At 71.3% G+C, this 55,268-nt stretch carries 51 protein-coding genes (1 of these 51 running past the window's edge); 24 read left to right on the top strand and 27 right to left on the bottom strand.

Features of this window, described 5'->3' with window-relative positions:
* The 5 genes from ENE75_RS16930 to ENE75_RS16910 all read right to left on the bottom strand — a co-directional run.
* Nucleotides 1-67 carry the 5' portion of a hypothetical protein gene (locus tag ENE75_RS16930; protein WP_128199518.1) on the bottom strand. Its footprint begins 158 nt before the window's first position, so 67 of the gene's 225 nt are visible here — the first part of the coding sequence; the start codon lies at nt 65-67; its stop codon lies beyond the left edge, outside the window.
* A 56-nt stretch (nt 68-123) separates the two neighbouring features.
* Entirely contained in the window at nt 124-795 is a 672-nt protein-coding gene (locus tag ENE75_RS16925; RefSeq protein ID WP_128199517.1) for an SDR family oxidoreductase, read from the bottom strand.
* Between the two features lie 162 nt (nt 796-957).
* Complete coding sequence (locus tag ENE75_RS16920; RefSeq protein WP_128199516.1) at nt 958-1,365, bottom strand: hypothetical protein; 408 nt, start codon at nt 1,363-1,365, stop codon at nt 958-960.
* The gene (locus ENE75_RS16915) at nt 1,362-2,645 is read right to left on the bottom strand and encodes a DUF4010 domain-containing protein (protein ID WP_128199515.1); all 1,284 of its coding nucleotides are present in this window, start codon (nt 2,643-2,645) and stop codon (nt 1,362-1,364) included. Before ENE75_RS16915 ends, ENE75_RS16920 begins: the two co-directional genes overlap by 4 nt.
* Nucleotides 2,645-4,000 carry an MBL fold metallo-hydrolase RNA specificity domain-containing protein gene (locus tag ENE75_RS16910; RefSeq protein WP_128199514.1) on the bottom strand — a complete coding sequence of 452 codons (1,356 nt, stop codon included), beginning with the start codon at nt 3,998-4,000 and terminating at the stop codon, nt 2,645-2,647. Before ENE75_RS16910 ends, ENE75_RS16915 begins: the two co-directional genes overlap by 1 nt.
* A gap of 196 nt (nt 4,001-4,196) precedes the next feature.
* On the opposite strand from ENE75_RS16910, the gene ENE75_RS16905 reads away from it, so the two are divergent.
* Together ENE75_RS16905 and ENE75_RS16900 are read left to right on the top strand one after the other, a co-directional pair.
* Nucleotides 4,197-5,381, top strand: coding sequence for an Acg family FMN-binding oxidoreductase (locus tag ENE75_RS16905; RefSeq protein ID WP_128199513.1), 1,185 nt, complete (start codon nt 4,197-4,199; stop codon nt 5,379-5,381).
* A 3-nt stretch (nt 5,382-5,384) separates the two neighbouring features.
* Nucleotides 5,385-5,999 (top strand): TetR/AcrR family transcriptional regulator, encoded by a 615-nt coding sequence (locus tag ENE75_RS16900; RefSeq protein WP_128199512.1) that lies wholly within the window; start codon nt 5,385-5,387, stop codon nt 5,997-5,999.
* Between the two features lie 19 nt (nt 6,000-6,018).
* Here the strand turns inward: ENE75_RS16900 and ENE75_RS16895 are convergent, their stop codons facing one another.
* Nucleotides 6,019-8,178: a TonB-dependent receptor gene (locus ENE75_RS16895; RefSeq protein ID WP_158288983.1), complete on the bottom strand. Its 2,160-nt coding sequence runs from the start codon at nt 8,176-8,178 to the stop codon at nt 6,019-6,021.
* A 186-nt stretch (nt 8,179-8,364) separates the two neighbouring features.
* Between ENE75_RS16895 and ENE75_RS16890 the strand changes: the two genes are divergently transcribed.
* Both ENE75_RS16890 and ybiB read left to right on the top strand, forming a co-directional pair.
* Nucleotides 8,365-9,588 (top strand): citrate synthase, encoded by a 1,224-nt coding sequence (locus ENE75_RS16890; protein WP_158288982.1) that lies wholly within the window; start codon nt 8,365-8,367, stop codon nt 9,586-9,588.
* Between the two features lie 191 nt (nt 9,589-9,779).
* Nucleotides 9,780-10,691: a DNA-binding protein YbiB gene (gene ybiB, locus ENE75_RS16885; RefSeq protein ID WP_128199509.1), complete on the top strand. Its 912-nt coding sequence runs from the start codon at nt 9,780-9,782 to the stop codon at nt 10,689-10,691.
* A 7-nt stretch (nt 10,692-10,698) separates the two neighbouring features.
* On the opposite strand, the gene chrA is transcribed toward ybiB, so the two are convergent.
* Both chrA and ENE75_RS16875 read right to left on the bottom strand, forming a co-directional pair.
* Nucleotides 10,699-11,916: a chromate efflux transporter gene (chrA, locus tag ENE75_RS16880; protein ID WP_128199508.1), complete on the bottom strand. Its 1,218-nt coding sequence runs from the start codon at nt 11,914-11,916 to the stop codon at nt 10,699-10,701.
* Nucleotides 11,909-12,391 (bottom strand): MarR family winged helix-turn-helix transcriptional regulator, encoded by a 483-nt coding sequence (locus tag ENE75_RS16875; protein ID WP_128199507.1) that lies wholly within the window; start codon nt 12,389-12,391, stop codon nt 11,909-11,911. The genes chrA and ENE75_RS16875 overlap by 8 nt, the downstream gene beginning before the upstream one ends.
* Nucleotides 12,392-12,496: 105 nt before the next feature.
* Between ENE75_RS16875 and gtdA the strand changes: the two genes are divergently transcribed.
* The 10 genes from gtdA to ENE75_RS25635 all read left to right on the top strand — a co-directional run bounded on the left by gtdA (nt 12,497) and on the right by ENE75_RS25635 (nt 23,694).
* Nucleotides 12,497-13,531: a gentisate 1,2-dioxygenase gene (gene gtdA, locus ENE75_RS16870; protein ID WP_128199721.1), complete on the top strand. Its 1,035-nt coding sequence runs from the start codon at nt 12,497-12,499 to the stop codon at nt 13,529-13,531.
* A gap of 519 nt (nt 13,532-14,050) precedes the next feature.
* Nucleotides 14,051-15,652 carry an FAD-dependent monooxygenase gene (locus ENE75_RS16865; protein WP_128199506.1) on the top strand — a complete coding sequence of 534 codons (1,602 nt, stop codon included), beginning with the start codon at nt 14,051-14,053 and terminating at the stop codon, nt 15,650-15,652.
* Entirely contained in the window at nt 15,646-15,822 is a 177-nt protein-coding gene (locus ENE75_RS16860; protein ID WP_128199505.1) for a DUF2783 domain-containing protein, read from the top strand. The genes ENE75_RS16865 and ENE75_RS16860 overlap by 7 nt, the downstream gene beginning before the upstream one ends.
* A 9-nt stretch (nt 15,823-15,831) precedes the next feature.
* Complete coding sequence (locus ENE75_RS16855; RefSeq protein ID WP_128199504.1) at nt 15,832-17,196, top strand: Rieske 2Fe-2S domain-containing protein; 1,365 nt, start codon at nt 15,832-15,834, stop codon at nt 17,194-17,196.
* On the top strand, nt 17,193-18,623 hold the full coding sequence (locus ENE75_RS16850) for a type I glutamate--ammonia ligase (protein WP_128199503.1): 1,431 nt from the start codon (nt 17,193-17,195) through the stop codon (nt 18,621-18,623). The genes ENE75_RS16855 and ENE75_RS16850 overlap by 4 nt, the downstream gene beginning before the upstream one ends.
* Before the next feature lie 9 nt (nt 18,624-18,632).
* Entirely contained in the window at nt 18,633-18,953 is a 321-nt protein-coding gene (locus tag ENE75_RS16845; RefSeq protein ID WP_128199502.1) for a 2Fe-2S iron-sulfur cluster-binding protein, read from the top strand.
* Entirely contained in the window at nt 18,953-19,432 is a 480-nt protein-coding gene (locus ENE75_RS16840; RefSeq protein WP_128199501.1) for a TRAP transporter small permease, read from the top strand. Before ENE75_RS16845 ends, ENE75_RS16840 begins: the two co-directional genes overlap by 1 nt.
* Nucleotides 19,429-20,751, top strand: a complete 1,323-nt coding sequence (locus ENE75_RS16835) for a TRAP transporter large permease (RefSeq protein ID WP_128199500.1) — start codon at nt 19,429-19,431, stop codon at nt 20,749-20,751. The genes ENE75_RS16840 and ENE75_RS16835 overlap by 4 nt, the downstream gene beginning before the upstream one ends.
* Before the next feature lie 92 nt (nt 20,752-20,843).
* Nucleotides 20,844-21,878, top strand: coding sequence for a TRAP transporter substrate-binding protein (locus ENE75_RS16830; protein WP_128199499.1), 1,035 nt, complete (start codon nt 20,844-20,846; stop codon nt 21,876-21,878).
* A 64-nt stretch (nt 21,879-21,942) separates the two neighbouring features.
* Nucleotides 21,943-23,694: a S8 family serine peptidase gene (locus ENE75_RS25635; protein WP_128199498.1), complete on the top strand. Its 1,752-nt coding sequence runs from the start codon at nt 21,943-21,945 to the stop codon at nt 23,692-23,694.
* Between the two features lie 36 nt (nt 23,695-23,730).
* Here the strand turns inward: ENE75_RS25635 and ENE75_RS16820 are convergent, their stop codons facing one another.
* The 4 genes from ENE75_RS16820 to ENE75_RS16805 form a co-directional block, all read right to left on the bottom strand.
* Entirely contained in the window at nt 23,731-24,372 is a 642-nt protein-coding gene (locus ENE75_RS16820; RefSeq protein ID WP_128199497.1) for a Rossmann-fold NAD(P)-binding domain-containing protein, read from the bottom strand.
* Nucleotides 24,373-24,377: 5 nt separating this feature from the next.
* Nucleotides 24,378-25,757 (bottom strand): DEAD/DEAH box helicase, encoded by a 1,380-nt coding sequence (locus ENE75_RS16815; protein WP_128199496.1) that lies wholly within the window; start codon nt 25,755-25,757, stop codon nt 24,378-24,380.
* Nucleotides 25,758-25,896: 139 nt separating this feature from the next.
* On the bottom strand, nt 25,897-26,310 hold the full coding sequence (locus ENE75_RS16810) for a DUF4870 family protein (protein ID WP_128199495.1): 414 nt from the start codon (nt 26,308-26,310) through the stop codon (nt 25,897-25,899).
* Nucleotides 26,311-26,359: 49 nt separating this feature from the next.
* Nucleotides 26,360-27,490, bottom strand: coding sequence for an MFS transporter (locus ENE75_RS16805; protein ID WP_128199494.1), 1,131 nt, complete (start codon nt 27,488-27,490; stop codon nt 26,360-26,362).
* Nucleotides 27,491-27,659: 169 nt separating this feature from the next.
* Between ENE75_RS16805 and ettA the strand changes: the two genes are divergently transcribed.
* The 3 genes from ettA (at nt 27,660) to ENE75_RS16790 (ending at nt 31,493) form a co-directional block, all read left to right on the top strand.
* Nucleotides 27,660-29,324, top strand: a complete 1,665-nt coding sequence (gene ettA / locus ENE75_RS16800; RefSeq protein ID WP_128199493.1) for an energy-dependent translational throttle protein EttA — start codon at nt 27,660-27,662, stop codon at nt 29,322-29,324.
* A gap of 304 nt (nt 29,325-29,628) precedes the next feature.
* Nucleotides 29,629-30,714: a sensor histidine kinase gene (locus ENE75_RS16795; protein ID WP_128199492.1), complete on the top strand. Its 1,086-nt coding sequence runs from the start codon at nt 29,629-29,631 to the stop codon at nt 30,712-30,714.
* On the top strand, nt 30,711-31,493 hold the full coding sequence (locus ENE75_RS16790) for a LytR/AlgR family response regulator transcription factor (RefSeq protein WP_128199491.1): 783 nt from the start codon (nt 30,711-30,713) through the stop codon (nt 31,491-31,493). Before ENE75_RS16795 ends, ENE75_RS16790 begins: the two co-directional genes overlap by 4 nt.
* A 61-nt stretch (nt 31,494-31,554) precedes the next feature.
* Here the strand turns inward: ENE75_RS16790 and ENE75_RS16785 are convergent, their stop codons facing one another.
* Nucleotides 31,555-32,697: a trypsin-like serine protease gene (locus tag ENE75_RS16785; RefSeq protein WP_128199490.1), complete on the bottom strand. Its 1,143-nt coding sequence runs from the start codon at nt 32,695-32,697 to the stop codon at nt 31,555-31,557.
* A gap of 263 nt (nt 32,698-32,960) precedes the next feature.
* On the opposite strand from ENE75_RS16785, the gene ENE75_RS16780 reads away from it, so the two are divergent.
* Complete coding sequence (locus tag ENE75_RS16780) at nt 32,961-33,653, top strand: dienelactone hydrolase family protein (RefSeq protein WP_128199489.1); 693 nt, start codon at nt 32,961-32,963, stop codon at nt 33,651-33,653.
* A 21-nt stretch (nt 33,654-33,674) separates the two neighbouring features.
* Here the strand turns inward: ENE75_RS16780 and ENE75_RS16775 are convergent, their stop codons facing one another.
* The 4 genes from ENE75_RS16775 to ENE75_RS16760 all read right to left on the bottom strand — a co-directional run bounded on the left by ENE75_RS16775 (nt 33,675) and on the right by ENE75_RS16760 (nt 38,573).
* Complete coding sequence (locus ENE75_RS16775; RefSeq protein ID WP_128199488.1) at nt 33,675-34,439, bottom strand: LytR/AlgR family response regulator transcription factor; 765 nt, start codon at nt 34,437-34,439, stop codon at nt 33,675-33,677.
* Complete coding sequence (locus tag ENE75_RS16770; RefSeq protein ID WP_128199487.1) at nt 34,436-35,761, bottom strand: sensor histidine kinase; 1,326 nt, start codon at nt 35,759-35,761, stop codon at nt 34,436-34,438. Before ENE75_RS16770 ends, ENE75_RS16775 begins: the two co-directional genes overlap by 4 nt.
* 98 nt (nt 35,762-35,859) lie before the next feature.
* On the bottom strand, nt 35,860-36,762 hold the full coding sequence (locus ENE75_RS16765; RefSeq protein WP_128199486.1) for an ROK family protein: 903 nt from the start codon (nt 36,760-36,762) through the stop codon (nt 35,860-35,862).
* A gap of 11 nt (nt 36,763-36,773) precedes the next feature.
* Nucleotides 36,774-38,573 (bottom strand): aminopeptidase P family protein, encoded by a 1,800-nt coding sequence (locus ENE75_RS16760; protein WP_128199485.1) that lies wholly within the window; start codon nt 38,571-38,573, stop codon nt 36,774-36,776.
* Nucleotides 38,574-38,685: 112 nt separating this feature from the next.
* On the opposite strand from ENE75_RS16760, the gene ENE75_RS16755 reads away from it, so the two are divergent.
* The 4 genes from ENE75_RS16755 (at nt 38,686) to ENE75_RS16740 (ending at nt 43,812) form a co-directional block, all read left to right on the top strand.
* On the top strand, nt 38,686-39,246 hold the full coding sequence (locus tag ENE75_RS16755) for a DUF5655 domain-containing protein (protein ID WP_128199484.1): 561 nt from the start codon (nt 38,686-38,688) through the stop codon (nt 39,244-39,246).
* A gap of 22 nt (nt 39,247-39,268) precedes the next feature.
* Nucleotides 39,269-40,396: an aminotransferase class V-fold PLP-dependent enzyme gene (locus tag ENE75_RS16750; RefSeq protein WP_128199483.1), complete on the top strand. Its 1,128-nt coding sequence runs from the start codon at nt 39,269-39,271 to the stop codon at nt 40,394-40,396.
* A 161-nt stretch (nt 40,397-40,557) separates the two neighbouring features.
* Entirely contained in the window at nt 40,558-41,709 is a 1,152-nt protein-coding gene (locus ENE75_RS16745; RefSeq protein WP_128199482.1) for an FIST signal transduction protein, read from the top strand.
* A gap of 24 nt (nt 41,710-41,733) precedes the next feature.
* Nucleotides 41,734-43,812 carry a putative bifunctional diguanylate cyclase/phosphodiesterase gene (locus ENE75_RS16740; RefSeq protein WP_158288981.1) on the top strand — a complete coding sequence of 693 codons (2,079 nt, stop codon included), beginning with the start codon at nt 41,734-41,736 and terminating at the stop codon, nt 43,810-43,812.
* Here ENE75_RS16740 and ENE75_RS16735 read toward each other — a convergent pair.
* The 4 genes from ENE75_RS16735 to kynB are packed head-to-tail and all read right to left on the bottom strand — an operon-like array spanning nt 43,761 to nt 47,732.
* A complete protein-coding gene (locus ENE75_RS16735) occupies nt 43,761-44,960 on the bottom strand; it encodes a M20 aminoacylase family protein (protein ID WP_128199480.1) in 1,200 nt (399 codons plus the stop codon). The genes ENE75_RS16740 and ENE75_RS16735 overlap by 52 nt on opposite strands.
* 23 nt (nt 44,961-44,983) lie before the next feature.
* Entirely contained in the window at nt 44,984-45,847 is an 864-nt protein-coding gene (gene kynA / locus ENE75_RS16730; protein WP_128199479.1) for a tryptophan 2,3-dioxygenase, read from the bottom strand.
* The gene (gene kynU, locus ENE75_RS16725) at nt 45,844-47,106 is read right to left on the bottom strand and encodes a kynureninase (RefSeq protein WP_128199478.1); all 1,263 of its coding nucleotides are present in this window, start codon (nt 47,104-47,106) and stop codon (nt 45,844-45,846) included. The genes kynA and kynU overlap by 4 nt, the downstream gene beginning before the upstream one ends.
* Complete coding sequence (kynB, locus tag ENE75_RS16720; RefSeq protein WP_128199477.1) at nt 47,106-47,732, bottom strand: arylformamidase; 627 nt, start codon at nt 47,730-47,732, stop codon at nt 47,106-47,108. The genes kynU and kynB overlap by 1 nt, the downstream gene beginning before the upstream one ends.
* Before the next feature lie 98 nt (nt 47,733-47,830).
* Here kynB and ENE75_RS16715 point away from each other — a divergent pair, with 98 nt between their 5' ends.
* A complete protein-coding gene (locus ENE75_RS16715) occupies nt 47,831-49,429 on the top strand; it encodes an AMP-binding protein (RefSeq protein ID WP_128199476.1) in 1,599 nt (532 codons plus the stop codon).
* The gene (locus ENE75_RS16710) at nt 49,429-49,830 is read left to right on the top strand and encodes a RidA family protein (RefSeq protein WP_128199475.1); all 402 of its coding nucleotides are present in this window, start codon (nt 49,429-49,431) and stop codon (nt 49,828-49,830) included. Before ENE75_RS16715 ends, ENE75_RS16710 begins: the two co-directional genes overlap by 1 nt.
* A gap of 17 nt (nt 49,831-49,847) precedes the next feature.
* On the opposite strand, the gene ENE75_RS16705 is transcribed toward ENE75_RS16710, so the two are convergent.
* From ENE75_RS16705 to ENE75_RS16680, 6 genes are all read right to left on the bottom strand, one after another.
* Nucleotides 49,848-50,213: a carboxymuconolactone decarboxylase family protein gene (locus tag ENE75_RS16705; RefSeq protein WP_128199474.1), complete on the bottom strand. Its 366-nt coding sequence runs from the start codon at nt 50,211-50,213 to the stop codon at nt 49,848-49,850.
* A 106-nt stretch (nt 50,214-50,319) separates the two neighbouring features.
* Entirely contained in the window at nt 50,320-50,562 is a 243-nt protein-coding gene (locus ENE75_RS16700; RefSeq protein WP_128199473.1) for a hypothetical protein, read from the bottom strand.
* A 14-nt stretch (nt 50,563-50,576) separates the two neighbouring features.
* Nucleotides 50,577-52,109 (bottom strand): DUF4331 domain-containing protein, encoded by a 1,533-nt coding sequence (locus ENE75_RS16695; RefSeq protein WP_128199472.1) that lies wholly within the window; start codon nt 52,107-52,109, stop codon nt 50,577-50,579.
* Between the two features lie 111 nt (nt 52,110-52,220).
* Nucleotides 52,221-52,931 (bottom strand): anti-sigma factor, encoded by a 711-nt coding sequence (locus ENE75_RS16690; protein ID WP_128199471.1) that lies wholly within the window; start codon nt 52,929-52,931, stop codon nt 52,221-52,223.
* 1 nt (nt 52,932) lies between these two features.
* Nucleotides 52,933-53,553: a sigma-70 family RNA polymerase sigma factor gene (locus ENE75_RS16685; protein WP_128199470.1), complete on the bottom strand. Its 621-nt coding sequence runs from the start codon at nt 53,551-53,553 to the stop codon at nt 52,933-52,935.
* Nucleotides 53,554-53,581: 28 nt separating this feature from the next.
* Nucleotides 53,582-55,108 carry a D-arabinonate dehydratase gene (locus ENE75_RS16680; RefSeq protein ID WP_128199469.1) on the bottom strand — a complete coding sequence of 509 codons (1,527 nt, stop codon included), beginning with the start codon at nt 55,106-55,108 and terminating at the stop codon, nt 53,582-53,584.
* Between the last annotated feature and the right edge of the window lie 160 nt (nt 55,109-55,268).

Raw genomic sequence — 55,268 nt, 5'->3', positions numbered from 1 at the left:
CACCGAGCGCGGCTGCGGCGGCCAGGGTCAGCAGGAGACCGGTAAGGGAAGGTGTCGTCCGCGGCATGTCGACATCGGGTGGGCGCCAAGGTCGTGGCGAGCGGAGCATACGGGACCGCGCGCTCACCGTACGGCCCACCCCCCACAGACGGGGAAGACCTGGCCGACGAAGCAGCCGGCGGCATCGCTGCACAGGTAGGCGGCGAACATCGCGTCCTCGTGTGCCGTGACCAGCCGGCCCAGCGGCACCTCGCGGGCCAGCCGTTCCTGGAAGCGTGGGTTGGCCTGCACCGCGGGCGGGAAGTAGGTGGGGTTGTCGACGAAGTTCTGCGCGATGGCGTTGACCTGGATCTTCAGCGGCGCCAGTTCCACGCCCGTCGCCTGCACGTAGGCCAGCTGCGCGCCCCGCGCGGCGCTGTAGGTCGACGCCCGCTTCATGCCGCGCAATGCCGACGCGCTGCCGATGACGAGGATCCTGCCCCCGCCACGCTGGCGCATGCCAGGCACGGCGGCGCGCACCAGCCGCGGCAGCGGGTCGACCAGGGCCGCGAACACCTCGCGCCACTCGGCGTCGTCCACGGCATCGACCGGTGTGGACGGTGCCTTCAACGCCAGGTTGGCCACGAGCACGTCGATGCCGCCGGCGTCCCGCACGACCGCCTCGGCATCGCCGGGCTCGGACAGGGCACGCTCGCTGCACACGACCTCGGCGCCCTGTTCGGCCAGGACCTCGCAAAGCGCGGGGCCCATGAAGTCCGCGCACTGCGTGACGAGGACGCGCTTGCCGGAGAGCATGGTCGGTGTGCCGCAGGGGCTTCGAAGGGCGATGGGCGTATTAGACCGCAGCCCACCCCTCGGCACCCGCGTGCCTGGTCAGGCGTCGCTCAGACCAGACCCTCGGGCTCGACCGCCTCGGCAGACGCTGCGCGTCTGCAGGGTGGCGATGCGCCGGTCCCGTCACGCGGTGTGGTGGGTCATCGCCCAGACCAGCCACGGCAGGCCGATCAGCGCCACCAGGCCAAGGGTCAGGTAGTTGCCGCTGGCCGGGTTGAAGTCCTGCAGGATGCGGCGCCACTTCAGGCGCAGCACCAGGCGGCCGAAGGCCATGTCGAAGGTGGCCATGAAGGCGGCGAGCGCCAGCCCCAGGATGAGGTGCTGACGGGCCCCCTGAAGCCCGATCCCGGGCACGAGCAGGGCGCACACGCCGAAGGCGAGCAGCGTGCCGGACACCACGCTGAGCTGCACGGCGCGCGCCTTTCCGATGCGCGGTGCCAGCAGCACGGTACGGGCGATGCCGTGCAGGGTCTCCACGCCCGCCAGGGCGACGCACAGGGCCAGCACCCGCAGGAACAGGTCGAGACTCATGGCGCGGCACCTGGCAGCAGCGCCATGACCGCGCCGGCCGCTGCACCCGAGGCCAGCAGCGACAGACCCACGCGGCGCGCATAGGCCGCACCGCCGGCCACCCCTGCGGCGACCACCCGCGTCACGCTGTTGGTGGCCACGGCCATCAGCACACCGCCAAGGGCCAGTGCGCTGTCGATGCGGCCCGAGGTCTGGAGCGTGCCCAGCGACGCGACCGCCGCATGGGCGTCGGCCAGGGCACCCAGTGCCGCGCCGGCCAGCACACCGGTGTCACCCATCAGCGCCTGCGCGCCACGCACCAGCAGGGCCACACCCACGAGCAGCAAGGCCACGATCAGCGCGGCGCGCACGCGCAACGGTCCTGCCCGGTCAGGCGCGGGGACGCGGGGTCGCGGACCGGCGGGCGACGGGGCGTCAGGTGGCGATTGCCGACCACGCCAGAGGCCCGTGAGGGCCGCCACTCCCGCGCCGGCCGCCGCGGCCGGCGCCACGCGAAGGGCCAGCGTCGGCGCCACCGCCAGCAGCATCACCACGACCTGCACCCAGGTGGCGGCGGTGGACATCATGGCACCGCCCTCCCAGGCCGCGCGCCTGGCCGGCTCGGCTCGCACGCGCGTGCCCATCGAGGCCACCGTGGCGGTGCTCGAGACGAAGCCCGACAGCAGTCCGGCCAGCAGCGGCCCGGCCCGCGGGCCCAGCCAGCGCCCGGCCACATGGCCGGCACCCTGCAAGGCCAGGATCAGCACCGCCAGCAGCACCAGCGTGCGCGGCACCAGCCCGCCCAGCCCCGCGATGGGCTCGGCGGGCGTCAGCGGCAGCACCACCAGCACCAGTGCCGCCAGCAGCAGCGCGTCGTGCAGTTCGCCTTCGCTCATCGCGCGGGTCGCGAAGCGGTGCAGACGCTCGCGCGCGGCCAGCAGGCCGGCCACGATGGCGGCCGCCCCCGCGCCCCAGGCCGGCTGGCGCATGGCCAGCACGCCGATCAGGAAGGTGACGAACAGCGCCAGTTCGGTGGTCAGGCCGGGGTCGTTGCGCGGGCTGCGCCAGTAGGCCAGGGCCGACAGCACCACGATCACGGCGCCGGCCAGCGCCACCAGGGTCGGCTGCTGCAGGCCCTGCGCCAGCGCGCCGGCCAGCGCCGCCAGCGTGAAGCTGCGGATGCCGGCGGCCTGCCGCCCGGCGCCGCGGCCCTTGCGGCGCTCACGCTCCAGGCCGATCAGCAGCCCCGCGCCCAGTGCCACCGAGCCACCCAGCACGTCCGGTGGCAGGTCCGGCGGCATCAGGCGCGGACCGTCTCGCCGTGCTGCGGCACACGCACCCGCCAGCGCAGTTCGTCCTGGATGCGGTGGCGCAGGGTGTCGGCGGCATCGGGTTCGCCGTGCACGACGAAGGTCTGCTTCGGTGCGGCCGGCATCGTGCGCAGCCAGGCCAGCAGGCCGTCGGCGTCGGCATGGCCGCTGAAGCCCTCGAGCTGGCTGACCTGGGCACGTACAGGCACGTACTCGCCGTGGATCTTGACCTCCGGCTCGCCGGCGACGATGCGCGCACCGCGGCTGCCGCCGACCTGGAAACCGGCGAACACCAGGTGGTTGCGCGGGTCGGGCGCCAGGTGCTTGAGGTGGTGGAGCACGCGCCCGCCGGTGGCCATGCCGCTGGCGCTGATGACGATGGCCGGGTAGCGCATGCGCGTCAGCCGCATCGACTGCTGGGCCGTCTCCACCGCGTGCACGGTGTCCATCAGCGTGCGGGACTCGCGCGCCGGGATGCGCAGCAGGCGGGCATGGCGCCGGTAGAGCTCGGTGGCGGCGATGGCCATCGGGCTGTCCAGGAACACCGGCAGCTTGTGCGGGATCTCGCCGGCGGCCTTGAGCCGCTGGATGGCCAGCAGCAGCGCCTGCGCCCGGCCGACCGCGAAGGACGGCAGCAGCACGCTGCCGCCGCGGCCGATGGTGTCGCGCACGATGGCGCCGAGTTCCGCCGCCACGTCGGTCTGGGGGTGACGGCGGTTGCCGTAGGTGGATTCGACCAGCAGCACGTCGGCGCCCGGAGCCGCGGCCGGTGGTGGCATCAGCAGGTCGTCGCTGCGGCCGACGTCGCCGGAGAACAGCAGCGATTCGCCGCCGCCTTCCACGCGCACGGCGCAGGCGCCGAGCAGGTGGCCCACCGGGGACAGCGTCAACGTGGCCCCGCCCACGCGCTGCAGCTGGCCGGGGCGCAGGGGCTTGAGCAGCGCCAGCGCGCGGTGCGCCTCCTTGCGCGTGTACAGCGGCAGCGCCTTCTCGTGCTTGCTGTAGCCGTAGCGGTTGGCGCGGCGCGCATCCTCCTCGTTCAGGTGGGCGGCATCCAGCAGCAGCACCTGGGCCAGGTCGATGGTGGCCGGCGATGCGTACACCGGCCCCTTCCAGCCGTGCTTGACGAGCACCGGCAACCAGCCGCTGTGGTCCAGGTGGGCGTGGCTGAGCACGAAGGCATCGGCGGCCAGCAGGTCGGACGGCGGCTCGGCCCAGTTGCGCTCGCGCAGCACCTTGAAACCCTGGAACAGCCCGCAGTCCAGGCCGATGCGGGTGCCGCCGATGTCGACGAGGTGGCGGGAGCCGGTGACGCAGTCGGTGGCGCCATGGAAGTGGATCTGCATACGGGGCCTCTTCGGGTGGATCTGTGCGGGTACGGCATCCAGCGTAACGGCAACCCTCGGCGTCGGGCGGGGCGGCACGGCAACGCTTGATGCGCATCAAGTCCCTGCGGTGCGCATCCGGCGCAGCGTGCGTTGACAGGCTGCAGGGTGGCGGCGTATCGTCATGTCACCTTATGGTGACATCAGGAGATGCGCGATGCAGCGACGGACCTTTCTTCGCACGCTGGGGGCCGGCGGCATCGGCGCCGCCGGCGTGGCAGCCACCGGCTGCGCCGAGACCGTGCCCGACGAGGCCATCGCCGCCTGGCGTGGCCCGGGTGAACTGGCTGTGGACGCCGACCCGCGCCGCTGGGTGCTGGGCTGGGCCATCCTGGCGCCGCATTCGCACAACCTGCAGGCCTGGCTGGTGGACCTGCGCGAGCCGGAGGTGATCACGCTGTACTGCGACCGCACGCGGCTGCTGCCGGTGACGGACCCGTTCTCGCGCCAGATCATGATGAGTCAGGGCACCTTCATCGAGTTGCTGGACATCGCCGCGCGAGAACGCGGCCTGCGCGCGCACATCCAGCTCTTTCCCGACGGCGCCTTCGGGCCGGACGGGGTGGACGAGCGGCCGGTGGCCCGCATCCGCCTGGTACCCGACGCCGGCGTGGCCCGCGACCCGCTGTTCGCGCAGATCCCGCAACGCCACACCAATCGCGAGGCCTACGACGCCGCGCGGCCGGTGCCGGCCGAGGCCTGGCAGGCGATGGCCGATGCGGCGGCGACGCTGGGCGTGCCGCTGGCCTATGCCGGCGCCGGCGGCGCAGGCGGCGCAGGCGGCGCCGACGCGCTGGCCGTGCACCGCCGCATCGCCGCCGATGCATGGAAGGCCGAACTGACCACGCCGGCGGCGATGCTCGAGACCTTCAAGGTGCTGCGCGTGGGCGCAAAGGAGGTCGCGGCGCACCGCGACGGCCTGACGCTGATGGACCCGATGGTGGTCTGGATGACGCGCCTTGGCCTCTTCGACCGCAGCGTGGCGCCCGGCCCCGACGACTTCGCCACCCGCAGCCAGATCGACGACTTCAACGCCAAGATCGCCACCACGCCGGGCTTCCTGTGGATGGTCACCCCGGACAACAGCCGCGAAGCGCAGGTGGCCGCCGGCCGCGCCTATGCACGGGTGCAGCTGGCCGCCACGGCGCACGGCCTGGCGATGCAGCCGCTGCAGCAGGCGCTGCAGGAGTACCCGGAGGTGGCCCGGCCGTACCGTGCCCTGCGCCAGGCGCTGGACGTGCGCGACGGGCAGACGATCCAGATGTGGGCCCGGGTGGGCTACGCGCCGCCGGTCGGCCCGGCCCCGCGGCGCGGCGTGGACGCCCATGTGCTCAAGGCCTGACGCATGGCCGGCCCGGCCGGGCGCGACCGCGCCGCTACCGAGGAGCGCCTGCTCGCCGCCGTGGGCACGGTGCTGGCGCGCGATGGCTTCGGCGCCCTCGGCGTCAACGCCGTGGCGCGCGAGGCCGGCACGGACAAAGTGCTGATCTACCGCTATTTCGACGGCCTGCCGGGCCTGCTGCGCGCCTGGGGCCGCAGCGGGCGCTTCTGGCCGAGCGTGGACGAGCTGCTGGCCATGCAGCCGGGCCTGCTGGACCGGCCGGCCGCCCAACGCTGGGCCACGTTCTTCGAGCACTTCATCGACGCCCTGCGTGCACGGCCACTGACGCTGGAGGTCATGGCCGCCGAGATCGTGGAGCGCAACGCACTCACGGCGATCCTGGAAGAGGAGCGCGAGCAGTGGGGCGAGCAGGCTTTCGCCGTGCTGGGCGGGCGGGAGATGGCGGCCCGGCCGCATCTGCGCCACGTGACGCTGCTGCTGGTGGCCGGCGTGCAGCACCTGCTGCTGCGCAGCCGGCGGATCCGCCTCTTCGGCGGGCTGGATCTGCACGACGATGCCGACTGGGTGGCGCTGAAACGGTCGATCGCGGTGCTGGCGGGGCAGGTGCTGCCGCCGTGACCTGCGGCGGGCCCGGGCGTCAGAACGTGCTGTCCAGGCCGAAGCGCCACACCGTGTCGCGGTGCCAGGCTTCGCGGGCGGTGTAGACGGCGGCCCCGCCGGCCTCGGTGACACCCACCGTCCGCAAGGTCACGTCGTCCGACGCGGCCAGCTGGGCGACCGAGAGGCGCCACGTCTGTCCGCGCCTGGGCTGCCAGCCGAGGCTGGCATCCAGGCCATGGCGCGAGAGGTTCTCGATGCGCCTGTCGGTGGGCAGGTCGGCCTTCGACGCGCCGCGGGCCTCGAGCCCGAGCTGGGCCGTCCAGCCTCGTGGAAGGGCCTGCGTCAGACCGATCTTCAGCTGCCATGGTGCCTGACCGGGCAAGGCCGGGTCCGGGCCCGTGACGTCCGACAGCCGTGAGCGTGCCAGTGAGCCGCTCGCGGTCCAGCGCAGCGGTGCGCCCGCCAGCGCGGTGTGTTCGAGCTGCCCGCGCAGTTCCAGTGTCAGGCCGGTGGACCAGGCGCGGCCGGCGTTGACCCGCTGCAGCAGCCAGGGCGCGTTCAGCACCGCAGGCTGGGCAATCAGGCGGTCGAGCATCACGTCGTCGATGCGCCGCAGCGATGCCGACAGCACCATGTCGCCACCGAACGCAGCCACCTTGTCCTGCCAGCTGGCGTCCAGGCTCCAGGCGCGTTCCGGCTGCAGGTCGGGGTTGCCCGACTGCGCGGGTGACGTGGGGGAGACCGCGATCGGCACGTAGCGGCGCGGCATCACGTCGCGCGGCGCCGGCAACTTGAATCCGCGCGACAGGCCGAGCTTCACCGTGCCTCGCCCGCTGCCAGGCCGCCACGAGGCCCGCAGCACCGGGCCCACCAGGCTGTGCGTCTGCCGGACGGTGTCGAACACGTTGCCGCGGCTGTCGGTCTCCAGGCGCTCCATGCGCACGCCGAGCTGCATCGCGGTGCGGTCGTCCGGTGCCCACTCGTCCTGCAGGTAGAACGCATGGCGTTGAACGCGCGCGTCGAAGCGCTCGTCCAGGTTGTCCGGCGGCAGGCCGCCGGGCAGGTCCTGTTCGGTCTGCACGCGGTCCTCCTTGCGGCGTGCCTGCTCCCACTCGGCGCCCAGGCTCAGGCGGTGCGTCTCGCCCAGCGGTCGCTGGTGGTTCAGGTTCAGCACCAGCGATTCGTCCACCGCCAGCCCGTCCACGGCCGTGTCCTGCACCAGGCGCTGATCGAAGTCATAGCCCAGGGCGCGTGCCTGCTGGTCGCGGCGGGCATAGGTGATATTCGCCCGGGCCTCGGTCTTCGCGCTGTCGGTGGCCTGGTGCTGGGCCTGGACGCGCCAGCGCCAGAACAGGCGCTGGTAGTTCAGTGCCATGTCACTGGTCTGCTGGGCTGGCGGCGGCCCGCGCAACGGGGTGCGCCGGTCGGCCACGCCGCCGTTGGCCTGGGCAAGGCGCAGGCTGTGGTCGGTGCTGAGCTGCCACTGGCCGCCCGTCTCGTCGCCACGCTTCCACGACAGGCGCGGGTTGAGGCTGATGGCGTCGCTGTGGTCGTACTCACGCTTGTCGGTGCGCGTGCGCTGCGTTTCGCTGCCGGTGCCCACGTCACGCCGCGCCAGCACGTCGGTGGCGGGCCAGCGCCGCCGGTCGCTGCTGAGCGTCAGGCCCAGACCCCAGGTGGCAGCCCCCACCGCGTCGCCCAGGTTCAGCGTGGCCGACGCCTGCGGCAGGCCCCACTCGCTGGCCAGGCTCAGCCGGAAGTCGCGCGTGGCCAGCGCCGTGGGTCTGCGCGTGACCAGGTTGATCGTGCCGGCAATGGCCTGGGCCGTCTCCACCGAGGCGCCGTTGATGATCTCCACGCGTTCCAGGCTGTCTAGCGCGATGCTGTCCAGCGGCACCCCCCGGGGCAGCGGCTCCCCGTTGAGCAGCACCAGCGTGCGGCCGTCGCCCAGGGCCGAGAGCTTCAGTTCGACGGCCTGTCCGCGGCGCTCGACCGTGATGCCCGGCACCCGCTGCAGGGCGTCGGCCAGTTGCGTGTCGCCGTGGCGCAGCAGATCGGCGCGCCCGACCACCTGCCGCCCCGCGACGTCTGCCCGTCGTTCGCTGCCGGGGTCGGCGCGGATCTCCACCCGCTGGGCCGGCGGTGCCGGGGCTGGGCTCTGCGCGGCGACGAGCGCATGCCAGACGGCTGCCGGCACGGCCAGGAGGTAGCACCCGGAGGGGCGACGGCGGTATGGCGACGAGCTTGGCATGGCAGCACGGGTGGGCAAGGTCGAGTCGGCAACAGCACGGGCATCGAGTGCGGGGGCTGCACGTCGCCTGCATTGCAGCCGGTCGCCTGCGCTATCGTCAATGTTGATCAATGTAATCAAGTCAAGCATGCCATGACCCTGTCCACGCCCCGCTACAGCGGTGAACTTCTCAGTGCCGACCAAGCGGCGGCGCGGCTGGGTGTGCGCAAGGCTACGCTGTACGCCTATGTCAGCCGCGGGCTGCTGACCGCTGTGGCCGATCCGGCGCAGACGCGGCAGAGCCGTTACCCGGCCTGGGAGGTCGATCGCCTGCGCCAGGGCCGTCGCGATCGGCCGTGCGCCACACCGGAACTGCAGGGCACGCTGTTCGACGGGCTGCCATTGCTGGACACCCAACTGACCGGCGTGGTGGATGGCGACATCGTCGTGCGTGGACGGTCGCTGGTGCCGTGGGCCCGGCAGGTGAGCCTGGAGGAAGCCGCCGCCGTGCTGTGGGGGGTGCGGCCCGAGGCGGCGTTCAGCGGCCCGGCGCCGTTGTTGCCCGCGGTGTGGCACACCATGGCCGACCAGCTGCAGGACGCCGACCCGGCGTCGCGGGCCGTCGCGCTGTGGGGTGTCGCCATGCCCCACTTGAACGGCGGCGTGCACCTGCAGGGTGACGACCTGGCCGCCGCGCTTGGCCGGCACCTGCGGGTTTTTGTGGCCTGCTGGTTGGCGAAGGCACCGGCGGACACTCCCTTGCACCTGCAGGTGGCCCAGGCCTGGCGTGTCCCCGAGCCCGGGCACGACGCCTTGCGTTTGGCCCTGGTGCTGTGCGCCGACGTGATGACGAACCTGATGGGTTTGTCCAGCCGCATGGTGGCGTCGGTGCAGGGCAGCCTGGCCGCCTGTCTGCTGGCCAGCCTGACCTACGGCTTCGCCCGCCTCAGTGGCGGCGAGTTCGAGGCTGTGGAGGCGATGTTCGACGAGGTGGAAGCCACGGGTTCGCTGGCGTCGGTGGCCGCAGCTCACCGGGCGCGGGGCGATGCCCTGCCTGGGATCCACCACCATCTTTTCGTGCGCGGTGACCCGCGGGCGGCGGCCCTGGTGCAGGCGGCCACCGCGCTCGGGTCGGAGGCAGCCTCGTGGCTGGCGCCTGAAGCGGATGGGAGCCCGATGCACCCAACGCTGGACTTCGGCCTGGTGGCGCTGCGCCGTGCGTTGAAGGCACCGCGCCAGGCTGCGCTGATGCTGGCACACCTTCCCCGTGCGGCTGGCACCATGGCCCAGGCCCTGGAACAGCGGGCCCACGGGCGCCGGATGTGGGTCCAGGCCCGATACGTCGGGCCACGCCCAGGCCGCGCGGTACCGCGCTGAAGCTGCCTTCGTCGAAGGTGTTCGAGCGGGACCGCGACCGGTTCAGCGCGCGGTGCCGGACACGCGGTCGTCGATCCAGCGGGCCAGCCAGCCGGCCAGGCCGCGCGGCCGGTGCGAATGCCTGTGGCATCCGGGGCCTGAGCGCCGCTGGCAGCGGGGCAGGGTGTGCGGCACGGCCCCACAATGCCGCCATGCAGTTCCCGGCCCTGATCAAGGAAGTCGGCCGCGGCGCCCGCGGCGCGCGCGACCTCGACCCCGAACGCGCGCAGGCGCTGTTCGGCGCCATGCTCGACGGCGCCGTGCCGGAAATGGAACTCGGCGCGCTGCTGCTGGCCTACCGCATCAAGGGCGAAAGCCCGGACGAGATGGCCGCCTTCATGGCGGCCATGCAGGCGCGCACGGCTGTCGTGGCGGTGCCTGACGGCGGCCCGCGCTGCGTGCTGCTGCCCACCTACAACGGCGCGCGCAAGCAGCCCAACCTGATGCCGCTGGTGGCGCTGCTGCTGGCGCGAGACGGCGTGCCGGTGCTGATCCACGGCCGGCACGACTTCGACAGCCGCACCAGCCCGTTCGAGCTGCTGGCGGCGCTGGACCTGCACGCCGCCGCAGACACCGAGGCCGCGGCCGCTGACCTCGCCGCACGCCGTCTGGCGGTGCTGCCCCTGGCGGCGCTGAACCCGGGGCTGGACGCGCTGCTGGCGCTGCGCCCGCGCCTGGGCGTGCGCAACAGCGGCCATGCGCTGGCCAAGCTGCTGGACCCATGCCCGGGCCGCAGCGTGCGCGTGGTGGCGGTGACGCACCCGCCGTACCTGGACAGCATGCAGGCGCTGCTGGAACAGGCCGGCGCCACCGCGCTGCTGATGCGCGGCACTGAGGGCGAGGCCTACGCGGCGCCGCGTCGGCGGCCGCGGCTGCTGGGGTTCCGGGATGGCGTGGCCGAGGTGATGTTCGACCAGGCGCCGGGCGACGAGGCCGACAGCGGCGCCGGTTGCGCCGTCAACGAGAACGCGGCGCTGATCCGCGCGATGCGCGATGGCCAGGTGCCGGTGCCGCAACCGCTGCTGGACCAGGTGGCGGCGCTGCGGTCGCTGGCGCAGGTGTAGTCGCCGGTCAGCCGCCGAGCAGGGCACCGGCCAGCGCCGCCAGTGCCACCACCCACAACGGCGAGACCTTGCCGACCACCAGCAGCCCGAAGGCGGACAGGGCCAGCGCGAAGTCGGCGCGCGAGCCGATGGCACTGGTCCACACCGGGTCGTACAGCGCCGCGGCCAGCACGCCGACCACGGCCGCGTTCAGGCCGGCCATCGTGCGCTGCATGCCGGCGCGGCGGCGCAGCGCCTCCCAGAAGGGCAGTGCGCCCGCAACGAGCAGGAAGGCTGGCAGGAAGATGGCCGCGAGCATGGCCAGCCCACCGACCCAGCCGCCGGCCCCTCCGCCCGAGGGTGCGGGCATCACCGCGCCCAGGTAGGCGGCGAACGTGAACAGCGGTCCGGGCACGGCTTGCGCTGCACCGTAGCCGGCCAGGAAGCCGGCGTTGTCCACCCAGCCCGGCGGTACCACGCCGGCCTGCAGCAGCGGTAACACCACGTGCCCGCCGCCGAACACCAGCGCCCCGGCCTGGTAGAACACCGCCGCCGCCTGCAGCCAGGGTTCCGGCCAGGCCGCCGCGGCCAGCGGCAAGGCCAGCAGCAGTGCCGCGCACAGCACCAGCAGCGCGGCACCGGTGCGGCGCGACACGCCGGCCGCCGCGTGGTCCTGCGGCGGCAGCGGCGGCAGGGTCAGGACCCAGCGGCCCAGCAGACCCCCGGCGACGATGGCGCCCAGCTGGGCGTGGGCGGTCGGCAGCGCCACGACCAGCAGCGCGGCACCGAAGGCGATGCCGGCGCGCGGGCGGTCGGGGCAGAGCGCGCGCGCCATGCCCCAGACGGCCTGCGCCACGACCGCCACCGCCACCACCTTCAAGCCATGCACGGCGCCGGACCCGGCCAGCGCGGGCCACTGCGCCACGCCGTAGGCAAAGGCGATCAGCAGCAGCGCCGACGGCAGCGTGAAGCCGACGAAGGCCGCCACCAGGCCCCACCAGCCCGCGCGCCGCAGGCCCAGCGCCATGCCGACCTGGCTGCTGGCCGGGCCGGGCAGGAACTGGCACAGCGCCACCAGGTCGGCGTAGTCGGCGTCGGCCAGCCAGCGGCGGCGCTCGACGAACTCGGTGCGGAAGTAGCCCAGGTGCGCGACCGGGCCACCGAAGGAGGTCAGGCCCAGTTTCAGGAAGGCCAGAAGCACCTCCAGCGGCGAGCCGGTGCGCCTGCCGGTCGTGGCCTCAGCCATCGGCACTGGGCCGGCTCGGTGCCCGGCTGGCCTCGTTGTTGGCCGCCACCAGCCGGCCCAGCAGGGCCATGAACTGCCGCCGTTCGGCGGCCGACAGCGGCGCCAGGATGCGCTGCTGCGCACGCTGCATGCCGGGCCACACGGCCGTCAGCAGGGCACGGCCGGCATCGGTGGCCACCAGCCGGCGCACGCGGCGGTCGTCCGGTGCGGCCTCTCGACGGACCAGGCCGCGCTTCTCGAGCCGGTCGACCACGCCGGCGGTGGTGGACGTGTCCAGGCCGATGCCGCCGGCCAGTGTGCGCTGGTCCATGCCCGGCTGGCGGACCACGCTGGCCAGGGCGGCGAACTGCACCGGCGTCAGGTCGTGCGCCGCGGTCTCGTCCATGAACAGGCCCACGGCGATCTGCTGCAGCCGGCGGATCTGGTAGCCGGGCAGGGAGTCCAGGGGCGGCAGGGCAGGGGGGGCGGCGGGCATGCGGGGGTTAACCCGGTTCGGTGGCCGGCAGTCTATTCCTACACTGATCGTCAGCATACTGATGAACTCCCGGAGCCTGCCGTGCATGCCAAGGCCGAGCCTGACGTGAGCCCCGACGACGTCGCCGCCCGGCGCGAGGCCTTCTACGCCCGTGCCGACACCCAGCACCTGGCCCCGTTGTGGACGCGGCTGAAGGCCCTGGTGCCCAAGCTGCCGGCGCACCAGCTTGTGCCCCATGTGTGGCACTACGATGACCTGCGGCCCCACGTGATGGAGTCGGCGCGGCAGATCTCGGCCGCCGAGGCCGAGCGCCGGGTGATGATCCTGGAGAACCCGGCGCTGCGCGGCAGCTCGCAGATCACGAACACGCTGTATGCCGGCCTGCAGCTGATCATGCCCGGCGAGGTGGCGCCGGCGCACCGCCACACGCAGAGCGCGCTGCGCTTCATCGTCGAAGGCTCGGGCGCCTACACGGCGGTGGACGGCGAGAAGACGATCATGCAGCCGGGCGACTTCGTCATCACGCCCAGCTGGACCTGGCACCACCACGGCCACGACGGTGACGGACCGATGGTCTGGCTGGACGGCCTGGACATCCCGATGTGCACCTTCTTCGGCAGCACCTTCCGCGAGGACCACGACCAGGCCGAGGCACCGGTGGCGCGCCCGGTGGGCGACGCGCTGGCGCGCTACGGCAGCGGCCTGCTGCCGGTGGGGTATGTGGCGAGGAACCTCAATTCGCCGGTCTTCAACTACCCCTGGGCACGCACCCGAGAGGCGCTGCACGCGCTGACGAAAGCCGGCGTGCCCGATGCCCACACTGGCCACCTGATGCGCTACGTGAACCCGGTGGACGGCGGCTGGGCCATGCCCACGATGGCCACGATGGTCCGCCTGCTGCCGGCCGGCTTCGCGACGCTGCCCTATCGGAGCAGCGACAGCATGGTGTTCACCACCGTGGAGGGCCGCGGTGAACTGCGCGTGGCGGACCAGGTGTTCGCGATGGGCCCGCGCGACATCGCCGTGGTGCCGGGTTGGATGCCGTATACCTTGCATGCCCGGGACGACTGGGCGCTGTTCTCGTATTCCGACCGCGTGGCGCAGGAGAAGCTGGGCTTGTGGCGGGAGGCCCGAGGGTGAACGGCGGCACATCAAAGTCCGGTTCCGACTCGATGCGGACACTTGCGCAGGGATCAGTGCCGCCGTTCAGCGTGGCCGGGGGTCCGGGCAGGCGTTCTCCGGCCCACGCTCGCGGGGCACTGCCCGTGGTGAGCCACCGACGAGGCTTCAACGCCGGCGTCGGTCTGTCACCGACGAGGCGACCGCGAATGGGGCCTGCGCCCGCCCACCCGAACCCCCGGCCCTCTTCAGCGTCGTGGCGTCTGGACCGAGGGGCAGCGAGCGGGTGTCGCAGGGTGGCGGTGGCGCCTGCGGGCGCAGGACCCATTCGCGGTTGCCTGGACGCTGACTCACCCCTGGCGGCGTTGAAGCCTCGGCCGCGGATCAACCATGGCAGCGCCCCGCGAGCGTGGGCCGGAGAACGCGGGCGACGCCGTCGCCCTGCTGCAGCGGCGGTGGAGCGCGAGGACCACGAGCGCTCGAACATGAACTTCCGCTCCGGGTCGAGACCGGACGTGTCCAGCGCCCAATTGCTCTGACATGCATCACCCCGACGCCACTCCCCGCCGGTCAATATATTTTGATTACCGCGTGCGCGCGCCGTCTCCGGCGGTGCCTACCGACGCGCCGGTGCTCATCGTGGGCGGCGGCCCCATCGGCCTGACCACGGCGCTCTTGTTGGCGCAGCAGGGCGTGCGCTGCCGGCTGCTGATGGCCGACCTGCAGGTCAGCGAGGGCAGCCGCGCCATCGTCTTCACGCGGCGCTCGATGGAGATTCTGCAGCAGGCCGGCGTGGCCGACGCCGTGGCCGCGCAGGGCCTCGCCTGGCGTTTCGGCAACTCCTTCTACCGCGGGCAACGCGTGTTCCGCATGGAAGCGCCGTTCCCCGAGGACGACCGCTTCGCGCCGATGACCAACCTGCAGCAGCAGGTGCTGGAGGAACTGCTGATCGCGCGCATCGCCGCCGAGCCGCGGGTCGAGCTGTGCTGGGGGCACAAGCTGGTGGCGCTGCACCGCAACGATGCCGGGGGCGCCGAGATCGAGGTCGACACGCCGGCGGGTCCCTATCGCCAGCCAGCCGCCTGGGTCGTGGCCGCCGACGGCGCACGCTCCACCTTGCGCCAGCTCTGCGCCCTGAAGCTGGAAGGTGCGGCCTACGAGGGGCGCTTCGTCATTGCCGACATCCGCGTCGACCTGCCGCTGCCCACCGAGCGCCTGGCCTTCTTCGACCCGGACTGGAACCGCGGCAACACCGTGCTGATGCACCGTGAGCCGCAGGGCATCTGGCGCATCGACTACCAGCTGCCGCCGGGCGAGGACCCGGCCGACGCACTGCGGCCCGAAGCGCTGAAGGCGCGCATCGACGCCCAGCTGGCGATGATCGGCCATGCCGGCGTGCCGTGGGAGATGGACTGGAGCTCGGTCTATTCGGCCCGCGCGCTGACCCTGCCCGACTACGTGCACCACCGCGTCTGCTTCGTCGGCGACGCGGCGCACCTGCTGCCCATCTTCGGCGTGCGCGGCGCCAACACCGGCTTCCAGGACGCGCAGAACATGGCCTGGAAACTGGGTCTGGTGGTGCGCGGCCTGGCCGGTCCCGCACTGCTGGCCAGCTACAACCACGAGCGCGTGGCCGCCGCGCGCGAAATCGTCGACGAAGCCGGCAAGAGCACGCGCTTCATGACGCCGCCCACACGCGGCTTCCGCCTGCTGCGCGACGCCGTGCTGTCGCTGAGCCTGACGCAGGCCTTCGTGCGGCCGCTGTACCACTGGCGCACGTCACGCCCGCACGACTACCTCGACTCGCCGCTGAACAGTGGCGCAGGCCCGGCCGGTGACCCGCTGCCCAACCTGAAGCTCGGTGAGGGCGACCACCTGCTGGACCGCGTCGCCGACGGTGCCGTGGTGCTGATGACCACGGCCCCCCGTGCCGACCTGGACGACGTGCTGCAGCGATGGCAGGCCCGCGGCCTGCGCTGCTCGGCGCTGGCCCTGCCGGCGCTCGAGCGCCTGGGCATGGCCGACGGCCACGCCTGGCTGCTGCGCCCGGATCAGCACGTCGCTGCGCGCTGGCAGACCGTGGATGCCGCCACCCTCGACACCGCCATTGCCACCCTGCTCGGAGGACCCGCCCCATGCTGACCCTGCCCGGCCTGGAAGCCACCTACGACAGCCTGGCCGAGGCCATCGACGCCGCCGGCGAGGCGCACAGCGAGAAGATGCTGGTCAAGCTGGTGCTGCTGCTGGCGCAGGACCTGGGCGATGCCGACCGCGTGGCGGCCCTGATAGCCACCGCCCAGGCCGACTTGTAGAGTGCCCGCATGAACGCCGAACAGAACGAGCGCATCACCCGCGTCGGTCCCGGCACGCCCTGCGGCGCGCTGATGCGCCACTACTGGCAGCCGGCAGCGCTGCTCGACGAGTTCGACCCGGCGTTGGACCCGCGCATGGCCGAGCGCCCGCTGAAGGCCGTGCGGCTGCTGGGCCAGGACTTCGTGCTGTTCCGCGATGCCGCCGGCGAGTGGGCGCTGCTGGACCGCGACTGCCCGCACCGGGGTGCCGACCTCGCCTTCGCCCGCCACGAGGGTGATGGCATCCGCTGCCCGTTCCACGGCTGGAAGTTCGCCGCCGACGGCCGCTGCCTGCAGACGCCGGCCGAGCCGATGGGCAGCACCTTGTGCAACCGCGTGCGCCAGCGCAGCTACCCGGTGCAGCTGCGTGCCGGCGTGCTGTTCGCCTGGCTGGGCCCGGAGGGCAGCACGCCGCCGCCGCTGCCGGACTTCCACTGCTTCAACGCGCCCGACAGCCATGTCTTCGCCTTCAAGGGCCTGTGGCAGTGCAACTGGCTGCAGGCCTTCGAGGTGGGCATCGACCCCAGCCACACCAGCTACCTGCACCGCTTCGAGCAGGACGCCGGCCTGGACGACGCCTACGGCCGCCAGTTCCGCAATGCCAGCAGCGGTGACGTGGATGGCGAGCGCTGGCCGATGACCCGCGTGATGCGCGAGTTCGGCAGCCCCGAGATCCGCCACGAGGAGCCGGCGCCGGGGCTGCGGCGCATCACCACGCTGCGGGCGATGAACGAGCGCCTCACGCACGTGCGCATCACCCACGCCGCCTTCCCGTACACCTTCGTGATCCCGCTGTCGGAGACGATGACGATCACGCAGATGCACGTGCCGGTGGACGACACGCACACCTACTGGTACAGCTTCTTCACCAGCTTCGATGCGCCGGTGGACCGCGACACCATGCGCAGCCAGCGCCTGGCGCACATGACGCTGCCGGACTACATCCCCAAGCACGGCCGCCATGACGCCTGGTGCTTCGACCCGGCCGAGCAGCGCAGCACCACCTTCCTGGGCATGGGCGAGGACGACATCAACCGCCACGACCAGTGGGCCGTGGAGAGCATGGGCGCCATCCAGGACCGCACGCGCGAGCACCTGGGCACCAGCGACAAGGTCATCATGGCCAACCGCCGTGAGCTGCTGAAGGCCATCGACACCGTGGCTGCCGGCGGCACGCCGCCGATGCCACGCCTGCCGGAAGGCGCCGGCCCGGCCGGCCCGGACACGATCGACGGCATCGCGCCGGCGCAGGGCTGGGAGGCCTGGTGGCGCGCGCGTGTGGCCGCCCGCGCGGCGGGCACGCCCTGGCTGGCCGAGAAAGCCACGCCCGCGTGACGTCGCTGGCACAACGCTGCGGCCTGCACGATGCCGCGCGTGCCGCGGCGTGCGACGCCTTGCGCGCCCGTGTGCGTGAGGCCGACGTGCGCCAGGTGCGGGTGGCCTGGGGTGACCTGCACGGATGGCTCCGCGGCAAGACGCTGATGCCGCACGCGCTGGATGCCGCGCTGATGGACGGTGTCGGCCTCGTGGGCACGCTGCTGCTGAAAGACACGTCGGACCGCACCGCGTTCAAGGTCTTCGAGCCCGGCGGGGCACCCGATGGCTTCGGCGGTGCGGCCAACCTGTGGCTGCTGCCCGACCCGGCCAGCTTCACGCTGCTGCCCTGGGCGCCGGGCACGGCCTGGGTGCTGGGCCAGCCCTGGTTCGCCGACGGCACGCCGGTGCTGCAGGACCCTCGGCGCGTGCTGCAGCGCGCGGTGGCGCGGCTGGCCGACGCCGGCTGGCGTCTGCGCTGCGGTCTGGAGGTCGAGTTCCACGTCTATCGCATCGTGGACGAGCGTCTGGACCCGGCCACCAGCACCTGGCCGCCCGAGCCGCCGGCGGTCGAGCTGATCCACCCGGGCTGGCAGTTACTGAGCGACGCGCATGCCGACCGCGTGGCGCCGGTGTTCGACATCGTGCGTGACACCGCCCTGGGCCTGGGTCTGCCGCTGCGCTCGCTGGAGATCGAGCTCGGCCCCAGCCAGGTGGAGGCGGTGTTCGACGCGATGGATGCGCTCGACGCCGCCGATGGCATGCTGCGCTTCCGCAACGGCGTGCAGCAGGCGCTGCGGCGCGCCGGGTACCACGCCAGCTTCGTCTGCCGGCCGCCGTTTCCCCAGGTTATGGCCAGCGGCTGGCACCTGCACCATTCGTTGGTCGATGCCGACGATCGCAACGCCTTCGCCGCCGCCGACGCGCCGCTGTCGGCCAAGGGCCGCCACTGGCTGGCCGGGTTGCTGGCCCATGCGGCCGGCGCCGCGGTGTTCGGCACCAGCACCACCAACGGCTTCGGCCGCTTCCGGCCACATGCGCTGGCGCCGATGCAGGTGGCCTGGGGGCGAGACAACCGCGGGGCCATGCTGCGCCTGGTCGGGGGTGTCGGCGACCCGGCCACGCGGATCGAGAACCGCATCGGCGAGCCCGCGGCCAACCCCTATGCCTACATCGCGGCGCAGATCCACGCGGGGCTCGATGGGCTGGCGCGCGGCCTGGAGCCGCCGCCACCCACCGAGTCGCCCTATGCCGAGGGCGGCGCGCCACTGCCCACCCGGCTGGGCAACGCGCTGGACGCGCTGCAGGCCGACGCCACGCTGTGCGACGCGATGGGCCGCGCCTTCGTCGAGACCTTCGTCGCCGTCAAGCGCCAGGAGCAGGCGCGCTGCGACGCCGCCGAAGACAAGGCCGAGTTCGACCGCCGCGAGTACTTCAGCCGCTTGTAGACCGATTCCATGCAGATCACCCTGATCGCCGCCGACGGCACGCGCCACGTGCTGGACGCCGGCCCTGGCCAGAGCCTGATGCGTGCTGCCACCAAGGCCGGCATCGACGGCATCGCCGCCGACTGCGGCGGTTGCCTGAGCTGCGCCACCTGCCACGTCTACGTGGACCCGGGCTGGGCGGAGCGGCTGCCGCCGGTGTCGGAGGACGAGGCGTCGATGCTGGAGATGACCGCCGCAGAGCGCCGGCCGGAAAGCCGCCTGAGCTGCGAGATCACGCTGACCGAATCGCTCGACGGTCTCGTCGTGCACCTGCCGGAGACCCAGTACTGATGCGCGCGCTCGAGTTCCTGGCCAAGGCCTGCGCGCTGCTGGCCGGCCTGCTGCTGACCACCGTCACGCTGATGACCTGCGCCAGCCTGATCGGCCGCAACACCACGGGCTGGACGATCATCGGCGACTTCGAGCTCACCGGCGTGGCCGCCGGTGCGGCCATCGCGCTGTTCCTGCCGCTGGGCCAGCTGCGGCGCGCCAACATCATCGTGGACTTCTTCACCCAGCGCACCGCGCCAGCCACGCGCGAGACGCTGGACCGTGTAGGCGCCGCGCTGCTGGCCGCGGCGATGGCGCTGCTGACCTGGCGCAGTGCGGTGGGTGGCCTGTCCGCCTGGGAGACCAAGGCCGAGACCATGATGCTGGGCTTCCCGGAATGGCCCGTCTATGCGGCCATCGTGCCGGCGCTGGCGCTGACCGGCGTGATCGCCGCGGTGCAGGCGGTGCGGGGCTTCGGCAGCGAAGAGGTCGCGGCATGACGCCGCTGATGCAGGCCGGCCTGCTGTTCGCGCTGATGCTGGCGCTGATGGCGGTGCGCGTGCCGATCGCGATCGCCATGTTCATCGCCGGCGCCGTGGGCTACGTGGAGCAGGCCGGCTGGGGGCCGCTGGCGGCCTTCCTGAACACCCAGGCCTTCGCGCGCTTTGCCAGCTACGACCTCAGCGTGATCCCGCTGTTCATCCTGATGGGCAACTTCGCCACCCAGGGCGGGCTGTCGCGGGCGCTGTTCGAGGTGGCGGCGGCGCTGATGGCGCGCGCCCGCGGCGGGCTGGCGATGGCCGCGGTGGTGGCCAGCGCGGCCTTCGGTGCCATCTGCGGCTCGTCCATCGCTACGGCGGCCACGATCACCCAGGTGGCGTTGCCGGAGATGAAGCGGCACGGCTACTCCGGTCGCCTGTCCACCGGCACGCTGGCCGCGGGCGGCACGCTGGGCATCCTGATCCCGCCGTCGGTGCCGCTCGTCATCTACGCCATCCTCACCGAGCAGAACATCGCCAAGCTGTTTGCCGCGGCGATGATCCCCGGCCTGATCGCCATGCTGGGCTACATGGTGGCCATTGCGCTGTACGTGCGCTGGGTGCCGGGCCATGCGCCGGACCACGACGAGGGTGAGATGCCCCGCCTCACCGCGCGCGCGCTCTGGGGTGTGGGGCCAATCGCGTTGATCTTCCTGCTCGTGTTCGGTGGCATCTACGGCGGCTGGTTCACGCCCACCGAGGGCGCCGCGGTCGGCGCGGCGGCCACCTTCGTCGCCGCACTGGCGCGGCGCGAGCTGACGTTCGCCAAGCTGGGGCAGTGCTTCTACGCCACGGCATCGGCCTCCGCGATGATCTTCCTGATCTTCCTCGGCGCCGACCTGATGAACGGCGCGCTGGCGCTGACCCAGGTGCCCAATCAGCTGGCCGAGATGGTGGCCGGCTGGGGCCTGTCGCCCTGGGCTGTGGTGGGCGCCATCCTGCTGTTCTACGTGGTCAGCGGCGCGGTGATGGACGAGCTGTCGGTGATCCTGCTGACCATCCCGATCTTCTTTCCGATGGTGATGGCGCTGGACTTCGGCATGCCGCAAGAGAGCGTGGCCATCTGGTTCGGCATCATGGTGCTGATGACGGTGGGCTTCGGCCTGCTGACGCCGCCGGTGGGGCTGAACGTCTACGTGGTCAACGGCATGGCGCCGGGTGTGCCCATCGCCGAGAGCTACCGCTGCGTGATCCCCTTCCTGGCCAGCGATGTGCTGCGCACGCTGCTGCTGTTCTTCGTGCCGCCATTGTCCCTGTGGCTGGTGGGCTTCGTGGGCTGACCATCCCGGATCAACCCCGATAGGGAAAACCGCGTCGCCAGCGCGTCCGCTGGCCGGTACCTTGCCGGGCATTCGACTCAGGAGGATTCCCGATGAAACGCCGCACCTTCGTCACCGGCGCTGCTGCCGCTGCCAGCCTCGGTACGCCGCTGGCCGCACTGGCACAGCAGACCGTGACGCTGAAGTTCCACACCTTCATGGCGCCGCTGTCCAACGTCTGGCTGCTGATGCACAAGCCGTGGATGGAGAAGGTGGAGAAGGAGTCCGGCGGCCGCATCAAGTTCGAAGGCTACCCGGCCATGCAACTGGGCGGCACGCCGGCGCAGCTGTACGACCAGGCGCGCGACGGCGTCGTGGACATCGTCTGGACCTTGCCCGGCACCACGGCGGGGCGCTTCCCGCGCATCGAGGTCTTCGAACTGCCGTTCATGATGAACCACGCCGAGGCCACGTCCAAGGCCTACTGGGAGTACTTCCAGACCGAGTGCCCCGACGAGTTCAAGGAGACCCAGGTGCTGGCGCTGCACGTGCACGGCCCGGGCATGTTCCACAGCGCGAAGAAGCTCATCAAGTCGCCGGCGGACCTGCGCGGCATGAAGGTGCGCGGGCCCACGCGCCAGGTCACCAAGATGCTGGCCAGTGTGGGCGCCACGCCGGTGGGCATGCCGCTGCCGGGCATCCCGGACGCGCTGAGCAAGGGCACCATCGACGCCTGCGTCATCCCCTGGGAGGTGGTGCCGGCGGTCAAGGTGCACGAGCTCACCAAGTTCCACACCGAGTTCGACAACTCCGGCCCGGCGCTCTACACCACCACCTTCGTGATGGCCATGAACAAGGCGAAGTACGACGGCCTGGCGCCCGACCTGAAGAAGGTCATCGACGCCAATTCGGGCCTCGCCACGTCGGCCTGGCTGGGCAAGACGCAGCAGGGCAACGACCCGCTGGGCCGCAAGGCGGCCGAGGACCGCGGCAACACCATCTACAAGGTGCCGGCCGATGTGCGCGAGCAGTTCATCAAGCTGTCCTCGCCGATCGACGACCTCTGGGTCAAGGACATGGACGGGCGTGGCTACGACGGCAAGAAGCTGCTGGCGCGAGCCAAGGAACTGATCGCCAAGCACGCCTGAGCGCGGGCGAGACAAAGCAAGAACAGAAGGGCCGCCATCGCGGCCCGTTTTTGGTGGAGGGTGGATGACTTCGACAGGAATCCTGGCGCGCGCGTGCGCCATCGCAGGCGTGGCGCTGGTGACGGCTGCTTCCGCCTCGGCGGCCGACGGCCGCTACATCGTCAAGTTCCGTGACCTGCAAGGCGCAGCGTCGGCAGTGCAGGCCGCCGGCGGGCGCGTGGCGCTCGAACTTCGGCCCCAGCGTGCGCTGGCGGCCCAGCTGCCGGCCGCCGCGGTGGAGGCCTTGCGCCGCCATCCGCTGGTGGAATACGTGGAAGTGGACGCCCGCCGCTATCCGCTGGCGCAGAGCGTGCCCTACGGCATCCCGATGGTGCAGGCCAACGACCCGGTGTTCACGGGCAACGCCGCCAGCGGCAGCAACACCACGGTGTGCATCATCGACTCGGGCTACCAGCGCGCGCACGAGGATCTGCCCGACACCAACGTCACCGGCACCAACGACAACGGCAGCGGCAACTGGGCCGAGGACACCTGCGGCCACGGTTCGCACGTGGCCGGCACCATCGCCGCCAGCAACAACAGCCTGGGCGTGCTGGGGGTGGTGGGCAACGGCAACCTGCACCTGCACATCGAGAAGGTGTTCAGCGGGGCCGACTGCGGCTGGGCCTACTCGTCGTCGCTGGTCACGGCGCTGAACCGCTGCGTGGCGGCCGCCGGCAGCAACCGGCTGGTGATCAACATGAGCCTGGGCGGCAGCACGTCCAGCCGCACCGAACGCAACGCCTTCGACAACGCCTATGCCAACGGCGTGCTGCCGATCGCGGCGGCCGGCAACGACGGCAACACGCGCACCAGCTACCCGGCGGGCTATGCCGGCGTGGTGTCGGTGGCGGCGGTGGACGCCGCTGGCGTGGTGGCCGATTTCTCCCAGCAGAACAGCGACGTGGAACTGGCCGCCCCCGGGGTCGGTGTGGTGTCGACGACGCCGTTCAAGGCGTCGACGCTGAGTGCCGGTGGCGCGTACTGGATCGGCACCGACATCGACGGCTCGGCGCGCACCAGCGTGAACGGTGCGCTGGTCGATGGCGGCGAGTGCACTGCCGCTGGCGCCTGGACCGGCCGTGTGGTGCTCTGCCGGCGGGGCACCATCAGCTTCGCCGACAAGGTGGCCAACGTGGTGTCCGGCGGCGGTGTCGGCGCAGCCATCTACAATAACGAAGCCGGCGGCTTTGCCGGCACGCTCAACGGCAGCAGCACGATCCCGGCGATCAGCATCAGCGATGCCGATGGCGCCGCGGCGCTGGGCCGGCTGGGCAATATCGCCACCCTGGACAACACCGCCGGTGTGGGCAACGGCTACGAGGCCTATGACGGCACCTCGATGGCCACGCCGCACGTGGCCGGGGTGGCGGCGCTGGTGTGGAGCCTGAACCCGACGCGCAGCGCCGCCGACATCCGCGAGGCGCTGCAACTGACCGCCATCGACAAGGGCGCGGCCGGCCGCGACAACGCCTACGGCTTCGGCATCATCCAGGCGAAGGCGGCGCACGAACTGCTGCAGACGCCCGTGGTGGTGACGGCGCCCACCCTGAACGGCGTGACCAGCGTGCGCAAGAAGGGCAGGACCTACGCGCGCCTGAGCTGGGCGGGCGGCAGCAGTGCCCAGGTCGATGTGCGGCGGGACGGCGTCGTGGTGCAGACCACCGCCAACGACGGCAGCACCGACGACGGGCCGCTCGGCAGTGGCAGCTACGGCTACCAGGTCTGCGCCGCCGGCACCAGCACCTGCTCGGCCACGGTCGTGTTCAGCTTCTGACGGCGATCCGCTGGCGCGGCAGTGCCTTCGGGTCGTTCAACGGCCCAGGCGCTGCAGCGCTGCTGAATCCAGCACCGTCACACCGGCGGCGGGTGACGCGAGACTGCGCAACAGGGCGCGTGCGACGACGTCGGCGGCGATCGGCCGCCAGGCCGACGGGATCAGCCCGCCGATCGCACGCGACAAGGCCTGCCCGATCCGTTCGCCGTGGCGCTCGGGCTGGCCGAGTGCGCTGCGGTCACCCAGCAGCAGGGATGGGCGGGCGATCACCAGGGACGCGAAGCCGACGCTCGCCAGCGCGGCCTCGGTCTCGCCCTTGACGCGGCTGTAGAAGTTCTTCGAGCGTGCATCCGCGCCCAGTGCCGACACCAGGGCAAAGCGCGTCACGCCGGCCGCCTGGGCGGCGCGCGCGAAGGCGAGCACGGCGTCGTGGTCGACGGCGCGGAACGCCGCCTGCGAGCCCGCCACCTTGATCGTCGTGCCCAGGCAGCAGTAGGCCGACTGCGCCGCCGGCAGCGCCGGCAGTTGGCCGAAGTCCACGACCTGCACAAGACACGCGGGGGAGGGCGCGGGCACCGGACGCCGCACCAGCATGTGCATCGTGCCAGGCCCGGCCCAAGTACGGGCCAGTGCCTGGCCGATCAGGCCAGTCGCGCCGGCCAGCAGCGCATCGGCCATGCCGCTCAGCGGCGCGGGCCGCCGCGGCTGGCGCCGCCGGAAGCGGGGCGCCCGCCGTCACGGCGCGGGCCGCCGCCGCCCGGACGGCCACCACCACCGCCGGACGGGCGACCGCCGCCACCACCGCCACCGCCACCCGGGCGGCCGCCACGGCCACCGCCACCACCGCCAGCATTGCGGCGCGTGCCGCCGACACCGATGGTCATGCGGCCCAGCACGATGGGTTCGGCCTTCTCGCCGGCCGGCGGTTCGAAGCCGGGGATGGTCTCGCGCGGAATGCTGCGCTTGATCAGCTTCTCGATGTCCTTGAGGAACAGTTCCTCGTCCAGGCACACCAGCGAGATCGCCTCGCCCTGGGCGCCGGCGCGGCCGGTGCGGCCGATGCGGTGCACGTAGTCCTCGGGCACGTTGGGCAGCTCGAAGTTCACCACGTGCGGCAGCTGGTCGATGTCGATGCCGCGGGCGGCGATGTCCGTGGCCACCAGCACCTGCAGCGTGCCGGCCTTGAACTCCGACAGCGCCTTGGTGCGCGCGCCCTGGCTCTTGTTGCCGTGGATGGCCATCGCGGTGATGTCCTGCTCGTTCAGAAACTCTGCCAGCCGGTTGGCGCCGTGCTTCATGCGCGTGAACACCAGCACCTGGTGCCAGTCGCCCTGCTTGATCAAGTGCGCCAGCAGGGCCTTCTTGCGGTCGCGGCCCACGGGGTGGATCTTCTGCGCGATGGTCTCGGCGGTGGCGTTGCGGCGCGCCACCTCGATCAGCGCCGGCTGGTTCAGCAGGCGGTCGGCCAGGGCCTTGATCTCGTCGCTGAAGGTGGCGCTGAAGAGCAGGCTCTGCTTCTTGGCCGGCACGATGGCCAGCACCTTCTTGATGTCGTGGATGAAGCCCATGTCCAGCATGCGGTCGGCTTCGTCGAGCACGAAGATCTGCACGTGGCTGAGGTCCAGCGTGCCCTGCTGGTGGTGGTCCAGCAGGCGGCCCGGCGTGGCCACGAGGATGTCCACGCCCTTGCGCAGACGGTCGATCTGCGGCTGCATGCCTACGCCGCCGAACATCACCATGCTGGTCAGCGGCAGGAACTTGCCGTAGGTGCGCACGCTTTCCTCCACCTGCGCGGCGAGTTCGCGGGTGGGGGTGAGGATCAGTGCGCGGATGGCGATGCGGCCGCGCGCGTCGCGCGCCGGCTTCTGCGCCGCCAGGCGGTGCAGCATCGGCAGCGTGAAGCCGGCGGTCTTGCCGGTACCGGTCTGGGCGCCGGCCATGAGGTCGCCGCCGCCCAGCACGGCCGGGATGGCCTGGGCCTGGATGGGCGTGGGAGTGTCGTAGCCCTGCTCGCGAACGGCGCGCAGGATCGGCTCGGCCAGGCCGAGGTCGGTGAATTGCATGCTGAGGGGCCCGCGTGGCGGGCGTGGTCGCGGCCTGCTGACGCCCGTGGCGGGCGCTCCAGTCGTCAGGCGCGAAGCTGAGGAGAGGTCGAGATCGACGGCGCGGTGGCGACTGGGGGCCACCGCATTGACCGCGAGTTTACCCTGGCATGGGCATGGGCTGATGGTCCTTCAAGCGCAGCCAGCCGCGGGCAATTCGGTAGATCGCCCAGATGCCCAGCAGGAACAGGCCCAGCGCCCAGGTGGCGATGCCGATGATGACCAGCGTCAGCGGGAACGACACCAGGGCCACCAGCAGCGCCCAGGCCAGTGCGTACCAGAAGGTGCGGATCGCCCAGGTGAAATGTGATTCCAGCCAGGTGCCGCGCGCGTCACCGCGCTTCACGTAGCTGATGATGACCGCGATGATCGACGGCCAGCCGAACAGGAAGGAGCCGATGACGCTGGCGGCACCGAAGGCGCCCAGCACCAGACCCAGCGCGTGCAGCGCATAGACGATGTGCATCGTCGTCACGAGGCCTTCCGGGGCTTCGACGGTCATCACCTGGTTCATGGGTTCGATTCCTCCTACGTTGATGAGATCGGGTCGATGGCCCCGGGTTTCAAGGGGTGGGCTCGAAGCGCAGCAACAGCCATGCCGCGATGCCGAACGGTACCGCGATCCACGTCAGGTGCACCAGGCCGACCTGCATCACGGCCACGCCACCGATGGCGGCGCCCAGCGCCGTGCCGACGTAGAGCATCGACGCGTTCAGTGACAGCAGCAGGGGTGCGTGTTGTGGTGCCATCTGGGCCAGGCGGGCCTGCTGCGGCGCCATGAGGCCGAAACCGGCGCAGCCCCAGGTCACCAGCACCGTCAGCATCCAGCCCGGGTGCCCCGCGGTCAGCGGCAGCAGCGCCTGCATGAGCACCAGGACGGCCAACAGCACCAACATCGTGCGCCACGGCCCCAGGCGGTCGGCGGCGACACCGCCCAGCAGCGTGCCGGCCACCCCGGACAGGCCGAAGGCGGTCAAGGTCCAAGACACGCCCAGGCCGCCCTCGGGCACCAGGGCCCGGATCAGCGGCGCGATGTACGAGAAGGCTGTGAAGATCGCCGTGAAGTACAGCAGCGTGACGGCCAACGCCGCGCGCACATGCGGCTGCCGCAGGACGGCCCCCATGCCCTGGAAGCTGGCGCCGGGCGCCGTGATGTCAGCGGGTACCCTCCAGGCAGCCAGCAAGGTCATCGCTGTGCTGGCGACGGTCATCAGCCACAGCGCGGCCTGCCAGCCGTGCTGGCGGCCGACCCAGGCGCCCAGCGGCACGCCGACCACGTAGCTCAGGCTGACGCCCAGGAAGGCCAGCGACAAGGCCTGGCCGCGGCGCGCCGGGGCCACGGCCGCGAGCACGATGCCGGCGCCGATGGGCGTAAACATCGAGCCCAGCCCCATCAGCATGCGCCCGGCATACAGCAGGCCGAGGTTGGTCGCCACCGCGGCCAGCGCATTGCCGGCCGTGAACAGCGCCAGCGCGAACAGCAATGCCCGTCGCCGCGGCCAGTGGCCGGTGGCCACCAGCATCATCGGCGCCAACACGGCGGTGGCCAGGGCGTAGGCCGACATGGCCTGTCCGGCCGCGGCCATGCTCACGTCCAAGCCAGAGGCGATCAGGTCGACGATGCCCGAGACGACGAAGGCCGACGATCCGATGACGAGGTTGCCAAGGGCGATCAGGTGGAGCAGCGGGGGCACGGGACGGGACCGTAGCAGGCTTAGGCCGCATGTGCTGCCACTGTGCGGGATAATCCGCGTTTGTTCGCCGCGCGGGCGCATGCACATGTGCCCGCTGCGCAAGCCGCGCGCAGGCCTGCCAGGCCTGCGAGGCGCGGCACCACGCCAGCACACCAAGAGAACGCACCCCATGGCCCAGTACGTCTACACGATGAACCGCGTCAGCAAGATCGTGCCGCCCAAGCGGCAGATCTTGAAGGACATCAGCCTGTCGTTCTTCCCCGGCGCGAAGATCGGCGTGCTGGGCCTCAACGGCGCCGGCAAGTCGACGCTGCTGAAGATCATGGCCGGCATCGACAAGGACATCGAGGGCGAGGCCGTGCCGATGCCCGACCTGAAGATCGGCTACCTGCCGCAGGAACCGCAGATCGACCCGGAGCAGACCGTGCGCGAGTCGGTGGAGCAGGGCATCGGCGGTGTGCTGGCGGCCAAGAAGCGGCTCGACGAGGTCTATGCCGAGTACGCCGAGCCGGATGCCGACTTCGACAAGCTGGCCGCCGAGCAGGCCGAGCTGGAGGCCATCATCGCCGCGGCCGGCAGCGAGAACACCGACCTGCAGCTGGAACTGGCCGCCGACGCGCTGCGCCTGCCGCCCTGGGACGCCAAGATCGGCGTGCTCTCCGGCGGCGAGAAGCGCCGCGTGGCGCTGTGCCGGCTGCTGCTGAGCAAGCCCGACATGCTGCTGCTCGACGAGCCCACCAACCACCTGGACGCCGAGAGCGTGGAGTGGCTGGAACAGTTCCTGCAGCGCTTCCCGGGCACCGTGGTGGCCATCACCCACGACCGCTACTTCCTGGACAACGCCGCCGAGTGGATCCTGGAACTCGACCGCGGCTACGGCCACCCGTACAAGGGCAACTACTCCGACTGGCTGGACCAGAAGGAGAAGCGCCTGGAGCTGGAACAGAAGAAGGAAGACGCGCGCATCAAGGCGATGAAGGAGGAGCTCAAGTGGGTGCGGTCCAACGCCAAGGGCCGGCAGGCCAAGAGCAAGGCGCGCCTGGCCCGCTTCGAGGAACTGAGCGACGTCGACTACCAGCGCCGCAACGAGACCAACGAGATCTTCATCCCGGTGGCCGAGCGCCTGGGCAACGAGGTCATCGAGTTCAAGAACGTCACCAAGAGCTTCGGCGACCGCTGCCTGATCGACAACCTGAGCTTCAAGGTGCCGCCAGGCGCCATCGTCGGCATCATCGGCCCCAACGGTGCCGGCAAGTCCACGCTGTTCCGCCTGATCCAGGGCGTGGAGCAGCCCGACAGCGGCGAGGTGGTCATCGGCAAGACCGCGCACCTGGCCTTCGTCGACCAGAGCCGCGCCAGCCTGGCCAACGACAAGACCGTGTGGGAGGACATCTCCGGCGGCCTGGACAACATCGTCGTCGGTCCGTTCACGATGCCCAGCCGCGCCTACCTGGGCCGCTTCAACTTCAAGGGCAACGACCAGCAGAAGCTGGTGGGCCAGCTCTCCGGCGGCGAGCGCGGCCGGCTGCACCTGGCCAAGACCCTGGCCCAGGGCGGCAACGTGCTGATGCTCGACGAGCCGTCGAACGACCTGGACGTGGAAACTCTGCGCGCGTTGGAGGAAGCCTTGCTGGAGTTCGCCGGCAGCGCGATGGTGATCAGCCACGACCGCTGGTTCCTCGACCGCATCTGCACCCACATCCTGGCCGCCGAAGGCGACAGCCAGTGGGTCTTCTTCAACGGCAACTACCGCGAGTACGAGGAAGACAAGCGCAAGCGCCTGGGCGAGGAGGGCGCCAAGCCCCACCGCCTGCGCTTCAAGCCGATCAGGTGAGCCAGGACGTACGACAGTGCCTACGCACTGTCGTACGCCTGGCGAACAGTCTGCACGCGTCTTGCGCGTGCAACCTCCGAGGCGGGACGACGAACCGTGCCTGCGCACGGTTTCTCGCCTGCCGAACGGCCTGCGCGCGTCTCGCGCGCGCGGCCTCCGAGGCCGCAAGCCCACCGAACGGCCTGCGCAGGTCTTGCGCCCGCAGCCGCGGGGCGCCGCCACTCACGCCCCGCCGGCCGTCGTTCGTCGCAGCGACACCCTTCGGGCCTTGTGCGCGACTGCAGCGGCGCTACGCTGCGCGACCATGCACATCGCCACCGAACCGAGTCCGTCGCCCTGGGCCGCGCTGAGCCTGCGCAGCGTGCTGGTCGCGCTGGGCCTGGGCCTGGCGGCGGCAGCGGCGCTGAACCCGATCTTCATCACGCCGTTCCCCATTCTGCTGGGGCGCACCGTCTTCCTGGCGATGGCGCTGCTGCTGACCTACGTGGCCACCGGCGCCGTCCTGCAGCGGCTGCTGCCGTCGCGGGTGCCCGCCTGGGGACGGCAGACCCTGCAGGTGGTGGCGGTGGCGGTGGCCGCGCCCATCGCCGCCTTCATCGGTGCCACCGTGTCGGCCGGCGGCAGCGTCGGCACGGTGCTGGACACACCGGCACGCATGCTGGGCTTCCTGTGGATCGCGGCGGTGGCACTGATCCTGGGCCTGGTCATCACCGCCGCGGCGCTGCTGCGCGAACGTGAGCACCGCGAGGCCGAGCAGGCGCTGCAGTTCGCGCTGGAACGCAGCCGGCTCGAGAAGCAGGCGCTCGATGCACGCATGAACCTGCTGCAGGCGCAGATCGAGCCGCACTTCCTGTTCAACACGCTGGCCAACGTGCAGGCCCTGGTGGAGGCCGGCTCGCCACGCGCGGCGCCGGTGCTTGCGAGCCTGATCGCCTACCTGCGCGCCGCCGTGCCGCGCCTGCACGATGGCGTACCGACGCTGGGCCGCGAACTCGAACTCGTGCGCGCCTACCTGGCGCTGATGCAGATGCGCATGCCCGATCGCCTGCGCTTCAGCGTCGATGTGCCGGCACCGCTGGCGGACCGCCGGTTCCCGGCGATGGCGCTGCTGACGCTGGTGGAGAACGCCGTGCGCCACGGCATCGACCCGGCCGAGGACGGCGGGGCCATCGACGTCGGCGGGGCCGTCGCGGACGACGGCACCCTGCGCGTGTGGGTGGCCGACACCGGCGTGGGCATGGCCGATCAGGCGGCCCCGGGCACGGGTCTGAACAACCTGCGTGATCGCCTGGCGGCGTTCTTCGGGCCGGGTGCCATACTGCAGTTGTCGGAATCGGCGCCACACGGCCTGCGTGCCGAACTGGTGATCCCGCAGGAGTCGGCGGCATGACCCCGGCCACGCCTGTCACCGCGCTGATCGCCGACGACGAGCCGTTGCTGCGCGAACGCCTGGCCCAGCACCTGGCCCAGGCCTGGCCCGGACTGCAGGTGGTGGCGCAGGCACGCAATGGCCGCGAGGCGCTGGAACTGTTCGACGAACTGCAGCCGCGCATCGCCTTCCTGGACGTGCACATGCCCGGGCTCAATGGCATCGAGACCGCGCGCGGCATCGGGCGGCGCGCCGAGATCGTCTTCGTCACGGCCTACGAACAGTACGCCGTGCAGGCCTTCGAACAGGGCGCGCTGGACTACCTGGTCAAGCCGTTCGAGCCGGCGCGCCTGGGCGAGACGGTGCGCCGGCTGCAGCAGCGCCTGGGCGGCCAGGCGGTCGCGCCGGAGACCCTGGAGCCGGTGCTCGAGCGTCTGGCCGACGAACTGCGCCGGCGGCAGGGCGCGCCCGGCGGCTGGCTGCAGTGGATCCGGGCATCGGTGGGCAACAGCGTGCGCCTGATCCCGGTGCAGGAGGTGGTCTACCTCAAGAGCGACGAGAAGTACACGCTGGTGGTCTGGCCGGGCGGCGAGGCGCTGATCCGCAAGACCATCCGCGAACTGGCCGACGAACTGGACCCGGACCGCTTCGTGCAGGTGCACCGCTCGGTCATCGTCAACCTGCACCAGGTGGCGCAGGTGGTGCGCGGCGCCAACGAGACCGCCGACGTGCACCTCAAGGGTCGGCCCGAGGTGCTGCCCGTCAGCCGCAGCTACCTGCACCTGTTCCGGCAGATGTAGGTCCGGAAAGGCCGAAGGCCACGCCGGGTGGCGTGGCCTTCGGGTGTCGGCGCGATGCGGGTCAGACAGCGCGACGGCGGCGGGCGATCCCGCCCACGGCCAGCAGGCCCAGCGCCATCAGGCCGTAGGTGCCGGGTTCCGGCACCATCTGCGCGGCGATCCAGTCGGCGTGGATGTAGGTGGGCACATAGCCGCTGAACTCGCCGAAGCCGTTGTTCAGGCCGCCGCCGAGGTCGCCGAAGTCGGTGCCGAAGGTCAGGCCGTAGCTGTTCACCGCGGCGATCATGCCGTCGATGAAGTTCGGGCCGCCGCTGTCACCGCCGGCCACGCCCACTTCGCGGGCGCCGACACCGAGGTCATTGAACGCGTTCGATCCGAAGGCCTGGGCGATCAGCCCGGCCTGGTCGTTGGCCGCCAGGCCGTTGTCGAAGTCGGACACGAAGCTGAACTCGACGTCGGCCGAGCCGAAGAAGCCGTCGGTGAAGAACCCGTCGAAGGCGGCGTTGCCCCAGGCGTAGTCGTACATGTTGTCGCCCTGGCGCAGGCGGCCGGTGAAGCCGACGCTGCCGGCGTCACCGGTGCCGATACGGCCATAGCCGGCGACGTTGAAGTCCTTGCCGGTCAGGTCGCCGCCGGTGTAGATGCCGTACGACGAGGCCCACTCCGGCGCCATTTCCGACAGACGCAGCACGGCGATGTCGTTCTGGTCGATGACCTCGCCGGTGTAGTTCGGGTTGACGAAGTACTGCGACACCGTCACCTGCGTGGCCGGGTTCGGGAAGGTGTAGATGCGCTGGTCGGGCGCCATGCCACCCGGCGGCTGGAACAGGATGGTGGTCGTCAGCGGGTTGGCCGTGCCGGCGCCGTCGGACACGCAGTGCGCCGCGGTCAGGACGGACATGCGGTCGGGCAGCAGGGTGCCCGAGCAGATGAAGGCGCCGCCCGGGCCGTAGTCCATCAGCATGCCGACGACGCCGCTGTAGCCGGGGAAGGACGGGTGGTACAGGAAGCTGCCCAGCAGGTCGTCGAACCCGGTACCGGTACCGCCGGGCGCGGCGCCGGTGAGCAGGCTCTGAGCCGTCCAGTTCAGGCCGCTGGTGGAACCCGAGGCCACCTTTGGGGTCAGGGCGAAGGCCTGGGTGGCGGCGCCGGCCAGCAGGACGGCTGCGGCCAGCGCAACGGGCAGTCGGTTCAAGCGTGACATCTCTTGGCTCTCCAGGAAGGCGTGCCTCGCGGCGTTCAACGACGCCTCGAGGCCCACAGGGCGTTGAAAACGTCACGGTAGCATGGTGACTGCATCGTTCAGAACCTAACGATGCCTGGCCCCCCGTGTTCCGGGGGGCGGGCTTCCACCGAGCGCTCGTGTCCGTCCACCATGCACCTCGACGAAGCCTTGGCGTACGCTTGGTGCTCAAGGCGGGCGCGCGTGCCTGCCATGCCGTGACAGCATGCAGGAAAGGATCGACCATGGCCCAGACCATCAGCTTCGACCGCCCGGATGGGCAGTCCGTCTCCGGCTACCTGGCCGACCCGGGCATCGACGGCGCGTCCGGCGTGGTCGTGATCCAGGAGTGGTGGGGCCTGAACGACCAGATCCGGGGCGTGGCCGATCGCCTCGGGCTGGCCGGCTACCGGGCCCTGGTGCCGGACCTGTACCGCGGCCAGAGCACCGTGGAGGCCGAAGAGGCGCACCACCTGATGTCGAACCTGAACTTCGGTGACGCCGCGTCGCAGGACGTGCGCGGTGCGGTGCAGGCGCTGAAGGCCCGCGGCTGCCCCAAGGTGGGTGTCACCGGCTACTGCATGGGCGGTGCGCTGACGGTGCTGGCGCTGACGATGGCGCCCGAGGCCGATGCCGGCGTGGTCTGGTACGGCTACCCGCCACTGGAGTTCGTCGACGCCAGCAGGATCCAGGCACCGATGATGGCGCACTGGGCCACTCAGGACGGCGCCTTCGCGATCGACGGCGTCGACGCGCTGGAAGCCAGGCTCACGGCCGCCGGCGTGCGCTACACCGGCCACCGCTACCTGGCACACCATGGTTTTGCCAACGAGACCGCGCAGGGGCCGGGGCGGATTGCGATGACGCAGTACGACGCCGCCTGGGCCCAGGTGGCCTGGGACCGCACGCTGCGCTTCTTCGGCGCCCACCTGGGCTGAAGGCCGCGCCGGCGAACCGCGTCACATCGGCTTGAAGCGCCAGGCGTAGGCCTGGCTGACCGGCAGCGTCTCGGCGTGGTCCTTCAGGTGCAGCGTGATGCGGCCCATGTCGTCGCGCACGGCTCCCGCGATGCGATCGGCGCGCACGACCACACCGCGGTGCACCTGCCACCAGCGCTCCGCGTCCAGGCCGGTCATGAGCTCGCGCAGCGGCTTGCGCACGTGGGCCTCGTCGCCGGCGGTGACGACGCGCGTGTACTTCTCGTCGCTCTGGAAGAACAGCACCTCGTCGATGGCGAACAGCTTGACGATGTCGCCGGCGCTGGCGCTGATCCAGCGCAGCGGGGGTGCCTCGGCGGCGGCCCGGCCCTGCAGGCGCAGGGCCAGCTGGTCGACCACGGCGTCGAGATCGGGCACCGGCGCGGCACCGCCAAGGCGCGCCTGCAGGCGCTGCACGGCCTGCGCCAGGCGCGCGGCGTCGATGGGCTTGAGCAGGTAGTCCACCGCGCCGGCCTCGAAGGCCTCGACGGCGTGGCTGTCGTAGGCGGTGGTGAAGACCACGTGACAGCGGCCGCTCGCGGCGCGGGCCACGTCCAGGCCGCTGCGGCCCGGCATGCGGATGTCCAGGAAGGCGATGTCCGGCCGATGCGTGTCGAGCGCCTCGATCGCCGCCGGCCCGTGCTCGCACTCGGCCACGATCTGCAGCGCGGGCCAAGCCTGGCCGAGCATGCGCACGAGCTCGGCGCGGGGCAGGTCCTCGTCGTCGGCGACGATGGCGGTGGTCATGGGGCCTCCTTGGTTGTCGGTGGGTCCTGCGGGACGGCGATCGTTGCCGCCACGCCACCTTCGGGCCTCGCACGCAGCACCAGTTCGGCGCGGCCGGCGTAGAGCTGCTGCAGCCGTTCGCGCAGGTTCGCCAGCCCCAGCCCGCTGCCGGCATCGGCGCCGGCGGCACCACCGAAGCCGACGCCGTCGTCGGCCACCGTGACGGCCAGGCGTCCCTGCTCGTCGATGCAGGCCTGCACGGCAATGCACGCCGCGCCGACCTTGGGCTCCACGCCGTGCTTGACGGCGTTCTCCGCCAGCGAGATCAGCATCAGCGGCGGGAACGGGCGTGCGCCCAGATCGGGTGGCACGTCGATCTCGACCGCCAGCCTGGGCATGCGCGACTGCATCAGCGCCAGGTAGGCGCGCACCAGGGCCATCTGCCCGTCCAGCGTGGCTGCCACGCCGCCATCGCTGCGCAGGCGGGGGATGGCCGCGCGCAGGTAGGCCACCAGCCGGTCGACCATGTCGCTGGCACGTGCCGGGTCGGTGGCGATGGCGCTGCGCACACCGGCCAGGGTGTTGAACAGGAAATGTGGCTCCACCTGCGCCGCCAGCACCGACAGCCGGACCTCGGCGTCGCGCCGTCGGGTCTGCGCCTCCTCCAGTTCGCGCTGGCGGGCCAGCGCCGCCAGGGCCTCGCGCTCGCGGCGCAGCGCACCGATGCCCAGGCCGCCGGCCAGCAGGAAGGTGACCACCGCGCCGCTCAGGCCGTTCATCAGGTGCGCCGGATCGTCGTCGCTTTCGGCCCCGGCCCCGGCCTCCGGCGACGCTGCGGGCGCCGGCGCCGGGACACGGTCGGCCCGTGTCACGGTCAGGCCAAAGGCCAGCACGGTGCGGATGCGGCGCCCCTGCTCGTCGACCTGCCCGGTGGCTTCGGCCACGGCCTGTTTCAGCGGCTCGGCCAGCCACTGGTTGAACGCGAGCTGGGTGGCCACCACAGCGCCCATCACGCCCCACAGCGCCCAGGTCTCCCGGCGCAGCGGCCAGCCGCGGGCGCGCACCCACCCGGCCAGCCACGGCCCGGCCAGCAGCGGCCAGAACGCGTTGACCAGCAACTGGGCCGACCCGGCATAGGGTCGTTCCGCGGGCGCGTTGTTCCAGAAAATCACCGACAGCGTCAGCAGCAACCCGGCCGTGGGCAGCAGGGCCACCAGCAGCCGGCCGCGTCGCCAGCCCCGGCTGAACACCGGCCAGCGGCGGTAGCGCGTCAGCCAGCCCTGGCCGCTGCCGCTGAGGGCCGGCGGCAGGGGCTGGTCCAGGGCCAGGTCGGAGGTGGGCATGGCGGTCAGCTTAGCCGCGGGGCGGCACGACGAGGCGCCGTGCGACGGACACGGTCGTGCGGGCGACGAAGCCCCGACGGCCAGGAGCGAACCCCGGGTCAGCGCCAGAGCCAGGCGGCGCCGCGCACGCCGGAGGCATCGCCGTGCGCCGCGGTCACCAGCCGCGTGCGGGGGGGCGCGCTGCTGCCTGCGGCGAAGATCCACCGCGCCCAGCGTGCACGCACCGCCTGGGTCAGGCCAGGCAGCCGCGAGACCCCGCCGGCGAGCACGATGACGTCGGGGTCCAGCAGGTTGATGACCCCTGCCAGCGCGCGGGCCAGGCGGCTTGCGTGACGGTCCAGCGTGGCCCGGGCTGCCGCGTCCCCGGCTGCGGCGGCTTCGGCGATGCGTTCGACGGCGAGACTCGGGGTGCCATGGTCACGGGCGATGCCCGGGCCGCTGAGCCAGGTTTCCACGCAGCCCCGATGCCCGCAGTAGCAGGCGGGTGCGCCACGGATTTCGGTGTCATCGGGCCAGGGCAGGGGGTTGTGGCCCCATTCGCCCGCCAGGCCGTTGGCCCCGGCGAGCACCCGGCCGTGCACGGCGATGCCACCGCCCACGCCGGTGCCCAGGATGACGGCGAAGACCACGTCGGCGCCGGCCGCGGCACCGTCGGTGGCCTCCGACAGCGCCAGGCAGTTGGCATCGTTGGCCAGGCGCAAGGGCCGGGCGAGCAGCCGTTCGAGATCGGCCTGAAGCGGCTGGCCGTTGAGGCAGGTGGAGTTGGCGTTCTTGACCCGGCCGTCGGCGGCCAGGCTGCCGGGGTGGCCGACGCCGACATGGGCCACCGGGCCGCGGGCGGCTTCGGCCCGCTGCACCAGGCCTGCCACCGCGTGCAGCGTGGCCGCGTAGTCGCCGGCCGGGGTGGGCACCCGTTCGCGCCAGACGGCCTGGCCGTCGGCGTCGAGCAAGGCGGCTTCGGTCTTCGTGCCGCCGAGGTCGATGCCCAGCGCCAGGCCCATGCGCGCCGCCGTCAGATCGGCTCGGTACGCTGCAGCAGCCAGGCCAGGGCGTCACCACTCACGCGGGGTGACAGCCGCTCGCGCACGGTGGCGTGGTAGGCATTGAGCCAGTCGATCTCGTCGGCGCGCAGCAGCGAACGCTCGATGCAGCGGGTGTCGATCGGACACAAAGTGAGCGTCTCGAAGCCGAGGAACTCGCCGAACTCGCTCTCGCCCGCGGGCACGTTGAGCACCAGGTTCTCGATGCGCACGCCCCAGCGGCCCGGGCGGTAGAGGCCGGGTTCGATCGAGGTGATCATGCCCGGCTGCATCGCCATGTCGGGCGTGGGCACGGCCTTGCTGATGCTCTGCGGGCCTTCGTGCACGTTCAGAAAGTAGCCCACGCCATGGCCGGTGCCATGGCCGAACTCCAGGAGCTCGGCCCAGAGCGGGGCGCGCGCCAGCGCGTCGAGCATCGGGCTGGGCGTGCCGCGCGGGAAATGGGCGCGCGACAGGTTCAGCGTGCCCTTGAGCACCAGGGTGTAGTCGCGCTTCATCTCGGCGCTGACGGTGCCGATGGGCCAGACGCGGGTGATGTCGGTGGTGCCGCCCAGGTACTGGCCGCCGCTGTCGATGAGCAGCAGGCCGTCGCCCTCGATGCGGGCGTGCGAGGCGGGTGTGGCGCGGTAGTGCGGCATCGCGCCGTTGGCATTGAAGCCGGCGATGACCGGGAAGCTCAGGCCGACGAAACCGCTGCGGCGGGCACGGGCGGCAGACAGGCGTTCATCCACCGTCAGCTCCGTCATCGGCTCGCCGCGGGCCAGCGCGGCCTCGAACCACGCGTAGAACTCGCACATCGCGGCGCCGTCCTCGGCCATGGCTTCGCGGATGTGCGCCGCCTCGTCGGCCGTCTTGCGGCTCTTGGCCAGGGTGCTGGGGTTGGTGGCCTCGACCACGCGCGCGGCGGTGACGGCCTGCCGCAGGCCCAGCGTCACGCGCTTGGGGTCCAGCAGGACGGTGGCCTCGGCCGGCAGGGCCGCCAGTGTCGAGGCCGCGATGTCGTAGGGCGCCAGCGTGATGCCGTCGACCGCCAGGGTCTGCGCCAGTGCGGCGTCCACCTTGCCACCGCCGACGAACAGCGTGGCCTGGGCAGGGCCGATCAGCAGGTGGGCCAGGAACACCGGGTTGTAGGTCACGTCGCTGCCGCGCAGGTTGGTGATCCAGGCGATGTCGTCCACCGTGGACACCAGGTGGTGCGTGGCGCCCCGGTCCTGCATCGCGGCGCGCACGGCCTGCAGCTTGCTGGCGCGCGACACCGGGGCGAAAGGCGCGCAGTGTTCGTACACCGGCGCGGCGGGCAGCACGGGGCGGCCAGGCCAGGCCTGGTCCAGCAGGTCGGTGTCGGTGCGCAGCGCCACGCCCGCCTTCTGCAGCGCATCGCGCAGCTGCTGCGCCGCGGCCAAGCCCAGCACCTGGCCGTCCACCATCACAGTGCCGCCCCGCGGAACCTCGCGCGCCAGCCAGTCCACGTGCTCCGCCGACGCGCCGGAGGCGATCTTCACCAGCGCGATGCCGGTGCCGGCGAGTTCCGCCTCGGCCTGCGTCCAGTAGCGGCTGTCGGCGAACACGGCGGCCTGGTCGCGCGTGACCACCAGGGTGCCCATGGAGCCGGTGAAGCCGCTGAGCCACTGCCGGCCCTGGAAGCGCTCGGGCACGTACTCGCTGAGGTGGGGGTCGCTGGAGGGCACGAGCAGTGCGTCGGCACCGGCGGTGGCCAGGGCGTCCTGCACGCGCTGGATGCGCAGGCGGTGTTCGGAAACGCGGGTGTCCATGGCGGGTCCTGCGGGGTCGGGGAACGAAGCAAAGGATTCTAGGAGTGGCCCGATTGACGCACACACGCCGGGGTGGGAACGTGCAGGGGTCCGTCACTCCGGAGTTCACGACATGGCCGACCCTGCCGCCGCGCTGGCCACCCAGCTGAAGAACATCGAGACCCGCACCGGCAAGTCGCTGGCCGAGTTGAAGGCCCTGGTGGCCGGCTGCGGGCAGGACAAGGTGGCCGGCCAGCGCAGCTGGTTGATGCAGGCCCTGGGCCTGGGCTACGGCGACGCCAACACGGTAGTGATGCTGGCCAGGCAGGCCGCGGCGCCGCCGCCGGCGTCGGCCGACCCGCTGGACGCGATCTACACCGGCCCCAAGGCCAGCCTGCGGCCGCTGCACGAGGCACTGATGGCGAAGATCGGCAAGCTTGGGCCGTTCGAGGTGGCCCCGAAGCAGAAGTACGTCAGCCTGCGCGGCGCGAAGAGGCAGTTCGCCATGCTGGGCCCGGCCACCAAGGACCAGGTCGAGCTCGGCCTCAACGCCAAGGACCTGCCCGACCACCCGCGTTTGAAGAAGCTGCCGCCGGGGGGCATGTGCCAGGCGACGGTGCGGATTGCTGCCGTGGACGAGATCGACACCACGCTGATGGGCTGGCTGCGGACCGCGTACGATGCGGCGCAATGACATGAACCGAGGAGACCGCTGAATGCCCGGCCTGCGCCAAGACGTCGACCCCGACGGACTGCTCGAATACTCCGTCGTCTACACCGACCGCTCGCTGAACCACATGTCGCAGCGCTTCGGCCAGGCGCTGCGCGACGTGTCGGCCACGCTCAAGGAGGTCTACGGCGCGCGCTCGGCCATCGTGGTCCCGGGCAGCGGCAGCACCGGCATGGAGGCCACGGCGCGCCAGTTCGCCGGCGGCCAGCGCTGCCTGATCGTGCGGAACGGCTGGTTCAGCTACCGCTGGACGCAGATCCTGGAGATGAGCGGCATCGCACCCGACCCGGTGGTGCTGAAGGCGCGGCGAACCGGCCCCGGTGCGACGGCGCCGTTCGCACCGGCCCCGGTGGACGAGGTGGTGGCCGCGATCCGCGAAAACAAACCTGCCGTGGTCTTTGCGCCGCACGTGGAGACCTCGGCCGGCCTGATGCTGCCCGACGGCTACATCGCCGCCGTGGCCGAGGCGGTGCACGCTGAAGGCGGGCTGATGGTGCTGGACTGCATCGCCAGCGGCGCGGCCTGGGTGGACATGAAGGCCACGGGTGTCGACGTGTTGCTGAGCGCGCCGCAGAAGGGCTGGAGCAGCACGCCCTGCGCCGGCCTGGTGATGCTGTCCGACCGCGCCCGCGAGCGCATCGACGCCACCACCAGCAGCAGCTTCTCGCTGGACCTGAAGAAGTGGCTGGGCATCATCGAGACCTATGAAGGCGGTGCGCACGCCTACCACGCCACCTATCCCACCGATGGCCTGGTGCAGTTGCGCGACGCGATGGCTGAACTGCGGGCCTTTGGCTTCGGCAACGCCAAGGCGGCACAGGCCGAACTGGGTCGCCGCGTGCGCGCGATGTTCGCCGAGCGCGGCATCGCCAGCGTGGCGGCGCCGGGCTTCGAGGCACCCGGTGTGGTCGTCAGCTATACGGCCCGTGACGACTGGCAGAACACCAAGGCCTGGGCCGCCCAGGGCCTGCAGATCGCCGGCGGTGTGCCGCTGGCCTGCGACGAAGGCCCGGACTTCAAGACCTTCCGCATCGGCCTGTTTGGCATCGACAAGTGGCGCGACGTGGATGCCGCGGTGGCGCGGCTGAGGTCTGCGCTGGACGCCCTGAGCTGAGCGCGGGCGCGTTCTTGCGCCTGGGCCGAGCCCGGCCGACGTTGATTTGTTCACGTCTTGGCCGATAGCGCTCACAACTCATGGCTGGTAGGTTCAAATGCGCAGGTGTGCCGGCCGATACGGGATTCCATTGATCCAGGCCATTTGAACAAGGAGCACCCATGTTGCTTGCCTCGGTCACGGGCGGCATTGGCCGCTCTTGGTCTGCGCCGCTTCCGGTTGAACTCGATGGCCCCGACACGCTGGTGCTCGCCTTCGGTGCACCCGGCGACGAGTCCGTGATGCCGTTGGCAGCGCTCGATGACGCGTTTCCGAGGTCGGTCGTCGTCGGCTGTTCCACCGCGGGCGAAATCGCCGGCGACCAGGTGTCCGACGGCACGCTCAGCGTGGCCATTGCCCGCTTCGAGCACACTCACCTTCGCCATGCCGAAGCCACGGTTCGAGACGCCGAGACGTCTCGGACGGCTGGTCAGATCTTGGCTGAGAAACTCGCACCAGACTGCGCCGGGGAACCATTGCGCGCAGTGTTCTTGCTCGCCGACGGGCTTTCGGTCAACGGCACGCTGCTCACCAGCGGCCTGGCTGCAGCCTTGCCCGATGGCGTCGTGATCACCGGCGGCCTGGCCGCGGACGGTTCACGCTTCAGGAGAACCTGGCTTGCGCAGGCCGGCCGGCAGCAACCGAACATCGTCAGTGCTGTCGGCTTCTACGGCGACCGGATTCGCGTCGGCCACGGCTGCAGCGCCGGTTGGTCGGACTTCGGTCCGGAACGCAGGATCACCCGTGCCGAGGGCAACGTGCTCTACGAACTCGACGGCCAGCCGGCTCTGGCGTTGTACAAGACCTATCTGGGCGATCTGGCCAGCGGGCTGCCTGGCACGGCCTTGCTGTTCCCGCTTGCGTTGCGGCGCGATGGTTCCCAAGCCAATCACCTGATCCGAACGGTCGTCGGTGTGGACGATGATGCGCAGTCGATGACGTTCGCCGGCGATATCCCGCTGGGTGCGTCGGCGCGCTTGATGCGTGCCAATACAGACAGGCTCATCGACAGTGCCGGCACTGCTGCAGGCGAGGCGATGGCGTCGATGCCGGGCGGCTCGCCGATGCTCGTGATTTCCGTCAGCTGCGTCGGGCGGCGGCTGGTGCTGGGCGAGCGGACGGACGAGGAGGTCGAGACCGTGCTCGGACACGCACCCGAGCACAGTGTGCATGTCGGCTTCTACTCCTATGGCGAAATCGCACCGTCGGGTGGCTGCCGGTTCAGCGACCTGCACAACCAGACGATGACGGTCACGGCGCTGGCGGAAGCCTGATGCCAGAACGACATGCGAGGGCAAGTGCTGCATCCACTGTTGCTTAGGCAACTGCGTCGCGCGGGGCTGAGCGCAGACGTCGACGATGCCGTGGCCTTCGGCGAACTGCTGAAGCATGTCAGCCGCGCGTACGCGGAGCACGACCAGGAGCGCACCCTGCTCGAACGCTCGCAGGATCTTGCCTCGCAGGAGATGGTGGCGCTCAACGACGCGCTTCGGGCGGAGCGTGATGCGCTCGAACAGCGTGTGCTCGACCGCACGGCAGCGCTGGAGGTCAGCCAGTCGCGCCTGAGCAGCCTGTTGTCGCTGTCGGCGGACTGGATCTGGGAGCAGGACGCCGAACTGCGGTTTACTTATGTCTCCGAGGAGTTCAGCACGGCGGTCGGCTTTGCGCCTCGGCTGATCGGCAAGCGCCACGAATTCGGTGCCACGATCGAGGCCGACGGCGAAGCTCAAGCCGAGTACGAGCGCAGTGTCGCCGAGCGCCGGCCCTATCGAGACTTCACCTACGCCATCGTGCGTCCAGACGGGGTCAAGCGCTGGATCCGGGCCAGCGGTGAGCCGGTCTTTGACGCTGATGCCGTGTTCCGCGGGTACCGCGGCGTTGGGCGCGACGTGACCGAGATCATCGCGGCGCATCAGGTCGTCAAGCAGATGGCGCAATTGGATCACCTGACTGGACTGCCCAACCGTCGGCTCTTCCTGATCGAGCTCGATCGCGCCATCGCCCGCGCGCACCGTGACGGCAGTGGCTTCTCCGTGTGCTTCGTCGATCTCGACCGATTCAAGCACGTCAACGACACCCTGGGGCACCTCGCCGGCGATCAACTGCTGGCCACGTTGGGCAAGCGGCTTCGTGCCGACCTGCGTGCCACCGACTTGGTGGCCCGGATGGGCGGCGACGAGTTCGTCGTGCTGCTCGAGGGCACGACGGATCCTGCCGATGTGTCCCGGCTTGCCGGCGTGCTGCTGGGCACGGTCAACCAGGTCCTGCACGTGGCGGGCCGGGACATGCAGGTGTCGGCCTCGATCGGCATCGCTCGCTACCCGGATGACGGCATCGACGCGACGACACTGCTCAGCCACGCCGACTCCGCGATGTACGAGGCCAAGGCAGCGGGAAAGAACCGGTTCCACTTCCACACCGAGGTGGCGGCCCGCGAAGCCGCCCGCCAGTTCGAACTGGAAGCGCAACTGCGCCTGGCCATCGCGCGCGAGGAATTCGAGTTGCACTATCAGCCAAAGCTTGGCGTGGATGACCGCGCGGTCACGGCGGTCGAGGCACTCGTGCGCTGGCGGCATCCGAATCGCGGTCTGGTGATGCCGGGCGAGTTCATCGCCCTGGCCGAGGACCGCGGCCTGATCGTGGCGATCGGTCGGCTGGTGATCAAGATGGCTTGCCGACAGATCGCAGCCTGGCGGCGCCAGGGTATCGAACCACCATGTGTGGCGATCAACGTGTCGGCCAAGCAGTTTGCAGACGACGTTCTGCTCGCTGACCTGACGGCAGCGATGACGGAGAGTAGCGTGGGCGGCGGCGAACTGGTCGTCGAGTTGACCGAGACGGCGCTGATGGCCGACCCGGAACGGGCAACGGGAGTGCTTGAAGCCCTGCGCCGACTCGGGGTGCGCATCGCCATCGACGACTTCGGCACCGGCTATTCCTCGTTGTCGTACCTGAAACGTTTTCCGGCCGACGAGGTGAAGATCGATCGTTCGTTTGTCGACGGTCTGCCCGAGGATCCGGACGACCTGGCGATCACGCAAGCGGTGATCGCCATGGCACACAGCCTGGGCATGAAGGTGGTGGCCGAGGGCGTGGAAACCGAGGCACAGCGCAGCGCGCTGGCTGCCATGGGCTGCGACCAGATGCAGGGCTATCTGCTGGGTCGGCCGATGCCGGTGGAGGACCTTGTAGGCAGGCTGTCGAAGGCCGTCCATGGCGCCGTGGCGCCGGTGCTCGACGGACCTTCAGTGCACGTCGATGGCGTCGCGGCGACGTCGGTAGGCTCGACACCGGTCAGCCTGGGCAGTCCGACATGCGAAGGCGTTCATATGCCTGCGGGCTGTGCCAGCCAGGCCTCCGCGAGCTTCACCCAGTAGCTCGCGCCCGTGGGCAGCACCCGGTCGTTGAAGTCGTAGCCGGGGTTGTGCACCATGCAGCCACCTTCTTCGCCCTCGCCGTTGCCGATGAAGATGTAGTGTCCGGGCACCTTTTCCAGGAAGAAGGCGAAGTCCTCGCTGCCGGTGACCGGCGGCAGATCGGGCAGCAGGCCTTCGTCGCCCAGCCAGTCCTGCACCACCTGGCGCGCGAACGCCGTTTCCTTGGGGTGGTTGAACAGCACCGGGTACTGGCGCTGGTAGTCCACCTCGGCGCGAACGCCGAAGCTCGCGGCCTGGGCCTGGGCGACCTCGACGATGCGCCGCTCCAGCAGGTCGCGCACCTCGGGCTTGAAGGCGCGCACCGACAGCCGCAGTTCCGCCTCGCCGGGGATGACGTTCGGCGCATCGCCCGCCAGGAAGGCGCCAACGGTGACGATGCCGGTCTCCAGCGGAGGCACGTTGCGGGCCACGATGCTCTGCAGCGCCATCACGATGGCCGCGCCGGCCACCACCGGGTCGCCCGCGTGCTGCGGCATCGCGGCGTGGCTGCCCTTGCCGATGACCTTGATGTAGACGGTGTCGGCGCTGGCCATCGCATGGCCGGGCACGACACCGAAGCGGCCCGCCGGCTGGCCCGGCATGTTGTGCATGCCGAACATCGCCTCGCAGGGAAAGAGGTCCAGGAAGCCGTCGTCCAGCATGCGCTTGGCGCCGCCCCGGCCTTCCTCGGCCGGCTGGAACACCAGGTGCAGCCAGCCGTCGAAGCGGCGCGTGGCCGCCAGGTGGCGGGCTGCCGACAGCAGCATGGCCGTGTGGCCATCGTGGCCGCAGGCGTGCATCTTGCCGAAGACCTTGCTCGCCCAGGGGCGGCCGCTGGTCTCGGCGATGGGCAGCGCGTCCATGTCGGCGCGCAGGCCGAGGTGCCGGTCCGACGTGCCGGCGCGCAGCGTGCCCACCACGCCGGTGCCACCCAGGCCGCGGTGCACCTCGTAGCCCCAGCGTGCCAGCCGCTCGGCGACCAGGTCGCTGGTGGCGTGCTCCTGGTAGGCCAGCTCCGGGTTGGCGTGGATCTGGCGCCGAAGCGCCACCATCTCGTCGTCGTGGGCGCGGATCTCGTCCAGCGCAGGCGGGGGCAGGGGCGCGTTCATCGGGTCTCCCGTTGACGAAAAGCTCAGAGGTCGGTGCGCAGCGCCCAGATCTCCGGGAACAGCACCACGTCGAGCATCTTGCGCAGGTAGCCTACGCCATTGGTGCCACCGGTGCCGCGCTTGAAGCCGATGACGCGCTCCACCGTGGTCAGGTGGCGGAAGCGCCAGAGGCGGAAGGCGTCCTCCAGGTCGGTGAGCTCCTCGCCCAGCTGGTACAGGTCCCAGTGCGTGGCGGGGTCGCGGTAGACCTGCAGCCAGGCCGCCTCGACGCCGGCGCTGGCGGCGTAGGGCTGGGTCCAGTCGCGTTCGATCGCGTCGGCCGGCACCGGCAGGCCGCGCCGGGCCAGCAGGCGCAGTGCCTCGTCGTACAGCGAGGGCGCGCGGTAGGCGGCGTCCACCTGGGCCAGTCGTTCCGGGGCATGCGCGTGCGGCTTGAGCATCGCCGCGTTCTTGTTGCCCAGGCTGAACTCGATGCAGCGGTACTGCCAGCTCTGGAAGCCGCTGCTCTTGGCCAGGTAGGGGCGGATGGCGCTGTATTCAGGCGGCGTCATCGTGCCCAGCACGTCCCAGGCGTGCACCAGCTGCTCCATGATCTTGGAGACGCGCGCCAGCATCTTGAACGCGGCCTGCAGCTGGTCGCCGGCGATCAGGGCGATGGCTGCGTGCAGCTCGTGCAGCATCAGCTTCATCCACAGCTCGCTGGTCTGGTGCTGCACGATGAACAGCATCTCGTCGTGCCCGGGCGACAGCGGATGCTGGGCGCCCAGCACCTCGTCGAGGTGCAGGTAGTCGCCGTAGCTCATGTCGGCGCTGAAGTCGAGCTGGGCGTCGTGGTGGCCCGGCGCGGCGTTGCCGCCCTGGCCGTGGTCGATGGGGCATCCGCTCATGTCACCGCCGCCTTCTGGTGGAAGCGCGCCTCGTGCCACGCGCCGCGGTCCAGCACCTGCACCAGGTGCTCGACGGCGTCCCAGACGTCGACGAAGCGCGTGTACAGCGGCGTGAAGCCGAAGCGCAGGATGTCCGGGGCACGGAAGTCGCCGATCACGCCGCGTGCGATCAGCGCCTGCACCACCGGGTAGGCGATCTCCGGGTGGGCCAGGCAGACCTGGCTGCCCCGCTGTGCATCTTCGTCCGGCGACACGCGCACCAGGCCGTGGCCGGCGCATCGACTTTGGACCAGCTCTGCGAAGGCCCGCGTGAGCGCCAGTGACTTGGCGCGCAGCGCCGCCATGCCGCCCATCGGCTCGGCGGCCAGCACCGTGTCCACGCCGCACTCCAGGGCCGACATGGCCAGCACGGCCGGGGTACCGCACAGGTAGCGCGCGATGCCCGGGGCAGGGCGGTAGTCGGGTGTGAACTCGAACGGCGCGGCATGGCCCATCCAGCCGGACAGCGGCTGCCAAAAGCGGTCGGCATGGCGTGGGTGGGCCCAGACGAAGGCCGGGGCGCCGGGGCCGCCGTTGAGGTACTTGTAGCCGCAGCCGACGGCAAAGTCGGCCTGTGCGCCGTGCAGGTCCACCGGCACGGCGCCGGCGCTGTGCGCCAGGTCCCACACCGTCAGCGCACCCGCCGCGTGCGCCGCGGCGGTGAGCGCGGCCATGTCGTGCATGCGGCCGGTGCGGTAGTTCACGTGCGTGAGCATCAGCACCGACACGTCCTGCCGGTTCAGCCGTTCGGCGATGGCGTCCGGATCGTCGATCAGTTCCAACGTGCAGCCGTGCTGCGCCGCCAGAGATTCGGAGATGTAGAGGTCGGTGGGGAAGTTGCTGCGCTCCGACAGGATCACGCGACGTGACGGTGCATCTTCCTTCGCGATCGACAGTGCGGCGCTGAGCACCTTGAACAGGTTCACCGAAGTGGAATCGGCCGCCACCAGTTCGCCCGGACCCGCGCCCACCAGGCGCGCGACCTTGTCGCCCACGCGCTGCGCCAGCGTGATCCAGCCGGCGCTGTTCCAGCTGCGGATCAGGCCCTGGCCCCATTCCTCGGCCACCACCTGCTGCACGCGCACCGGCGTGGCGCTGGGCAGCACGCCCAGCGAGTTGCCGTCGAGGTAGATCACCCCGTCCGGCAGGGTGAACTGCGCGCGCAGCGGGGCCAGCGGATCGGCGGCGTCGAGCGCCTGCGCGTCTTCTCTCGTCTGCATCAAAGCTCCCTGAGCACCGCACGCACCGGGCTGGCATCGGCGGTGGCCAGCTTCAGCGGCAGGGCAATGAGTTCGTAGTCGCCCTCGGGCACGCCGTCGAGCACCAGGTTCTCCAGCACGCGCAGGCCGCGGCGGCGGATGACCTGGTGGCTGTCCAGCGTCTTGCTGTCGGCCGGGTCGATGCTGGCGGTGTCGATGCCCACCAGCGTCACGCCCAGGTCGGCCAGGCGCTCGACGGTGTCGGGCGCGTAGCCGGCCAGCGCCGGGTCCCAGCGGTCGACCGGGGCCTGCCGGTAGGTGCGCACGAGCACACGCGGCGGCAGGTCGTCCAGCGCATGGGCCAGGTGTTCCCAGCGCACCAGCGGGCCGCAGTCGATGGCGTGGATCACGCGGCAGCGGCCCAGGAAAGGTTCCAGCGGCAGCGTGCCGATGGCCGCCCCCGCCGGGTCGTAGTGCAGCGGGGCGTCGGCATGCGCGCCGGTGTGGGGCGACAAGGTCAGCGTGCTGACGTTGACGGGGCAGTCGGCGCCCATCGTCCACGACCAGCGCAGCTGGAACGCGGCATCGCCGGGGAACACCGGCGAACCTGCATGCACCGGCGGCGAGATGTCCCAGAGCGTGGCCATGGCGTGCATGGTAGCGAGCGCCGAATTAGTTGACAACTAAAGTATTCAGGCCAAGAATGACCTGCATCGGAACGCCGCTCAACGAGGAGCCTGGCCGCATGACCGCCCACGTCGACACCTTCGCCCGCGACCGGCTGCCGCCGCCGGCGCTGATGCCGGAGCTGATCTTCGAGCTGCCGGAACTGCAGTTCCCGCCGCTGCTCAACACCACGGCCGCGCTGCTGGACCGTCGCGTGGCCGAGGGCGACGGCGACCGCCCAGCCGTGCTGGGCACCGGCGTGCGCTGGACCTACGCCGAGATGCAGGCCCAGGCCAACCGCATCGCGCGCGTGCTGGTGGACGACATGGGCCTGGTGCCTGGCAACCGCGTGCTGCTGCGTGGCGCCAACACGCCGATGCTGGCGGCCTGCTTCCTTGCCGTGTTCAAGGCTGGCGGCATCGCGGTGGGCACGATGCCGCTGCTGCGCGCACGCGAACTGCAGGCCATCGTCGACAAGGCGCAGATCAGCCACGCCCTGTGCGACAGCCGGCTGGCGGCGGAGCTGGACACCGCAAAGGCGAACTGCCCGACGCTGACGCAGCGCCTGGACTACATGGGCGGCGCGCTGGAAGCCGCCATGGCCGGCAAGCCGGCGAGTTTCGACGCCGTGCCCACCGAAGCCGAGGACATCGCGCTGATGGCCTTCACGTCCGGCACCACCGGCGTGCCCAAGGGCACGATGCACACGCACCGCGACATCCTGGCCGCCTGCGCCTGCTGGCCGCCGCACGTGCTGCGGCCGGTAGCCGACGACGTGTTCATCGGCAGCCCGCCGCTGGCCTTCACCTTCGGCCTGGGGGGCCTGCTGCTGTTCCCGCTGTCGGTCGGCGCGAGCACGGTGCTGCTGGAAAAGGCCACGCCCGACGTGCTGCCCGCCGCCATCGCGCAGTGGCGCGCCACCGTCTGTTTCACCGCACCCACCAGCTACCGTGCCATGGCCGCCACGGCGGCGCAGCACGACCTGTCGTCGCTGCGCAAGTGCGTCTCGGCCGGCGAGGCGCTGCCGGCGGCCACGCGGGCGCTGTGGAAGCAGACCACGGGCATCGAGATCATCGACGGCATCGGCAGCACCGAGATGCTGCACATCTTCATCAGTGCCGATGAGGCCCAAGCGCGCCCCGGCGCCACCGGTGTGCCGGTGCCGGGCTACCGCGCGGCCATCCTGGACGACGACGGGCGCGAACTGCCGCCGGGCCGGGTGGGCCGGCTGGCGGTGAAGGGTCCCACCGGCTGCAAGTACCTGGCCGACGAGCGCCAGGCCACCTACGTGCAGCACGGCTGGAACCTCACCGGCGATGCCTACCTCGTCGACGAGGCGGGGCACTACGTCTACCAGGCGCGCACCGACGACATGATCATCTCCGGCGGCTACAACATTGCCGGGCCGGAGGTGGAGGGTGCGCTGCTGCTGCACCCGGCGGTGGCCGAGTGCGGCGTGGTCGGCGTGGCCGACCCGGAGCGCGGGCAGATCGTGAAAGCCTTCGTGGTGCTCAAGCCTGGCCACACGGGTGACGAGGTCCTGGCCAAGGCACTGCAGGACTTCGTCAAGCAGACCATCGCGCCCTACAAGTACCCGCGTGCCGTGGAGTTCCGCACCACGCTGCCGCGCACCGAAACCGGCAAGCTGCAGCGCTTTCGGCTGCGCACGGAGGCATGATGAAGCAGGTGCTGCAACCCGAAGGCTGGGCCATGCCCAAGGGCTATGCCAACGGCGTGGCCGCCAGTGGCCAGTGGGTGGTGCTGGCCGGGCAGATCGGCTGGAACGCGCAGGCGCAGTTCGACAGCGACGACCTGGTGGACCAGGTGCGCCAGGCGCTGCTGAACGTTCGCGCGCTGCTGGCCGAGGCTGGCTGCGGGCCGGAACACATGGTGCGCATGACCTGGTACCTGGTGGACAAGCGGGAGTACCTGGCCCGCGGCCGCGAGATCGGCGCCGTCTACCGCGAGGTGCTGGGCCGCGAGTACGGCGTGGCGATGACGGCGGTGCAGGTGGCCGACCTGATCGAGGACCGGGCCAAGGTCGAGATCGAGGTCACGGCCGTGCGGCCGGCTTCCTGAGGGTTGGCCCGCGGCGCTCAGGCGGATTCGATCACCTCGGCCGCATTGCGGAACGCGTCCACCGCCGCCGGGAAGCCGCAGTAGACGCTGGCATGCAGGAAGATCTCCTGCAGTTCCGCCGGCGTGACGCCGTTGTTCAGCGCACCGCGCACGTGGATCTTCAACTCGTGCATGCGGCCCAGCGCCACCAGCATGCTCACGGTGACGATGCTGCGCGTGCGCAGGTCGATGCCGTCGCGCTGCCAGGTGTTGCCCCAGGCGTGGCGCGTCACCAGTTCCTGCAGCGGTTCGGTGAATGGCGTGGCCTTGGCCAGGGCCTGGTCGACATAGGCATCGCCGAGCACGGTTCGGCGGGTGGCCAGGCCTGGGGGATCGAGATCCATGGGCGCTCCTGTGGGTGTTGTTTGGCGGGAGCGCAGCATAGCGGCCGCGCGCGCCGGCGCAGGCGGCCGCGCCAATGCGCGACCACCCGCTGCCAGCGCGGCGTCCTCAGACGTCCTCGGGCTCGTCGGTGTCCGACACCGGCGGCGTGACGCCTTCCAGGTCCAGTGGCTCGGCCATGTCGTCGGCCGGCAACTGGCCCACGAAGGCGGTGTAGGCCGCGGGCGAGGCGAGCGCGCTCGGCGGCACCGTGCCTGCGGCAGGCGGCGTCGCCGGGCCATCGTCGTGGCCGCCGCAGCCGGCCACGACGGTCAGCACCGCGCTCAGCAGGGCAAAGGCAAGGATGCGCATGTCTGGGGTCCTCCTCACTGCGCGCCCGGCCGCGGCGTGTTCAGGTACGGGAAGCCCGGCAGCAGCGGTACCACGGCCTGGTCCACGGCATCGTGCAGGCTGAAGGCGGTGGCCCCCAGCGGTGCGGCGGACGGCTTGCAGTCGGCCCCCAGGCCCAGCGCGTTGGTGTCGCCGTTGGCCACGCACAGGCCACCCATCACCGCCACCAGCGAGATGTCGACCACGTCGTCCTTGGGCCGCCGGCCGTTGGGGAAGCCGGCGAAGTCGTTCTGGCCCGCCAGCAGGCTGCCGACGATGCCCAGCCGGTTCTGGCTGGCAAAGGGCACCGGTGCGATCGACGCGTTCAGCCGCAGCATCTCCGAGGCGACGACGTTCATCGGCTGGTTCACGCCCGGGAGGCCGGTGAGGAAGGTGGTGACGAGGTCGGTGCGCGGGAAGTTCGTCGGCGCGGTGCCGGGGATGTTCAGCGCGATCTCCAGCAGGGCGGGCAGCGTCGGGTTGGTCACGTAGTCGGCGAACTGGCCATCGTCGGCCGGTTTGGCGGCGTTGAAGCGGTCCTTGTCCTTCAGGCCGATGACCAACTCGTTGACCAGGGGCATGCCCAGGCGCGAGACCTGCACCCAGGCGCCACCGACCTTTTCGCTCGTCTGGTGGCCCGATGCGGGCTTGCCGTCGAGCAGGCGCGCCTGGCGCAGGCTGGCGGTGGTCCAGCCACCGATCACCGGGTCGCCGCTGCCGGGCTTGAGCAGGCAGTCGGTGTGCACCTCCAGGGCCAGCGTGGTCACGCTCTTGCCGTCGATGGTGTTGGGCGCGACGTTGATCAGCGCCGGGTTGGTGATCACCTCCAGCGGTGCGTTGACGAGGTCGAAGATGGCGCCGAGGTTGACCGCGAACGGGTCCTGCCGCTGGCCCACGAAGACGCGGGCGTTCCGGCTGCAGCCCGGGATCTTCACCTCGTGCACGTGGCGGGCCGCGTAGGCGGCGTAGTCGGGGATGGTCTTGGTGCCGATGTTGTCCACCGGCTTGGCGAACTCGGTGCTGCCGCCGTCGACCGCCGTCAGCGGCTGGCCAGTGGCCTGGCGCCGGCCACCCTTGACCAGGGTGACGCTGAAGCTCTCGCCGAGCTGCAGGTTGGGGTCGCGCGGCTGGCTCACCTTGCCGGCCTGGATCAGCGGGATGGCCACCGGCTTGCCGCCGATGTTCAGGCTGACGCCGGCCCCGTCGTTGGCCAGGCGGTTCTTCACGCGGAACTGGAAGCTCAGGTCCTCCTTCGCGTCGCCGTCGTGGTCGACGTGGATCTCGTAGAGCGCGTTCGGGTCGAGCGAGAAGTAGTTGGGGCCACCATAGGCGTCCTGCAGCGGCAGGTAGTTGGCGATCAGCGTCACGTAGCCGTCGCGGCCGCTCTCGTAGCTGCGGAACACGTAGAAGTCGCTGGCGTCGACCTTGGGCGCCGTGGTGATGAACGGCGCCTCGCGGTGGCTGGACGCGGCGGCGAGTGTGGCTGCGGCGGCCAGCGCCAGCGGGGCCAGACGGTAGAGGGAAGGCATGGTGGTCTCCTGGCAGTGCCCGCGCGGCCAACAGCCGGCGGGGATGCATCGGGCATCGGGAGACCTTTACGCAGCCTGAGCCTGACCGGATGCGCGCGGATGCGGTGCCGCTCAGATTTCGAGCTTGCCGACCGAGACGATGGGCCCGGTGGGCGCGCCGGTGGGCGAGCCACCCGGCGGTTCGACACTGACGGCGAACGCCGCCGTGTCGCGCAGCAACTGGGTGCGGATCAGCGTGGTCGAGGCATCGGCGCGCACCAACCCCAGCGAGCGTGGGGCACCGTCGGGCGGCACGGCCCAGAGCTCCAGCGCCCGGTCGGGAGCGACCTGCACGGCGCCCACCGGCCGCAGCACCAGGGCACGGCCGTCGGCGCTGACGCTGGCCACGAAGCTGGCGTTCATGGCCCGGGCGGCGTCGTCGCTGGCGCCCATGACGATCAGCACCGGCGCCTGAGGCGGCGGCGTCTGCACCGACACCACGGTCAGTGCCACCGCCGCGGCGGTGCTCAGCCCGGCAATGCCGCGCCAGAGCGCCAGCCGCTGCCACCAGGGCGTCGGTGGGGTTGCGGTGGCGGTGGCGTTGCCGGTGCCGGTGCCGAACAGCGTGGCCTCGATGCCGGCCCAGGCGGCGGCCGGCGGCTCCACCGGCGCGACCGACGTGCTCAGCGGCACCAGCCGACCCTGCCAGGCGGTCACCGCGGTACGCAGCGCCGGGTGCGCCGGCAGCAGGGCCTCGAAGCGCCGACGTGCCGGGCCACGCAGCGTGCCCAGCACGTAGGCGGCGGCCAGGCGGTCGGCGAGGGCGGGGCGGCTGTAGTCCATGTCAGCCTTCCTCCGAGGACGCCACGCCTGCGCGGTCCAGGCAATCCTTGAGCGCGATCAGCGCCCGCCGCACCCAGCTCTTGACCGTGCCCAGCGGCTGCGCCATCTGCTCGGCCACCTCGGCATGCGACAGGCCTTGATAAAAAGCCAGCGCCAGGCTCTGCTGCTGCGGCGCCGTGAGCTCACCGATGCAGCCGGTCACGGCACGCGCCTGCCCGGCGCGCTGCAGCAGCTGCAGGGGCTCGTCGTCGGTGCTGGCGATGTCGCGCATGGGCTGGTCTTCGTCGTCGTCCGGGCTCAGGCTCACGGTGGCAGGGGCCGTCTGCGCCCGCCGCAGGCTGTCGATGGCGCGGTTGCGGGCGATGGCGGTCAGCCACGTCAGCGGCTGTGCCTTGGCGGCATCGAAGCTGGACGCCGCGCGCCAGACGTTGACGTACACCTCCTGCAGCACGTCCTCAGCCCGGCTGCGGTCGGGCTGGATACGCAGGATGACAGCGAACAGATGCGCACGCGAGGCGTCGTACAGGCGGCGGAACGCGGCGCGGTCGCCCAGCGCCGTGCGTGCGAGCGCCTCGGCCAGGGCCTGGCTGCGCTGGGACCACTCGTCGGGCGGCGGCGTCATCGGCGGCGAGTATGCCCCGCCCGGCGGCTCACATCACGGCGCCGAGCTGCCAGGGCACGAACTCGTTCTGCCCGTAGCCGTGCGTCTCGCTCTTCGTGCGCCGGCCAGAGGCGGTGTCCAGCATCAGCCGGAAGATGCGCTCGCCGGCTTCGTCCACCGTCTCCAGCCCGTCGACGATGCCGCCGCAGTCGATGTCGATGTCGTCCTGCTGGCGCTGCCACAGCGCGGTGTTGGTGCTGAGCTTGAGCGATGGCGAGGGCGCGCAGCCGTAGGCCGATCCGCGGCCGGTGGTGAAGCAGATCAGGTTCGCGCCGCCGGCCACCTGGCCGGTGGCCGATACCGGGTCGTAACCGGGCGTGTCCATGAAGACGAAGCCGCGCGCGGTGGCCGGCATGGCGAACTCCAGCACGTCCACCAGCGCGGTGGTGCCGCCCTTGGCGATGGCGCCCAGGCTCTTTTCCAGGATGGTGGTCAGCCCGCCGGCCTTGTTGCCGGCCGAGGGGTTGTTGTCCATCTGCATGCCGTTGCGCGCGGTGTAGGCCTCCCACCAGCGGATGCGGGCGATGAGCTTGTCGGCCACGGCCGGCGACACGGCGCGCCGCGTCAGCAGGTGTTCGCCGCCGTAGATCTCCGGCGTCTCCGACAGGATGGCGGTGCCGCCGTGACGCACCAGGCGATCCACCGCGGCGCCCAAGGCGGGGTTGGCGCTGATGCCGGAGTAGCCGTCGCTGCCGCCGCACTGCAGGCCCACGGTGAGGTGGCTGGCAGGCACAGGCTGGCGCGTGACGCGGTTGGCCGCCGGCAGCATCGACTTCACGAGATCCACGCCGCGGGCCACGGTCTTCGCCGTGCCGCCGCTGTCCTGGATGCTGAAGGTGGCGAGGTTGGCGCCTTCGGCCAAGCCTTCCTGCGCCACCAGCCCCTGGATCTGGTTGGTCTCGCAACCCAGGCCGACGATGAGCACGGCGGCGAAGTTGGGGTGGCGCGCATAGCCGCCCAGCGTGCGCCGCAGCACCTGCAGTTCCTCGCCGTCGGCCGCGGTGGCGCAGCCCATGCCGTGCGTGAGCGCGACGACGCCGTCCACGTTGGGGACGTCCGCGAGCGCATCGCCGCGGAAGTGGTCGGCGATGCCACGCGCCACCGTGGCCGAGCAGTTCACGCTGGTGAGGATGCCGATGTAGTTGCGGGTGGCAATGCGGCCCTTGCGCCAAGGTTCATCGCGGACGATGCCGTCGAAGGTGGCGGGGCTGTCCACGTAGGCCGTGGGCCGCGCGTCCACGCCGGGTTCGTGGCTGCGCTCGAAGGCGCTGAAGGCCAGGTTGTGCACGTGCACGTGCTGGCCAGGGGCAATGGTTGCAGTGGCTGCGCCGATGACCTGGCCGTAGCGCAGCACGGGTTCGCCCACGGCGATGGCCCGCGTGGACACCTTGTGGCCTGGCGGGACCAGGGCCGACACCGTGATCCCTTCGCTCTCCAGCACCGTGCCGGGGAGTAGTTGCCGGCGGGCGATGACGACGTTGTCGGTTGGGTGGATGCGGATGGTGGGGGAGGTCATCGTGTGACTTCGATTGGGCCAGTGGTGGTGTCCGCTATCGACCCGGAGCGGACGTTGGACCTTTGTCCGTTTGCATTGGCGCGGGCCACGGAGGGCGGGTCTGGCCTGGCGCTCCTGTCCCCCGGCTCGCGCAGGGCGCTTGCCTCCTCCTTTACCTCGC

It is taken from the genome of Rubrivivax albus (genome assembly GCF_004016515.1).
Lineage (GTDB): Bacteria > Pseudomonadota > Gammaproteobacteria > Burkholderiales > Burkholderiaceae_C > Rubrivivax > Rubrivivax albus.
This window is presented reverse-complemented; position numbering and strand designations above follow the sequence as displayed.

What these genes read in the sequence shown, in the direction of transcription:
- ENE75_RS16745 (WP_128199482.1), top strand. Translation starts at nt 40,558, where the DNA reads ATGTTGCTTGCCTCGGTCACGGGCGGCATTGGCCGCTCTTGGTCTGCG.
- ENE75_RS16920 (WP_128199516.1), bottom strand. Translation starts at nt 1,365, where the DNA reads ATGAGTCTCGACCTGTTCCTGCGGGTGCTGGCCCTGTGCGTCGCCCTG.
- ENE75_RS16840 (WP_128199501.1), top strand. Translation starts at nt 18,953, where the DNA reads ATGCGCGCGCTCGAGTTCCTGGCCAAGGCCTGCGCGCTGCTGGCCGGC.
- ENE75_RS16770 (WP_128199487.1), bottom strand. Translation starts at nt 35,761, where the DNA reads ATGCCCACCTCCGACCTGGCCCTGGACCAGCCCCTGCCGCCGGCCCTC.
- ENE75_RS16765 (WP_128199486.1), bottom strand. Translation starts at nt 36,762, where the DNA reads ATGGGCCTGGCGCTGGGCATCGACCTCGGCGGCACGAAGACCGAAGCC.
- ENE75_RS16710 (WP_128199475.1), top strand. Translation starts at nt 49,429, where the DNA reads ATGAAGCAGGTGCTGCAACCCGAAGGCTGGGCCATGCCCAAGGGCTAT.
- ENE75_RS16780 (WP_128199489.1), top strand. Translation starts at nt 32,961, where the DNA reads ATGGCCCAGACCATCAGCTTCGACCGCCCGGATGGGCAGTCCGTCTCC.
- ENE75_RS16900 (WP_128199512.1), top strand. Translation starts at nt 5,385, where the DNA reads ATGGCCGGCCCGGCCGGGCGCGACCGCGCCGCTACCGAGGAGCGCCTG.
- ENE75_RS16750 (WP_128199483.1), top strand. Translation starts at nt 39,269, where the DNA reads ATGCCCGGCCTGCGCCAAGACGTCGACCCCGACGGACTGCTCGAATAC.
- ENE75_RS16905 (WP_128199513.1), top strand. Translation starts at nt 4,197, where the DNA reads ATGCAGCGACGGACCTTTCTTCGCACGCTGGGGGCCGGCGGCATCGGC.
- ENE75_RS16855 (WP_128199504.1), top strand. Translation starts at nt 15,832, where the DNA reads ATGAACGCCGAACAGAACGAGCGCATCACCCGCGTCGGTCCCGGCACG.
- ybiB (WP_128199509.1), top strand. Translation starts at nt 9,780, where the DNA reads ATGCAGTTCCCGGCCCTGATCAAGGAAGTCGGCCGCGGCGCCCGCGGC.
- ENE75_RS16700 (WP_128199473.1), bottom strand. Translation starts at nt 50,562, where the DNA reads ATGCGCATCCTTGCCTTTGCCCTGCTGAGCGCGGTGCTGACCGTCGTG.
- ENE75_RS16810 (WP_128199495.1), bottom strand. Translation starts at nt 26,310, where the DNA reads ATGAACCAGGTGATGACCGTCGAAGCCCCGGAAGGCCTCGTGACGACG.
- ENE75_RS16680 (WP_128199469.1), bottom strand. Translation starts at nt 55,108, where the DNA reads ATGACCTCCCCCACCATCCGCATCCACCCAACCGACAACGTCGTCATC.
- kynA (WP_128199479.1), bottom strand. Translation starts at nt 45,847, where the DNA reads ATGAGCGGATGCCCCATCGACCACGGCCAGGGCGGCAACGCCGCGCCG.
- ENE75_RS16785 (WP_128199490.1), bottom strand. Translation starts at nt 32,697, where the DNA reads ATGTCACGCTTGAACCGACTGCCCGTTGCGCTGGCCGCAGCCGTCCTG.
- ENE75_RS16760 (WP_128199485.1), bottom strand. Translation starts at nt 38,573, where the DNA reads ATGGACACCCGCGTTTCCGAACACCGCCTGCGCATCCAGCGCGTGCAG.
- ENE75_RS16835 (WP_128199500.1), top strand. Translation starts at nt 19,429, where the DNA reads ATGACGCCGCTGATGCAGGCCGGCCTGCTGTTCGCGCTGATGCTGGCG.
- ENE75_RS16865 (WP_128199506.1), top strand. Translation starts at nt 14,051, where the DNA reads ATGCATCACCCCGACGCCACTCCCCGCCGGTCAATATATTTTGATTAC.
- ENE75_RS16860 (WP_128199505.1), top strand. Translation starts at nt 15,646, where the DNA reads ATGCTGACCCTGCCCGGCCTGGAAGCCACCTACGACAGCCTGGCCGAG.
- ENE75_RS16925 (WP_128199517.1), bottom strand. Translation starts at nt 795, where the DNA reads ATGCTCTCCGGCAAGCGCGTCCTCGTCACGCAGTGCGCGGACTTCATG.
- ENE75_RS16830 (WP_128199499.1), top strand. Translation starts at nt 20,844, where the DNA reads ATGAAACGCCGCACCTTCGTCACCGGCGCTGCTGCCGCTGCCAGCCTC.
- ENE75_RS16685 (WP_128199470.1), bottom strand. Translation starts at nt 53,553, where the DNA reads ATGACGCCGCCGCCCGACGAGTGGTCCCAGCGCAGCCAGGCCCTGGCC.
- ENE75_RS16815 (WP_128199496.1), bottom strand. Translation starts at nt 25,757, where the DNA reads ATGCAATTCACCGACCTCGGCCTGGCCGAGCCGATCCTGCGCGCCGTT.
- chrA (WP_128199508.1), bottom strand. Translation starts at nt 11,916, where the DNA reads ATGGCTGAGGCCACGACCGGCAGGCGCACCGGCTCGCCGCTGGAGGTG.
- ENE75_RS16690 (WP_128199471.1), bottom strand. Translation starts at nt 52,931, where the DNA reads ATGGACTACAGCCGCCCCGCCCTCGCCGACCGCCTGGCCGCCGCCTAC.
- ENE75_RS16695 (WP_128199472.1), bottom strand. Translation starts at nt 52,109, where the DNA reads ATGCCTTCCCTCTACCGTCTGGCCCCGCTGGCGCTGGCCGCCGCAGCC.
- ENE75_RS16705 (WP_128199474.1), bottom strand. Translation starts at nt 50,213, where the DNA reads ATGGATCTCGATCCCCCAGGCCTGGCCACCCGCCGAACCGTGCTCGGC.
- ENE75_RS16915 (WP_128199515.1), bottom strand. Translation starts at nt 2,645, where the DNA reads ATGCCGCCGGACCTGCCACCGGACGTGCTGGGTGGCTCGGTGGCACTG.
- ENE75_RS16890 (WP_158288982.1), top strand. Translation starts at nt 8,365, where the DNA reads ATGACCCTGTCCACGCCCCGCTACAGCGGTGAACTTCTCAGTGCCGAC.
- ENE75_RS16755 (WP_128199484.1), top strand. Translation starts at nt 38,686, where the DNA reads ATGGCCGACCCTGCCGCCGCGCTGGCCACCCAGCTGAAGAACATCGAG.
- ENE75_RS25635 (WP_128199498.1), top strand. Translation starts at nt 21,943, where the DNA reads ATGACTTCGACAGGAATCCTGGCGCGCGCGTGCGCCATCGCAGGCGTG.
- ENE75_RS16820 (WP_128199497.1), bottom strand. Translation starts at nt 24,372, where the DNA reads ATGGCCGATGCGCTGCTGGCCGGCGCGACTGGCCTGATCGGCCAGGCA.
- ENE75_RS16875 (WP_128199507.1), bottom strand. Translation starts at nt 12,391, where the DNA reads ATGCCCGCCGCCCCCCCTGCCCTGCCGCCCCTGGACTCCCTGCCCGGC.
- ettA (WP_128199493.1), top strand. Translation starts at nt 27,660, where the DNA reads ATGGCCCAGTACGTCTACACGATGAACCGCGTCAGCAAGATCGTGCCG.
- ENE75_RS16715 (WP_128199476.1), top strand. Translation starts at nt 47,831, where the DNA reads ATGACCGCCCACGTCGACACCTTCGCCCGCGACCGGCTGCCGCCGCCG.
- kynB (WP_128199477.1), bottom strand. Translation starts at nt 47,732, where the DNA reads ATGGCCACGCTCTGGGACATCTCGCCGCCGGTGCATGCAGGTTCGCCG.
- ENE75_RS16910 (WP_128199514.1), bottom strand. Translation starts at nt 4,000, where the DNA reads ATGCAGATCCACTTCCATGGCGCCACCGACTGCGTCACCGGCTCCCGC.
- ENE75_RS16790 (WP_128199491.1), top strand. Translation starts at nt 30,711, where the DNA reads ATGACCCCGGCCACGCCTGTCACCGCGCTGATCGCCGACGACGAGCCG.
- ENE75_RS16775 (WP_128199488.1), bottom strand. Translation starts at nt 34,439, where the DNA reads ATGACCACCGCCATCGTCGCCGACGACGAGGACCTGCCCCGCGCCGAG.
- kynU (WP_128199478.1), bottom strand. Translation starts at nt 47,106, where the DNA reads ATGCAGACGAGAGAAGACGCGCAGGCGCTCGACGCCGCCGATCCGCTG.
- ENE75_RS16845 (WP_128199502.1), top strand. Translation starts at nt 18,633, where the DNA reads ATGCAGATCACCCTGATCGCCGCCGACGGCACGCGCCACGTGCTGGAC.
- ENE75_RS16795 (WP_128199492.1), top strand. Translation starts at nt 29,629, where the DNA reads ATGCACATCGCCACCGAACCGAGTCCGTCGCCCTGGGCCGCGCTGAGC.
- ENE75_RS16735 (WP_128199480.1), bottom strand. Translation starts at nt 44,960, where the DNA reads ATGAACGCGCCCCTGCCCCCGCCTGCGCTGGACGAGATCCGCGCCCAC.